Here is a 49,972-nt window from a genome sequence, read left to right as displayed (position 1 = left end):
AGCGTTGTGTCAGTCGACATCATTGTTAAATGAAACCCCGCATTCGCGAGCAAGCCCGCTCCCACATTTGACCGCGTTCAAAATGAAAAAGCCCTGCCATCGCTGGCAGGGCTTTTTTCCGGCGGGGCTCAGATGCCCATGCTGCCCAGCGTATTCATGATATTGCGCAGGGTGCCGGCGATCGCCGGGTGTTCGACTTCGAAGCGCTCGACCGCCAGGTTCACGCCGTCGGCGATGCTCGCGTCCTGAGTGGCAGTTTCCAACTGGATTTCCGATTCGATCTGCGCCATCAGCGCATGCAGATCTTCACGTTCGGCTTCCGACAGCGGTGGATTGTGTTCCAGCTGCTCGCGCAGGGTATCGAGCTGTTTTTGCAGTTCTTGGGCGGGCATGGTGGTTTCCTTTTATCAATAGGCACTGGCATTGACCGCAGCCGCGCGCCAAAGGTCTATGGCTGACCTTTAGATTAATCCACTCTCGGTAAACCTGCATGACGCCGGTCAGGGCTTTTCGCCTTTGGCACGGCGCAGGCTGATGTCGGCGAGACAGGCATCGAGTTCGCCGAGGTGATCGATCACCGAATGCACACCCAGGCTGAACAACTGCACGGTGGCCCTGCCGCGCAACTGTTCGCGTTCCTTTTGCGAGAGGGCCTGCCATTCGCGTGGGCTCAGGCCGCACAGTGATCCACAGGACGCCAGGCCAATCGTCCATAGCCCTGCGTTCAGGCCGGCCTGTAACAGACGCGGCTCACCGCTGACCAGCACGCAACCGTCGAGGCGGTCGATGTTCAGATCCATCAACGCTTGCCAGCACGCATTGGGGGCTGGCCACGGATTCATTGTTGCTGAATGTTGCGTCGGTTTGATCCAGTCCGGCAGCGCGGCGGCCAGTGACCGAGCGAGGGCAGCGGGCAGTTCGTCGAGCCACGCGCAGGGAATTCCCTGGCGCTGCAAACTTTTCAGGCTATCGAGTGCGCCGGGCGTAGTTTTGGCATGTTCCGGCTGGGCGTCGAGCTCTTGCGCGGCGCGGGCGCCGAAATCCACCAGGCAACCGCTCAGGCCGAACAGTACGGCAGTCAGACTGGGCGCGGCGACGGGCAAGGTTTCGGCGTGAGTCATGGCAACGTCCCTGAAATAACGCCAAGACTAGGGTGCGGGGGTGACAGTTGCATGACAGCCCTGTGAAAGTCGACGGAGGAAACTTCCTGCATATCCTTGCAGCGGCGCACTGCCCAAATCGCCGTTTGCGCTTATACTAGCGGCCTTAATGCCCGGGCCGAGAGGTCTGCGCCAGTATCAAATCCAAGGAGTTTTTCTATGCGCTGGAGCCCTTCGCTCACTCAGCTAAGTGTATGTGCCAGCCTGTTGCTGGCGCCGTTCGCCACCCAGGCGGCCACCGAAGAAGACCCTTGGGAAAGCGTCAACCGGCCGATTTTCCAGTTCAACGACTTCGTTGACACCTACGCGCTGAAGCCTTTGGCGCAAGGTTATGAGTTCGTCACCCCGCAGTTTGTCGAAGACGGCATCCACAACATGTTCCGCAACGTCGGTGACGTCACCAACCTGGCGAACAACATTCTGCAGGCCAAACCGGCTGCCGCGGGCGTTGATACCGCCCGATTGATTTTCAACACTACCTTCGGTCTGCTCGGCTTCTTCGACGTCGGCACCAAAATGGGCCTGAACCGCAGCGACGAAGATTTCGGCCAGACCCTCGGCTACTGGGGCGTGGGCAGCGGTCCCTACGTGATGTTGCCGCTGATGGGCCCGAGCACCCTGCGGGACGCGCCGTCCAAGTACGTCGACAGCTACACTGGCATGTACCGCTACATCGATCACGTGCCGACGCGTAACTCGATCTTCGGCCTGAACATCGTCGACACCCGCGCCAGCCTGCTGTCGAGCGAGAAGCTGATCAGCGGCGACAAATACACCTTCATCCGCAACGCTTACCTGCAGAACCGCGAGTTCAAGGTGAAGGACGGTCAGGTCGAAGACGATTTCTGATTTCGACCGGTGACAGAAAGGCGACCCTCGGGTCGCCTTTTTTGTCCGCGCCAGAGCGTCGCCTGCAACGGCCGCTACCTTCCATCGGGTTACGGTTGGAGCTGTTCTTATAACTCCCGGTGATTTGACAAACAAAGTCGTCAAGCGACAATCGGCGCATGCTTGAAACGCTCTGCGGATGGGAGTACCGTCTGCGCCTTAGAAGGGCACCTCTGTTTAAAACCGCGCGCCAGGCGAATGCTTGAAAGCGTTGCAGCAGAGAGGCTAGAAAGCGAATCCAGTAGTCTGCGCAGGGCCGTTGCCCCGCTCACTACGCCAACCTAATTCTGGCGCCGTTTGCCCACATGCCAAAAACCAGTGCCACGCTGCTGATAATCGATGATGACGAGGTAGTGCGCGCGAGTCTCGCGGCCTATCTGGAAGACAGTGGTTTCAGCGTCCTGCAGGCCGGCAACGGTCAACAGGGTCTTCAGGTATTCGAGCAAGACGAGCCCGATCTGGTCATCTGCGATCTGCGCATGCCGCAGATGGGCGGTCTGGAACTGATCCGTCAGGTCACCGAGCGCTCGCCAGAGACACCGGTGATCGTCGTCTCCGGTGCCGGGGTGATGAACGACGCGGTCGAGGCCCTGCGCCTGGGCGCGGCGGATTACCTGATCAAGCCTCTCGAAGATCTGGCTGTGCTCGAGCACTCCGTGCGCCGGGCCCTGGATCGTGCGCGGCTGTTGCTGGAAAACCAGCGTTACCGCGAGAAGCTGGAGAAGGCCAACCGGGAGCTGGAAGCCAGCCTGAACCTGCTTCAGGAAGACCAGAACGCCGGTCGCCAGGTGCAGATGAATATGCTGCCGGAAAGTCCGTGGAGCATTGACGAATTCCACTTTGCCCACCAGATCATCCCGTCGTTGTACCTGTCGGGTGATTTTGTCGACTATTTCCGCGTCGATGAGCGCCGGGTTGCGTTTTACCTGGCGGATGTTTCCGGTCACGGCGCGTCATCAGCCTTCGTCACCGTGCTGTTGAAATTCATGACCACGCGTTTGCTCTTCGAGTCGAAACGCAGCGGTACCTTGCCGGAGTTCAAGCCTTCGGAAGTGCTCGGTCATATCAACCGGGGGCTGATCAGTTGTAAGCTGGGTAAACACGTCACAATGGTCGGTGGAGTCATCGACGAGGAGACCGGTTTGTTGACCTATAGCATTGGCGGCCATCTGCCTTTGCCTGTGTTGTACACGCCTGACAGTGTTCGTTATCTCGAAGGCCGTGGTCTGCCGGTGGGGCTGTTCAATGAAGCCACCTACGAAGACCACGTGCTCGAGCTGCCACCGACGTTCAGCCTGACGCTGATGTCTGATGGCATTCTGGACCTTTTGCCAGAAGCAACGCTCAAAGAAAAAGAAGCTGCTTTGCCCGAGCGGGTGAAGTTGGCGGGCGGCAGCCTGGATGGTCTGCGGCAAGTGTTTGGTTTGGCCACGCTAGGGGAGATGCCGGATGATATCGCCCTGTTGGTGTTGAGCAGGAATCTTCAATGAGTACCGGTAGAATCCAGTTCGCCGAGCAGGACGGCACGTTCGTCCTGAAGTTCGTCGGTGAAGTTCGCCTGACCCTGTGTTCGGCGTTGGATGCGACTATTGAGAAAATCTTCACCGCGCTGAATTTCAACGCGATCGTGATCGATTTGACCGAAACCCGCAGCATCGACAGCACGACGTTGGGCCTGCTGGCCAAACTGTCGATCCTGTCGCGGCAGAAGGTCGGCCTGTTGCCGACGGTTGTCACCACCCACGAAGACATTACTCGGCTGTTGCAGTCTATGGGTTTCGAGCAGGTGTTCAACATCGTCAATCACCCGGTGCCTTGCCCGGAGTGCCTGGACGATTTGCCGGACCAGGACCAATCCGAAGAAGTGGTGCGGATCAAAGTGCTGGAAGCGCACAAGATTCTCATGGGCCTTAACGATTCCAATCGTGAAGCGTTTCATGATCTGGTGAATGCGCTGGAAAGACATTGATCTCGTGAATTGATGGTGTCTGGGCTTGCTCGCGAAGGCTTCAGTTCGGTCAAAGCGCCTCTCAATGCAGAATGAAAAAGGGCGAACCCTCACAGGTTCGCCCTTTTTGCATTCTACAAACTCAAATCACAGCTTGGCCTGCAACAGCGCTTCGAGCTTCTCCTGATCGCGGGCGAACTGACGGATGCCTTCAGCCAGTTTCTCGGTGGCCATCGCGTCTTCGTTGGACAACCAGCGGAATTGCGCTTCATTGAGGCTCAGACGCGCTTCACCGGCATTGCCCGGCGCCAGTTTGCGTTCCAGCTTGCCGGTGTCGGCGGCCAGCTTCTCCAGCAGTTCCGGGCTGATGGTCAAACGATCGCAGCCGGCCAGTTGTTCGATCTGGTTGATGTTGCGGAAGCTGGCGCCCATGACCACGGTCTTGTAGTCATTGGCCTTGTAGTAGTTGTAGATGCGCGTCACCGACTGCACGCCGGGATCATCGGCGCCGGTGTAGTCGTTGCCGTTGGCCTTCTTGTACCAGTCGTAGATACGGCCCACGAACGGCGAGATCAGGAACACCCCGGCATCGGCGCAGGCGGCGGCCTGGGCGAAGGAAAACAGCAGGGTCAGGTTGGTCTGGATGCCTTCCTTCTCGAGGATCTCGGCAGCGCGGATGCCTTCCCAGGTCGAGGCGATCTTGATCAGCACGCGGTCGCGGCCGACGCCGGCCTTGTCGTACAACTCGATCAGGCGATGCGCACGCTTGAGGATCGCATCCTGGTCGAAGGACAGACGCGCATCCACTTCGGTGGAGATGCGGCCCGGAACCACGTTGAGAATTTCCTTGCCCACTGCGACACCGAAACGGTCGCTGGCCAGGCCGACATCGCCCTTGCAGTCGCGGACGCAATCGTTCAGCAGTTCGGCATAGCCGTGAATGGCCGAAGCCTTGAGCAGCAGGGAAGGGTTGGTAGTGGCGTCGACCGGTTTGACTCGGGCGATCGCTTCGAAGTCGCCAGTGTCGGCAACCACGGTGGTGAACTGTTTGAGTTGTTCCAGCTTGGAAGTCATGGGCGTGCTCTATCCTATGGGTCTGAAGACATTACCCGAGCGCTGACAGGCACTCAAGGGTGCATTCGTGCATCGAAGGCCCCTGCGGCAACAACCTGAAAACGATTGTTTGAAAGGCGGGGCGCGGTGTCGCTGAATACGATGCCAAAACAGCCCACAGGTTCAAAGCAACCGACCTGTGAACAGACCGGTTGCCCAAGGCTCACTCAGCGTTCAACAGACCTTCCACGGACAACCGTGCCGGTTTTGGCTGGCCGTCAGAGGTGAGAAAGCCGAAGTTCTTCTCACGATCGTTACTACCTGAATCACTGTTCCGCCATTCATAGATAGAGGTCAGGGGAATATTCAGGCGTTTAACGTCGGTAATAAACGCGTTGATTTTGGTCGCTTGCCCCTCAGGACCGCCGTTGGAGGCGAGGGCCGAAACTCCCCATTCGCTGATGACACCCGGCAGATTGAAGTTCTGCTGAATGAACGTCTGCGCGTTGCTGATCTGCGTGGCGGTCATGCCGTAAGGGTGATAGGACACGGCGTTCAAGCACTTGGGGTAATCGCTGACGATGCTTTTCAGCGCCACCGTCGACGCCGAGCCCGCGCTTGGCGGCCGGGCAAAGCCGAAGCCGACGCGTGGTGTCGTCTGCGGCTGACCTTCGAGGGTCTTGCACATACCGGCCATGAACGGCACGAACGTGGTGTCGAAATTGCGCGTCGGCCAATAGGTTTCCAGATCCGGCTCGTTCCAGATTTCGATCGCCACCAATTGCGAACTCCAGGTTTTTTCCAGCCCGGTCACGGTGTTGGCGAACTTACCGCCGGCGGCGTTCAGTTCCTCCGGCGAAGTGGCCGGCAGTGCCTTGATTGCGCGCACCGTCAGCAGCACCGGCAGCCCGGCGGAAGCGGCGGCGGCGAAGGCATCGCTAACCTGTTTCTGATAAGTCTTCGCGGTGAGGCTGTCGCTCCACACGCCGAAGCGCACAAAGCTGAAGCCGGCCGCTTTGATTTGCGCGGCATCGGCGGCGGTGAAGCTCTGGATCTTCACCTGCACGCCGATGGTTTTCGCCGGAAGGTTGGGGAACAGCTCACTGGCGTGAACCTGGCTGGTGGCACCGAGCGCCATCAGGGCGAGGGCGGCGAGTTTATTGCGCTGTGCTGTTTTCATGTCTGCTCTCCTGAAGAGAATGACAACTACGAATATTTATCCCGTCACACAATTTCCGATAACGGTGATAGCACTAAGTGCGCGAATGTTATTTTTTGTCAGGAAAACAGCAACTGAAAATCACAGTTATTTTTAGTCCGCTAATTGTGGTTGGGGCGGCTTAAAACGCTGTGGTACTTAATGTTCCTGTACTAACAGGGCGAAGCTATTTCTGAGTGCAGGAAAGTCGTGAGGGTTCATTAACTTTTTACGGCATGTTGGCTGTTTGATATTACACAGGAAAGCAAGACTTGTTCAAAAAGATCCTCGTTGTCTGCGTGGGCAATATATGCCGAAGTCCGACGGCTGAACTGCTGCTGCGCAATGCACTGGGCGCGTCCGCCATCAAGGTGTCCTCCGCCGGCCTGTCCGCCCGCGTAGGCGAGGGGGTGGAAGCCTCGGCGCGGCAGGTTCTTGAAGAGCACGGGCATTGCGCCGAGGCGTTCAAGGCGCGGCAACTGACTTCGGACATCGTCAATGACTCGGACCTGATCCTGGTGATGGAAAAGGCCCACGTCAATCAAGTGCTGAAGATTGCCTCGCACGCCAGAGGCAAAGTGTTTCTGCTCGGCAAATGGCAGAGCGAGCGCGAAATACATGATCCGTATCGTCAAGGCAAGGCCGCTTTCATTCATGCCCACGCATTGATTGAAGATGCAGTTAGTTCATGGGTAAAGCGTCTCGGACATTGATGAATATTCTTCAGAACAGTGAATGGTAAGAACAGACTTATGCAGTTACCGTCCGTAATCGGCACTCGCGACAATGATCAAGACAGTATTGATCTGCTCGGCATCTTCGGCAGCCTGATCGACCAGAAGTGGCTGATCGGTGCGCTGACCGGTGCCTTCATGGTCACCGGCGTCGCCTATGCGGTTCTGGCAACGCCGGTGTACCTGGCGAACGCGCTGGTGCAGGTCGAACCGAAAAAGAACGACATGCTCGGTTTCTCCGACCTCAACAGCATGCTTGGCGGGCAATCGCCGTCGGTGACCGAAATCGGCATTATCAAATCCCGCGCGGTGATCGGCAAAACGGTCGACGACCTGCGCCTGGACATCGACGTCACCCCCAACACTTTCCCGCTGATCGGCGGCTTCCTTTCGCGGCGTTATCGCGGTGACAGCGAAACCGGCGTTGCGCCGCCGCGTTTCGGTTTGAACAGTTATGCCTGGGGCGGTGAGCGCTTGGAGTTCTCTCGGCTGGACTTGCCGAAAGATCTGCTCGGCAAGAAACTCACGCTGATTGCCGGCGAGCAGCAGCGCTTCCAACTGTTCGATGAAAACGACAATCTGCTCGCCGAAGGTGTGGCTGGCGAAGCGTTTGCCAACGACGGTGTAGAAGGGCAGATCTCGCAACTGGCAGCTAACCCCGGCACGCATTTTCAAGTGGTGCGCAATCCACGGATCGTGACCATCCAAGGCTATCAGGATGCGCTGGATATCTCCGAACAGGGCAAGGAGTCGGGGATCATCCGCTTGGCGCTGGCCAGCTCAGACGCCGCCGAGGCGGTGAAGATACTGAACAAGATCGCCTCACTCTACGTCGAGCAAAACGTGCGTCGCACCTCGGCGGAAGCCGCGCAAAGCCTGGCCTTTTTGCAAAGCCAGTTGCCCCAGGTCAAGCGTGATCTGGCCAAGGCCAGCGACGCCTTGAATGCCTACCAGACCCACGGCAAGACCGTGAATATCTCGCTGGAAACCCAGTCGGTGCTGGGCCAGTCGGTGGCGCTGGAAACGCGCATTTCCGAACTGAAAATGCAGCAGGCCGAGCTTGATCGCAAGTTCACCAAACAGCACCCGGCCTATCGCGCTTTGATGACGCAGATTGGCGAGTTGACCCAGCAGCAGAAATCGCTCGAAGGCAAGGTCCAGGACCTGCCGGCCACGCAGCAGGAATTGCTCAACCTGACCCGGGACGTCGAAGTGGCTTCGCAGATCTACACGCAGTTGCTGAACAAATCCCAAGAGCTCGACATCGTCCGCGCCGGGGCCGTTGGCAATGTACGCCTGATCGACACCGCCGATGTCGACCTGACCAACCCGATCAAACCGAAGAAAGCGCTGATCGTGTTGATCGCGACGCTGCTCGGCGCGTTTGTCGGTGTGGCGCTGGTGCTGCTGCGCAAATCCCTCAGCCGTGGCCTCGAAGGCCCCGAAGGCATCGAGCAGTTGGGCCTGCCGGTGTATGCGTCGATTCCCTACAGCGCCTTGCAGGAAGAAGAGGACAGCAAAAAGGGTCGCGCCCGCGATGGCGTCGACAAGCCGGCCTACCTGCTGGCGCTGCGCAACCCGACAGATCTGTCGATCGAATCGATCCGCAGCCTGCGCACGTGCCTGCACTTCGCCGGCCTCGATTCGACCAACAACCGCATCATGATTTCCGGGCCCAGCCCGCAGGTCGGCAAGACGTTTGTCTCGTCCAACCTCGCGGCGGTCATGGCCCTGAGCGGCCAGCGCGTGGTGCTGATCGATGCCGACATGCGCAAAGGGCACCTGCACAAAACCCTTAACACACCGATCAGCAACGGTCTGTCCGACCTGCTGGTCAAGCGCTGCACCCTCGAACAGGCCATCAACAAAGTCGAGATCGACAACCTGCATTTCATCAGTCGCGGGCAGGTACCGCCCAATCCTTCCGAGTTGCTGATGCACGCCAACTTCCGCGAGCTGTTGGCGCAGCTCAGCGAGCTGTACGACCTGGTCATCATCGACACGCCGCCGCTGCTGGCGGTGACCGATGCCGCCATTGTCGGTCGCGAGGCCGGCATCAGCCTGATCGTCACCCGCTTCGGGGTGAACCCGGCCAAAGAGATCGAACTGACCATTCGCCGCTTCGCCCAGAACGGTATCGAGTTGAAAGGCGCGGTGTTCAACGGCGTCGAGAAGCGTGCGGCCAGCTATTACGGCGGCACTGGCTATTACAACTACGAATACGCGTCCGACAAATCCTGATGGTTGCCGATTGTTCATTCCTGTTTGAAGTGGGTGAGTTGTGAAAAAAATACTGCACGTGGCAGAGACGATCAAAGGTGGCGTGGCGACGGTGATCCGCACGATTTCGGCATCGCCCGAAGACGACGCGGCGAATTATCAACTGGTCTATCTGGTGCCCGAGGATCAGGCCAAGGAGCTGCACGGCATCGCGCCGCAGCAAGTGCGCACATTCCCGCGCAGCGGCCGCAACGTGCCGTCGCTGCTGCGGTTCGCCTGGCGCCTGAGCCAGGTGCTGCTCAAGGAAAAACCCGATGTCGTGCATTTGCACAGCACCTTTTCCGGAGTGATCGGCCGCGTTGTGTGCGTGCTGTTGAGGCCATGGCGCAAGCCGAAAATCGTTTATTGCCCGCACGCGTTTTCGTTCCTGATGGAAAGCTCGCCGACCAAGCAGAAGGTCTATGCGTGGATCGAGCGCGTGCTGCAGAAAGTCACCGACGTGATCATTTGCGTCAGCCAGTACGAGTTGGATAAAGCCGCGCGCTTCGGCATCGATCGCAAGCGCATGAAGCTGATCTACAACGGCATCCCTCACAAGGACGACGCGCCGAAGAGCGCTGGCGCCGAGCCGATTCATCTGCTGTTCGTCGGGCGTCTGGATTACCAGAAAGGTTTCGACGTGCTGCTCAAGGCTTATGCCAAGGTCAAGCGCAACGACTTGAAACTGACCGTGGTTGGCAGTGCGGTCAACGAGGATTCGGTGGACTGTCCGCCGATGGATTCGGTCGAATACCTGCCCTGGGTGACGCCGAGTGAAGTGCAGGCGCTGTATCAGAAAGCCGATGCGCTGATCGTGCCGAGTCGCTGGGAAGGCTTTGCCATGGTGCCGCTGGAAGGCATGGCCATGGGGCTGCCGGTGATTGCCAGCAACTGCACGTCGCTGCCGGAGCTTGTCACCAACGAAGTGTCCGGCTACGTCTTTCCGTCCGGCGATCACCAGGCGCTGGCCGATGTTTTGACGATCATCCAGAGACCGCGCCTGCTCGACCTCGGCAACGAAGGCCGGAGCATTGTCCGCGAACGCTTCAGCGCCGCGTTGATGATCCGCCAGACCTACGACCTGTATCACGCTCCCACTTATTAAGTAGAACTCAAGCTTATGAACGTAACGATTTTGCATGGCTACAGTGCGTCCAACTCCGGTGACGGTCTGCTCGTCGATCTGGCCATTGCTCTGGTGCAGCGTAATTTCGGCGCAGACACCGCGATCAGTGTCGTGGCGTCCGATCCCGAGTCGTTCAATTATCTGCCGCACCCGCGTTTCGATGCGCCGGTCATGGCGGCCAAAGGTCTGGGCCGGGTCAAGCAGGCGGTGTTTCTCAATCAGTCCTATGCCGGGCTCGCTGATCTGCTGAAAAAAACCGATCTGATCGTCGGTGTCGGCGGCGGTTACATGCGTTCGAAAAGCGCCTTCGAGCACATCAAGCTGAAGCTCGGCCACGCCAAGCAACTGGAAACCGCGATCCTCAGCAAAGTGCCGTCGGTGTACCTGCCGCAGAGCATCGGCCCGTTCCACGGCGAGAGCAGCAAGATTGTCGAGTATTACGCCAGCGCTGATGCGGTGTTCGTGCGCGACAATCGCTCCTCGGCAATCTTCGATGCTTGCGAAAACGTCTATCGCGCGCCAGATCTGGCGGTGCAGTCGCTGGCCAGCAAGATTCTGCAGCAACCGAAGTTCACCCGCTGCGCCGCTTCGCCGGCGACCGTGTGCGTGGTGATGCGCAAACCGCCGGAGTGGAGCAAAGAAAAGAAGGTCGCTTATGTGGCCAACCTGAAACTGCTGCTGCAGCGTCTGAAGAACAAAAGCAAAGTGGTCTGCGCCGTGCAAAGCGCCGTGCGTGGCAACGATGACGGCGCGTTCTACCGTGAGCTGGGCATCAACGAAGACCTGCTGTCACTGAAGGCAACCATCGCCAAATACCAGCCAGACCTGGTGATCTCGGTGCGTCTGCACGGCGCCATCGAATCGCTGCTCTCCGGCGTGCCGGCGTATCACATCAGCTACGAGCGCAAAGGCTTTGGCGCCTATCAGGACATGGGCGTCGAGGACTGGGTGATCAACGGCGGCGACATCGACGTCGACACCATCATCAACACCGTTTACGCGCCCAATGCCTTGGCGGATTTTGGCAAGCGCCTGACCGACACGTGCCGCGAGATCGAGGCGAAAACCGTGGCCATGGACGAAATCATCAAGGGTGTCGTTCGATGATGTTTCGGCTGTTGCTTCGCGGCGGAGCCTTGGGCGCGAAGTTCTTGCTGGTGTTGGCCATCACCCATTACCTCGGTTACGAGGCGCTGGGTTTTTACGGTGTGGTGGTCGCAGCGTCGTTGATCGCGTCGAAGTTCTACAGCGTCGGCTTCAGTTCCGAAATCAACCGACTGATCAGCGTCGGCGGCAGTTCGCGGCGAGTCGTCGACAAGGTCTTGCTGCTGTACCTGGCGGTCGGGCTGGTGTTGTCGGTGCTGACCGTGCTGGCCTATTCGCTGTTTCAGTCGGTTGAAGCAACCGCCACCCTGATCCTTTGCGTGACTCTGGTGCTGCTCACCGAGCACCTGTCGTTCGAAATCAATTCCTTCGTGTTTTCCGCGCAGAAAGCCACCGCCGGCGCCTTGCTGTTCTTCATCAAGACCGGCCTGTGGGCGGTGTTGGCGGTGGGCGGCATGATGCTCGGCTGGGTCGCGGGCATCGCCAGTGTGTTGTGGCTGTGGGTCGCTGCCAACGTGCTGGTGATCGGCGCTGGTTATCTGATCGTGGTGAACGTGCACAAGGGCCGCGACGCAGCGGCACTGGACGCCGCGACGGTGTGGAAGGCCGGGTTGCCGTTCTATCTCGGCACCGGTCTGATCGCCCTGAGTCAGTACGCCGAGCGCTTTCTGATCATCGATCTGGAACCCTACGCCAGCCTCGGTAAATATGTGTACGCGTGGTCAGCGGCCAATACTTTGCAGGCGTTGTCGTATGCGGTGGTGGCGGTGGTCGGCATTCCGGTGTTGGCCAAACGGTTTCAGGCCGATCAGCAGGCATTTACGGTCAGGCAACTGTTCGTCAATAAATGGGTGATGCGCTCGCTGGTGGTCTCTGCGGTTGTGGCCGTGGCGATCTATGTGTTTTTCAATGTGTTGCTCGATTACGTCGCCGCCAGCGTGCCGCGTCCGGATAACGCGCTCCTCGCGGTACTGATTTTTTCCTTCGCGTTGCGGGCAATTGGCGACATCGTCTGGGGCGGTCTGATTGCCTCGAAAAACAGCCGGGTGTCGCTGGCCAGCGCGGCGATCTGTCTACTGATTTCAGTGCCAGTCAGCTATGTGCTGATCAAGCATTACTCGATCTATGGCGCGGCGTGGGGCAACGTCTTCGCCATCGTCGTGCAACTTGGCGTGATCGCGTTGTTGACCCGTGTCACCGGCGCAAAGAAGGCTGCGCTGTCATGGGCCTGAAGCTGCCGCGCATTGAATTTCGCGGGCGCACATTCGATTCGTCGATTTCCTTTCTGATCCTGTTCACCGGGCTGTTTCTGTCAGTGGCGATGCCGCTGTTGGTGCCGCGCGATCCGGGGCCGGATGCAATGACCTTGTGGTCGTCATACGCACGTGCCGACAACTGCAATTTCTGGAACCCGTTCTCGCCGGATCGCTCGTCCTACGAGTGTTCGGCGTTCCTGCTGCGGCCCACGGGCATCAACCTGACCAATGCCTGGGCGTACGGCATGTTTTGCAATTTTTTCCTCACAGCGATTCCGGTGGTGGTGTTCCGGCGCATGCCGCTGACGATCTTCGGCACCTTGTGTCTGTGGGGCATCGTGCGTTCGTTTTTTCTTGAAAACCTCACCAAGGAAATCATCGTCTCGGTGGCGGTGTTGAGCATTTTGCTCAGCGCGTTGACACGCAAATATCGCGGCGGTTTTTTCCTCTCGGCGGTGATCTACGGCGTGCTGATCCGTCCGTACTGGATTCTGTTTTCGCTGTCGTGGGTCGGCGTCTGCGTGATGAAGAAGTACGTATCGCGCTTCACCTTCTTTCTGATGCTGTTTCTGTTCTATTTGGCGGTGGCCATGGCCATTCAGATTGCGCTGGGCTTTCCGGTGTCGTCGATTCGCGCCAGCAACAACGAACTGCGCACGGCTGGGGAGGAGGGCTCGAAGTCGCTGATCGTCTCGTGGCTCAGCGGCAGCGACTTCGTCTCTCAGGCACTGGATTCGATGATCATTTTCTTCCGCCTGTCGTTCCCGGTTGAGCTGATTCTGCTGTCCGGGCCGGGGCAGGTGATCTTCGTTGCGCTGATGATCATGACTGCACTGCTGCTGTTCAAAGTCATCACTTCGACCGACTACAAGGGCGCGCCGATCCAGACCAAACCCAAGGAACTGATCGCGATTCCGCTGGCGTTTCTGTTGGTGCAAGGCTTGTTCGAGCCGGACTTCGGCTCCTTCGCCCGGCATTTCTCGATGGTGGTGCCGGTGTTGTTCGTCGGCCTGGGCTTGATGCTGCGCGCGAACAAACCGGTGCAGGTCGAATCAAGAATTCTCACTTAAGGCAGGTGCTCTATGTCGAGCAAGAAAAAATCCCTGGAGATCGAAACCCTGCGCGGCCTGGCGTGCCTGCTGCTGGTGCTCTATCACGTCATCGGCCCGCTGGGCGGCGGTTTGAAAATCGATATCGGCTCGCCGTTCAGGGTCATCGCCGACTCGATGGTGTACGTGCGCATGCCACTGTTCACGTTCATCTCCGGCTACATCTATTCGATCTACAAGATTCGCGGCAATGACTTTTCCGCGTTCTTTGCCGGCAAGGTGCGACGGCTGATCGTGCCGCTGTTCTGCGTCGGCGTGCCGTTCTCGGTGCTGCAAGCGGTGGGGCCGGGGGTGAACAAGGATGTCGGCGTGATCGACGCGTTGCTGTCGTTCTGGGTGCCGATCAACCACTTCTGGTTCCTGCAGGCGGTGTTCATCATTTTCATCTGCGTCGGCTTGCTGGAGTGGCGCGGTTTGTTGCATTCGGCTGCGCGGCTGTATGGCTTGTTTGCCTTCGCCGCGCTGTTGTTTCTGCTGCCGCCGTTGCCGCTGGATGCGTTTGGTATCAACGGTGCGATCTACCTGCTGCCGTTTTTTGTTGCGGGGATGATCGGGCAGGAAAATGTCGAGGTGTTGAAGCAGCGTTTCAAAGTGATCGGGCCGCTGCTGTTTGTGCTGATTTCGCTGACGCTGTTGTATGTCGCGGCGATCGATCGTGAGCTGATTGTTGATCGTCGCAGTGTGATCGGTTTGACGGTGGGTTGTGTGTCTTGCATCGCGTTGCTGTCCAGTGACATGCGTTCGAAAGCGCTGACCTGGCTGGGCGGATATTCCTATGCGATTTTCCTCTTTCATGTGTTGTTCGCGGCGACCTCGCGGTTTGTCCTCGGGCGCTTGGGCGTGAAGGATGAGAGCTTGCTGGTGCTCGGTGGTCTGAGTTGCGGATTGCTCGGGCCGGTGCTGTTGGCGAGGGTGTTCAGTCGGTTCAATTTCACCTCGGTGTTGTTCCTCGGCGAGCGGGCGGCGAAGCGGAAACCGTTGGCGCCCATCACCCCGGTGGTACAGACGCAATCCTCCCTGTAGGAGCTGACGAGTGAAACGAGGCTGCGATCTTTTGATCTTTTGTCGTGGTTTGCAAAGATCAAAAGATCGCAGCCTCGTTCCACTCGTCAGCTCCTACAGTGGACCCGTGTAAGTCACACCATCCTTGTGGGAGCGAGCCTGCTCGCGAAGCCGCCACCCCGGACAAAGGAAATATTGAATGATGCCAGTAGACGCCCCTCAACCAGTCGCCATCTCAGCCATCACCGTAGACGATGCCCGCCAGCGTTTTGCGCAATGGCGCAAGGGCAAGGCCGGCAAGGTGCTGGCGGTTTCGGTGATCGGTGACAGCTACACCGCCGGGCAGGATTTCTATCTCAACAAACTGGTACAGCGAGTGGCCGCCGAGGTGGGTTTCGCCGGCCCTGGTTACGTCGGTTTCAACCACGGCGCGGCGCTGGGCGGCACGCATTTCAAATACACCCGCAGCAGCGACAAATACTTCGGCGGCGGCTGGAAGGTTTCCGAGCTGGGCCAGGCCAGCCCGGACAGTCGCACGATCAGCGGCAAACCGGGCGCGTGGTTGCAAGTGGATGCCAGTCCTTCGCCGCGCATCGATACCGCGGTGACTCAGGCGAAACTGTTGTATCTGGGCAACGGCGAATCCGATGAGCTGCGATATCGCTGGTCGCCCGCGCAAGACTGGGAACCATTGAAACTGGCAGGCTCAGGCGTTCAGGAAGTCGCGCTACCCAGCGCTCCATCAGCTGCAGACTGGGCATTCAAACTGGAAGTGGTAAAGGGCGCGCCGACGCTGTTCGGCCTGTGGATGACGAATGATCAGCAAGGCGTGCGGGTGTCGAAACTGGCGGCTTCCGGGGCGGCGTCCGCTGACTTCTATCACGCGGACCCGCAATGGCAGACGCAGTGGAAAACCGTGGTGTCGAAGATTCCGGCCGATGTTTACCTGATCATGCTCGGTGGTAACGACCAGGGGTTTGGCGTGAAGCCTGCGCAGTATCTACAAAACGTTCAGGGCCTGGTGAGCATGCTGCGCGAGATTCAGCCGGCGGCGAGCATCAGCCTGATCATGCGTCAGGACACCACGCGCTCCAGCGCTTATCCAATGTCCGCTTATGCGCAGGTGCTCGAACCGTGGGCGCGCGACCAGCATCTGGGCTTCATCAACCTGCAATGCGCCTTCGGCCCGGACGTCAAACGCTACGCCAGCGCGATGATCGGCCCGGACAAGATTCATCCATTGCCGGCCACGGGCGGGAAGGTGATTGCCGATTATTTTTATGGCTGGATCATGGGCGCCAACGACCGTTGCGACGGCGGCGGACAATGAACGTTCCCACGCAGAGCGACGGTGATCGTTCCCACGCTCCGCGTGGGAATACATCCTGTGACGCTCTGCGTCACGCCGCGCTGGGACGCGGAGCGTCCCGGGCGGCATTCCCACGCAGAGCGTGGGAACGATCATCGTGCAGGGACGAAGTTGTCGACCTGTTCGAGTAACTCCGCAAGCTTGCGCGGCATCAGCCGCGCATCACAGCGGGTCTCGACATTAATGATGATCGCCGGGTCGTTGCAGCAGATGCGCACGCGAAAGCGCCAGTCGCTGAAGATCACTTTCAGGCCATCGCGGTCATCCATTTCCAGCGCCTGTTCGCCATACAACGCTTTCAGATGCGCGACTAGCGGATACGGATCGCGCAGCGACCGGCGAATATCCCCCGACGCTGGAAACACGCCGATCCGCTCCACCAGCAGAATCGTGCCCAGCCAGGTTTCGTTGGCGCTGGGCAGCGGTTGATGGCGCGACAACCAGCTCATCACCCCGAGGTTGCCCACCTCACGTTCAATCTCTGTCGAATGCTGTGCAATGTTCATGGTTGCCTGCCTGTGGGAAGTGGAAAGCCGTCTCAGCGGCCCTTGAGGTACACGTTGTCGTAGCAGAAGTTGGTCGCCTGCAGATAACCCTCGGCATCTCCGCAGTCGAAGCGCAGGCCTTTGAATTTGTAGGCCAGCACGCAGCCGTTCTGCGCCTGTTTCATCAGTGCGTCGGTGATCTGGATTTCGCCGCCCTTGCCCGGTTGTGTGTCGGCAATCAGGTCGAAGATGTCCGGCGTGAGAATGTAGCGGCCGATGATCGCCAGGTTCGATGGTGCGTCCTGCGGTGCCGGTTTTTCCACCATGTGGTTGACTCGGTAGATGCCGTCGGAAATCAGCTCGCCGGCGATCACCCCGTACTTGTGGGTCTGGTCGGCCGGAACTTCCTGGATGGCGACGATCGAGCAGCGGAATTTCCTGTACAGCTCAATCATCTGCGACAGCACACCGTCGCCTTCGAGGTTCAGGCACAGGTCGTCGGCCAGCACCACGGCAAACGGCTCGTCGCCGATCAATGGACGGCCGCTGAGAATCGCATGACCCAAGCCCTTCATTTCCACCTGACGGGTGTAGGAAAAGGTGCAGGTGTCGATGAGCTCGCGGGTGCCGGCGAGGAATTTCTCTTTCTCGGTGCCACGAATCTGGTGCTCGAGTTCGTAGCTGATGTCGAAGTGGTCTTCCAGCGCGCGCTTGCCCCGGCCGGTAACAATGGCCATGTGTTGCAGGCCGGCGTCCCGTGCTTCTTCAACGGCATATTCGATCAACGGCTTGTTGACGATCGGCAGCATTTCTTTCGGCATGGCTTTGGTCGCCGGCAAGAAACGCGTGCCGTAGCCGGCAGCGGGGAACAAACATTTACGAATCATAAAAGTATCCTGGACAGTCATGGAACACAGGCGACGGTTGCGCACCACAAAGTGGCGGCAAGTTTCAATGATTATTGAAGGCTTACTTTAATACCCGAGTCAGGTTGTTGCTGGCAATTAGTTGCGCTGTTAAAAAGCGCTAATGTTATGAGATGTCGACTACTTTGTTATAAGTTATTTTTAGTCGGTATCTGTCGATAGTGATATGTAGCCAGGGAGTGCTAATAAGTACTCGTCAAACAGTTTGACCGGTAAAAATAATTATTGCCAGTGGTTGAACTAAATTTGCTTGAGGTTGTTGTCGCCCTGTTTGTGTGAATTGCTCCGCATATTTACGAGGCATGGCTTGACACGCTACCGGGTACTTATTCGATGACGGATCACGCTATGAAGATTCTGGTAACGGGTGGCGCCGGCTATATCGGCTCGCATACCACACTTGCATTGCTTGAAGCAGGTTATGAAGTTGTTGTTCTGGATAATCTTTGTAACAGCAGCGATGCGGCACTTCACGCTGTCGAAGCCATTTGCGGAAAAAGTGCATGGATGATTCGCGGCGATGTCTGTGATCGGCCGCTGCTGGACCGAATCTTCCGTGAACATCAGATCGACGCCGTGCTGCATTTCGCCGGGCTCAAAGCCGTGGGCGAGAGTGTGCGCAAGCCGCTCGAATACTACGAAACCAACGTTGGCGGCAGCATCACCCTGTGCCAGGCGATGGCAGCGGCGGGGGTGTTCCGACTGGTGTTCAGTTCCTCGGCGACGGTGTACGGCGAACCGGAGGAAATGCCGATTCGCGAGGATTTTCCTACGGGTAATCCGACCAATCCCTACGGCCAGTCCAAGCTAATCGTCGAGAACGTGCTGCGCGACCTGAGCCTCGCCGAGCCGCGCTGGAGCATCGCGCTGCTGCGCTACTTCAACCCGATCGGCGCCCACGCCAGCGGGCACATGGGTGAAGACCCCAACGGGATTCCGAACAATCTGGTGCCGTATATCAGCCAGGTTGCGGTCGGCAGCCTGCGCGAGCTGTCTATTTTCGGTAACGATTACCCGACCGCCGATGGCACCGGCGTGCGCGATTACATCCATGTCGTCGATCTGGCAGACGGGCATTTAAAGGCATTGCAGTCGATCAGCGAGCGCGCCGGCATTCACACCTGGAACCTCGGCACCGGCGATGGCTACAGCGTGCTGCAAGTGCTGCATGCCTTCGAACAGGCCTGCGGCCGCCCGGTGCCATACCGGATGATGCCGCGCCGCGCCGGTGATATCGCCGAGAGCTTTGCCGATGCTTCGAAAGCGGCTAAAGAACTCGGCTGGAAAGCCACGCGCAACTTGCAGGACATGGTTGCCGACACGTGGCGCTGGCAATCCAATCATCCCAATGGTTATTCGCGGTGATGGCCGTTTAGTGCGATGTTAGTTTCAGTCAGGTTGTTAGATAACGTCGGGAAATTACACTGGCAATGCCTTTTGCAAGTCCGTAGATATAAACCTGCCGTTCGACTTTTAGCAGTTGCGTATGACTGTGAAAGAACAACGGATCTTGTTCGCGCTCTTTGCGGACTTGAAAGCTACCAGCTCTGACACAGATCTGTTTTTAACAGTTCGAATGTTAGAAAGGAGTTGTTATGAAAAAAGTGATGGCAGTTGCCCTGTTGACGATGTTGAGCAACTGGGCTGCCGCCGCTGAAGCGCCGCTGACAGCGGTAACCAATGTAGGTGGCAGTGTGGCGGCTTCGCAAGCGCCCGCGGCCAGTACTGCAATGGTTGCCAGTGCTGTAGCGGCGTCCAACAGCGGTGGCAGTGCCAACGGCGGTACCACCGGTACGACGGGTACCACCGGTACAACCGGCACGCATAACTAACAGGAACATTTGTTAGTGCAGTACAGAGTCGCCCGACGCGAGTCGGGTGACTTTGTTTTTTGGATTCGCCCTTGAATAGCGTAGTGCCATTATGACTCGTAGTGTTTATCTTTTAATGTTGGCAAGTCTCGCTTTGCAAGGTTGCATGTTTGCCCCCGGCCAGTACCTGAGCACCAGCGATATCACCCGCCAGGGCGCCAGTGAAAGCAGCCGGGTCGAGCTGATTCCGATCACCCCGAAGCTGATCGCCATGAACCGCGCCACGCAAAAGCGTGAGTCGCTGCCGGCGGAGTTGCTGGTGACGCCGGCGGAATATCGCATCGGCGACAATGACGTGTTGTACATCACCGTCTGGGATCACCCGGAGCTGACCGCCCCCTCCGGCGCGCAACAGCAGATCGATGCCAACGGCCGTCTGGTGCGCTCCGATGGCACGCTGTATTACCCGTTCATCAAGGAAGTCCAGGCCGCCGGCCGGACCATCCAGCAACTGCGCGCGGACATCGAACAGCGCTTGTCGGCATTTATCGCCGAGCCACAGGTCGACGTGGCGGTGCTGCGCTTTGCCAGCCAGAAAGTCGTGGTCACCGGCGCCGTGACGAAGGCCGGCCCGCAGGCGATTTCGACCAACCCGCTCAGCGTGGTCGAGGCCCTTGGTTCGGCCGGCATCGACACCAACAACGCCGACCTGTCCGGGTTGTTGCTGACGCGCAATGGGCGCACTTATCCGCTCAATCTCGACTCGCTCAACCAACAGGATTCCGAGTTGCAGAACGTCTTCCTCAAGGGCGGCGATCAACTGTATCTGCCGTACAACGACAACAAGCGCATCTACGTCATGGGCGAGGTCAACCAGCCGCGCGCGTTGAGCTTCAAGACCGCGACGATGAACCTCTCCGATGTGCTCGGTTCGGTCGGCGGCCTCAGCCAGACCAGTTCCAACGGCAACGCGGTCTACGTCATTCGTGGGGTGGAAAACCTCGACGTCGAGCCGGCGAAGATCTATCAGCTCGAAGCCGAATCGCCGACCGCCATGGCCTTGGCCTCGCACTTTCAGGTGCGGCCGCAGGATGTCGTCTACGTCGGCCCGGCCAACGTCACTCGCTGGAACCGTTTCATCAGCCAGTTGGTGCCGTCGGCGTCGATTGTCGGCACCGGGGCTTCGGCAGCGAAGAACTGGAGCGAATACAGCAACAACAGCAAATAAGGCCGCGACTGTGAACCTATTGAAAGTGGGCGTCTGCCTGATGGCGGCCTCGTTGCTGTGCGGCTGTAACCCGCTGATGAGCGCATCGCTGAACAACCTCAAGGCCGCTGTCGTCGGCCCCGACGAGGTTGAGGTATCGGCGACCGAAGTCGCCGGGGTCAACTACCCGCAATTGAAACTGACCACGCCGTCCGGCTCCGGCGTGCTGGCGCTGGTGCGCGAGCGCGAAGACCTGCAGTTCTGGGTCGCGTCCGGCAAGCAGGTGTTGCTGCTGCGCGACGGCCTCGCGGTGCGCACTGTCGGTCTCGGGCTGGAGGGCGATCTGGATGGCACGCGGCTGGCCGATGATTCGCCATTCAAGCAAGGCTTGCATCACGTCGCCGATGGTTTCACCACGCGGCGCTGGATCGATCTGTACAAGGGCCAGGAAGTCGGCGTTATCGTCAACAGCCGCTTCTCGCGCCGCGCCACCGAGACCCTGGAGATTCTCGACAAGCCTTACTCGGTGCTGCGCGTCGATGAACAGATCGACGCCCCGGCGATTGGCCTCAGCGCGACCAACCGTTACTGGGTCGACCCACGCGACGGGTTCATTCTGCAGAGTGAGCAACAATTGACCTCGCAACTGCGCGTCAAGCTGGTGCAACTGACCCCTGACCGCAGGCACCTGCCGTGACGCGCCTACGTCTTATCGCGGCGGGTCTTTTGCTGATCGCCGGGGCGAGTCAGGCTGCTGTCACGGTGTCCGGCGATGTCGCCAATCCCGGGCCGATCGCGTTGCCGCCGGGTGGTCGGCTGTTCGATGTGATCAGCGAGGCCGTGCCCAATGCCGAGGGTTATTGGCTGGCGGGTGGCTTGTTGCGCCAGTCGCTGATCGAAGAACAGACACGGCTCAAGGTCGGCGTGCTGTTCGATCTCGAGGTGCTGCAACGCATGGCGACGCTGTATGACCGGCCGAGCCGGGCGGCGCTGGCGCAGCGCGTTGCTGAAGAAGTCCGGCAAATGCCAGTGACCGGCCGGCAGATCGCTGACCTTGATCCGGTGGCGGTGGAAGTCGGTTTCGCGCGCAACATTCGCCTCGATGACGGTGATCGGCTGATCTATCCGAAGCGGGTTGACGAAGTGCAGGTGCTGGGCGCTGTAAGCGAGCCATGCCACTTGCCCTATCAGCCTTTGCAGGAGGCTCGCGAATATCTTGAAGGCTGCTCGATTCTCGACGACGCCGAGGCCGATTACCTGTGGCTGATCCAGCCCAATGGCGTGTCGCGGCGCGTCGGCATTGCCCACTGGAATCGCGAGTCCGGGCAGTTTCCGGTGGCCGGCAGCCGGATTCTGGTGCCGATAAAAAATGATGATCTTGATCCGCCTCTTCCTGAATTGAATCAGCAGTTGGCCGAATTCATTGCCACGCAGCTGGCCGAGGTGGTTCGTTGAAGTTACGTTTTGCAGCTGTGTTGTTATTGCCCTGCGGTCTGGCTCACGCCGAACCGCGCATTACCCAGAATGACTTCGGCGGCGCCGGTCTGTTGCAGACGCCGACGGCGCGCATGGCCCCGGCCGGCGAGCTGAGCGTCAACGCCAACCGCACCGATCCCTACAGCCGCTACAGCGTGTCGTTGCAACCGCTGGACTGGCTCGAAGGTTCGTTTCGCTACACCGCGATCACCAACCGGCCGTACGGCTCGGAGGCCCTCAGCGGCAGTCAAAGCTACAAGGACAAGGCGGTCGACGCCAAAGTGCGCCTGTGGCAGGAAAGCCACTGGGCACCGGAAGTGGCGCTGGGCTTCCGAGATATCGGTGGTACCGGTTTGTTCTCCAGCGAATTCTTCGTCGCCAACAAGCGCTTCGACAATTTCGATTTCAGCGCCGGCATCGCTTGGGGTTACATCGGTAATCGCGGCGACTTCGATAACCCGTTGGGCTACGTCAGCAGTCGCTTCGATACCCGCCCGGCGCTGGAAGGCACCGGCGACGTCAACTCCGGCGCGTACTTTCGCGGCAAGCCTTCGCTGTTCGGTGGCGTGAGCTACCAGACGCCCTGGGATCGTCTCAGCCTGAAACTGGAGTTCGAAGGCAACGACTACAAGCACGAGCCGAAGGAAAACGAGATCAAACAGGACTCGCCGATCAACCTCGGCGCGGTGTTCAAGGTCACCGATTCGATCGACCTCAGCGCCGCTTGGGAGCGCGGCAATACTGCGATGTTCGGCGTGACCTTCCACACCAATTTCGTCAGCCGCAAGGCGCCGGCCAAGACCTACGACCCAACCCCCGAACCGCTGCCGGCGAAGGCGCCGACGACATCGATGGAGCAGGTCAACTGGGCTGATGTGTCGCGGCGTCTGCAGCAGAATGCCGGGTACAAGGTCGAGCGCATCAGCCAGCGTGATTCCGAGCTGATCGTCTATGGCGAGCAGCAGCGCTATTTCCATTCGTCGAAAGCTGTCGGACGCGCGAGCCGGATTCTCGACAACAGCGTCAGCGACGACATCGACTGGTTCACCGTGGTCAACAAGCGCTATGACTTGCCGCTGGAGGAAACCAGCCTGCCGCGCCAGACCTTCCGCGAAGTGATCAACAACGAAGAGCCTTTGGAGTCGCTGCACCGCACCACCGAAATCAACCCGGCGATGCCGCGCAACGAGAAAACCCTCTACAGCGAAGCGCCGCAACATTTCAGCTATGGCGTCGGTCTGGGCTTCAAGCAGAACGTTGGCGGCCCGGATGGTTTGCTCTATCAATTCAGTGCTGACGCGGACGCGGAATATCGCTTTAACCGCAACACTTGGTGGAACGGTTTGCTCAGCGCCAACCTGGTCAACAACTTCGACAAATTCGTCTACGACGCACCGAGCGGATTGCCGCGCGTGCGCACGGATTTGCGTCGTTACCTGACGACGTCAAACACGACCATGCCGTTGTTCCAGCTCAGCCATGCCGAGCAGTTGGACAAGGATCTGTACGGCATGGTTTACGGTGGTTATCTGGAATCGATGTTTGCTGGCGTCGGCGCAGAAGTGCTGTTCCGCCCCACAGGCGAGCGCTGGTCGCTGGGCGCGGATTTGAACTGGGTTCGCCAGCGTGATTTCGATCAGGGCTTTGCCTTGCGCGATTACTCGGTAGTGACCGGACACATCACCGGCTATACCGATTTGCCGTTCGACACGCTGGCAGCGGTCAGTGTCGGGCGGTATCTGGCCGGGGACTGGGGCACCACCGTGGACATCTCGCGCGAGTTTTTCAACGGCGTGCGCGTCGGTGCCTGGGCGACCATCACCACGGCCAGCAGTGCTGAATATGGCGAAGGTAGTTTCGACAAAGGCCTGTACCTGTCGATCCCGTTCGACGAAATGATGAGCATGTCGACCATGCGCCGCGCCAACCTGGTCTGGGCGCCACTGACCCGGGATGGCGGCGCCAGACTGAACCGCAGCTATCAATTGCACTCAATGACCGATAGCCGGGAAGGGGACATGTTCTATCGCAATTTCGAGAAGATTACCGAGTAAGCGCGCCTGTGGGAGCGGGCTTGCTCGCGAAGGCGCCGGCGCATTCAACATCCCACTGCCTGACCCAGCGCTTTCGTGAGCAAGCCCACTCCCACAGTAGATCGTCGGCACGCCAAACATCCCGGCCATCAGCCAAACCCCCTGTGGGAGCGGGCTTGCTCGCGAAGGCGGCGGCACATTCAACATCGCCATCGCCTGACCCAGCGCTTTCGCAAGCAAGCCCACTCCCACAGTAGATCGTCGGCACGCCATCCATCCCGGCCTTCACCCAACCCCCCTGTGGGAGCGGGCTTGCTCGCGAAGGCGCCGGCACATTCAACATCGCCATCGCCTGACCCAGCGCTTTCGCAAGCAAGCCCACTCCCACAGTAAATCGTCGGCACGCCAGACATCCCGGCCATCAGCCAAACCCCCTGTGGGAGCGGGCTTGCTCGCGAAGGCGCCGGCGCATTCAACATCCCATAGCCTGGCCCAGCGCTTCGTGAGCAAGCCCACTCTCACATTGTTCGTACCGGTAATCGAAAGCGGTGTGCCAAATCCCGCCCACAAAAAAGGGGACTTTCGTCCCCTTGCGATCTGAAGCGCTGAACCTCAGTAAATGTCTTTCGACAACAACGTAAACGGTGTCTTTACCAGAATCTTCAGATCCAGCCACAACGACCAGCTGTTGATGTACTGCAGGTCGATCTCGACACGCTTCTGCATCTTGTCGAGGGTGTCGGTCTCACCGCGGCAGCCGCTGATCTGCGCCAGGCCGGTAATGCCCGGTTTAATCCGGTGGCGCGCCATGTAAGCGAGGATCTTGCCCGAGTAGTAATTGTTGTGCGCCACCGCATGCGGCCGCGGACCCACCAGCGCCATGTGCCCCTGCAGGACGTTGAACAGTTGCGGCAACTCATCCAGCGAGGTGCGGCGAATAAAGCGACCTACGGCGGTGATCCGCGAGTCATTGCGGCTGGCCTGTTTCACTTCACGGTCATCGTGGACACGCATTGAGCGGAATTTCCAGACCTTAATTACCTTGCCGTTCCAGCCATGCCGATCCTGCTTGAAAAACACCGGGCCGGGCGAGTTGAGTTTCACCGCCAGAGCGATGATCAACAGCAGCGGACTCAGCGCGATGATCGCCAGGAATGCCACGGTTTTCTCAACCAGACTCTTGCTCAGCGCAGCGGTCGGGCGGCTGGTTAGCGGGCTTTCGTTGAGGTAGATCGCCGGCAGACCGTCCACGACTTTCACCGAGTGGTTGAGCAGGGTCAGGCTGTTCAGGTCCGGCACCCACACCACATCGACGTTGGCGCCGAGCAAATCGACATACATCGCTTCGATTTTTGCTGCTTCGCACAGCGGCAGGGTGATGTACAAGCGACGGATGTCATGGGCTTCGATCAGCTCGAGCAACTCGTCCTGCGCGCCAACGACACGCGGGGCATCCGAGGCGAGCACAGGTTTGTCTCCGTTACTGACCAGACCGATCAGTGGCAGGTTTTCCAGTTGACTGAGTTTCCTCGCCAGGCCCAGCGCCAGCTCGCCGGTGCCGACGATCAGCGTCCGGTGCTCGCTTTTACGCGAACGCTGGTAGTACTTGGAAAACGCATGCAGCGGCGCATAGAGGAACGCCTGACCGAGGAAGCCATACACCGCCCAGCTCAGAATCACCTGACGGGAAAACAGCTCATCGGCCTGGCAGACAAACGCGATGCACGCCAGCGCGGCCATGGTCATCGACCAGCCCATGAACAAGCGGCCGAGGCCGGTCAGGTAGTTGTCGCGTTTGCGATAAACGCCGCTGAATGTGTAAGCCGGCACCGAGGCCAGGACGGCGAGGGTGGCGCACATTCGGTAGTAGAACGCGACAGTACCGGTATGCTGTTCCGCGAGAATGAACAGCAGCGTCACAATAAAGGCCTGCGCCAGCGCCCATTGGCCCCAAAAGGTCAGTCCCTTGAGGCCCGTGCTTCGATTGATACTGAGAGAAAGATCCATACGATATCCCCAAAAGACGTCCATTCAGGTTTCAACAGTTGAAAGCCGAGTTGTTATGCAGACTTATTGTTTTTGTTTTAGCGAGTGCCTTGAGGTAACAACATCGAGAGCCGAACTGTCGTCAGCCAATAGACTAAGTTATTGTCCGAAATGGTGTCTGACGAGTTCTAACAAGATGGCACTGTGCCAACTTTCTAATATTTAAATAGAAGTCTGTTAGAAAAGGTCGTGGAGCAGGGGATGAAAAGGCGGGGATGTATTTGTTACTGTTGGCGGGATGGAGGTAGGGAAGTTTTGAATTGATCAGTGAGGTGAAACCAAACAGAGTGCTCTTCTTGTTGTTGTAGTCGCACTTTATATCTGTCTGTCTCGGTGTGAGTGCCGTCTGCGATTACGCGACGACTTCCTGGATCAAGCAATATCCGCGATTTCTTACGGCGCGGAACAATCGCTCACCATTACTGGCGCTCTTGAATTTGTCCTGCAAGCGGCTCAGGCACATCTCCAGACCCCGGTATTGCTCGGGCTCCCGGCCAATACTGATGATCAAGTCATCACGACTGACAACGCGCTCTTCATGGCTCAGCATTTTCCTGACCAGAGCGGTTTCCAGGCCGGTCAGGCTGATCGCAATATTGTCCTTGAGCAATACGCCCTGATCATCGTCAAGATGCCAAGTGTCGCTGCAAGGCTCGGTATTCTCGCTGACATGCGTGATATGAGCTCTTTCTGCAGTGTGTGTCGCGAAGCTTTGAAACGGATTGTCTGTTTGCGCGGCTCGCCATTCATTTTCAAGAGTGGCCAGTATGCGCTGAGTATCATGTTCGATACTGCGCGCAACATTCTTTCGGCTGAGGCTTGGGTAACTGAACTCCATGACCATCGGGGCGGAAGAGGGCGAAGCAACACCTTCAACGAACATTTGTGCCTGCGACGTGCCAAACGAATTGAAACGCTCACTGGACAAGATGCTTTCCAGTTCACGTTGCGACGTTGTGCTGTGCGTCACAACAACAAAATATTTTCTGGGGAGGGTTGTACTCGTTTCCATGTCTCTCTCCTAAATACACACCAAAATTGGCTAAAAGATAAATCGGCAGGCGAGCAATGACTTCCTCGGAAGTAATCGTAGGCAGGGTTCGGGCCGAAAATGGCCGTCGATAAATTCCACTCGGTCTGCAGCTATGTTATGGCGTTTTATTGTTATGGGGTGTGTTGCAGCGCTCATTCAAGTGCTTGAGTTTTAATAAATATGAAGTGCAACTGAAAAGATATGGCTGCATCAGACGATCCTTCGTTCGTATGCAAAAGGGAAGACTGCCCGAGACTCAAGCAGTCGATATCAGACCCCGCATCAGGCGATAGCCGTAGCCGCGGATGCTCTGAATCGCGTTTGTACCATACATGTCCTTGATTTTTCCACGCAAGCGGCTGATTGATTTTTCCAGCGCTCGAGGATCGTAGAAATTGGTGTTGAGGCCCATGATGCCGGCGATTTCATCATGACTCAGAATGTGATTGCCGGTGTTCGCAAAGGCCTCGAGGATCTTCATCTCGGCAAAAGAGATATCGAGTTTGCGCCGACTGTCCATCAGGCAGATCCGTGTCGGATCAAGCGTCAGATTGATATCTCGTTGCCAGTCTTCGCTGTTGAAGAACTCCGCCAGCAAGTCTTCGCTGTCATCGCCCAGTGTGTTGAGCTTGATACAGGCATCCGCCCCAGCAAGAAAATACTTGAGTTTGTTGACGGCGCCGCGGCCGGTGACGACTGCGCAAATAAGCGGTTTCAAGTTGTCATTGCGCAGGTTCTGCACCAGAGCCAGATTGTCTTCGAGGGCCTGTGGGCTATCGATGATGAGGAAAATGGCGCGATAAGAACCGATGTAACCTTGTTCTTTATACGAACTAGTGAAGGCAGCTGTTTCCAGGATCATATCGGACTGCATGTGCTTTGCGATCAGCGATCTGAAATGGTCAGCCACACCCAGTGTACGACCCAGAGCAAGAACACCGGATTCATCATTTGTCGGGCGCGGACTTCTAGTCGCCAAGTTCCCTGAGAGCATCATGCGTTGACTCGAATTAGGTGCTGACATCGGGATGTTAAAGCACCGGTTCTCATCTGTGACTGACAATTGGTAACATTTGAGCGGATTTTAGACGTATCTCCCGAGTTTTCTAACAATAACTAAGCTTTTCAGGCTTTTAGTTGATTTTCTCGGAGTTGTGAACTAACGCGTAGATGATGGCTATATGCAATGGTGCCACTATTCTGAGCGTATGGCGATGGATTTTTTATGTCCTTTTGCCATTGATTGGCCACGTAGGCAATGTGTGAAGTACATCACACTTCATATCTGAAATGAAATATTTGTTGGAGTAGAACTAAATTTTTTCCGTTTAGTTCGTCGGCAGACGATTACTAACAGCACTTGAGTCTAACTCTGGATAAACCCTATGCTTCCGGATCGGTGAATCGCCGTATGCATTACTTCAGATACTCAACCCCTGAGTGTTATTGAACCGGTCGCTCACCCTGAGTGCTCTGACGGAGGATTAATGGATTTCTGGACCCTTTTCCAGGTATTGATATTAGGCGCGGTAGAAGGCCTGACCGAGTTCTTGCCCATATCGAGTACCGGCCACCAGATTATTGTCGCTGACCTGCTCGAATTCGGCGGTGAGCGCGCCATGGCGTTCAACATCATTATTCAACTGGGGGCGATTCTTGCGGTGGTCTGGGAGTTTCGTCCGAAGATCTTCGAAATCGTCAAAGGCCTGCCCACCGAGCGCAACGCGCAACGCTTCACGCTTAATCTGCTGATCGCGTTTTTCCCCGCCGTTATCCTCGGCGTGTTGTTCGCCGACGCCATCCATGAGTATCTGTTCAATCCAGTCACCGTTGCTGTTGCACTGGTCGTCGGCGGCATCGTCATGTTGTGGGCCGAACAGCGCAGCCATGTAGTCAGCGTCGAACATGTCGATGACATGCGCTGGTCTCACGCGCTGAAAGTCGGTTTCGTACAATGCCTGGCGATGATTCCCGGCACCTCGCGCTCCGGCTCGACCATCATCGGCGGGCTGCTCTTCGGCCTTTCACGTAAAGCCGCCACGGAGTTCTCGTTCTTCCTCGCCATGCCCACCATGGTTGGTGCCGCGGTGTACTCCGGCTACAAATACCGCGACCTGTTCCAGCCCAACGACCTGCCTGTCTTCGCCCTCGGTTTCGTCACCGCCTTCATCTTCGCCATGATCGCCGTGCGTGGCCTGCTCAAATTTATCGCCAACCACAGCTACGCCGCGTTCGCGTGGTACCGGATCGGTTTTGGATTGTTGATTCTGGCGACGTGGCTGTTTGGCTGGGTCAACTGGACCGCCGCAGCGGCAGCCTGATCACTGAGCGCTGATCAACGCAGCCACGGCGAGATCGTTTAACGTCGAATCCGACGACTCCTGACGAAAGCGCTGCAAGGCCGAGGTGAAATACGCGGCCTGCAGCATGCCGTTGCTGGCCAGATAGAGTCGCGCGTCTTCTTGCTCCTCGGCGGAGTAAACACGCTTGTGACTGTCGGTCGTTTCCTGGCTAGACGAAATAGGTGCGAGGATCAAAGACACCAAAGTCAAGCCGGAAAACTGCGTCACCTCCCACGGCGTATCGGTACGGCCCATGCAAAAGCCATCGCAGTGCGCATAAACGTTGGAAGTGAAGCTGAACAAGGCGAGGAGGGTGAGACGCTTGAAACGAGAAAAAGTAAATGCGGGCATAAACGAAAGACATCCTGTCAGTACATCAAAAAAACGGGCAACGCTCATGCGTCGCCCGCACACTCAAACCATCAATCAACGACCTTCAAGCAACTCAGCCGCCTGATCCAGCAACGCCAGCGGATCATTGGCCTTGTGAATATCCACCGACAACAGCTGCCGAAATTTGCGCGCCCCGGGGAATCCCGTGCCCAAACCCAGCACATGCCGCGTGATGTGATGCATCGCACCACCCGCCAGCAAATGCTCGGCTATATAAGGACGCAACTGCGCCAACGCCTCAGCCCGACTGATCACCGGCGCCGAACTGCCAAACAACTGCTGATCCACCTCCGCCAGCAAATACGGATTGTGATAAGCCTCACGCCCCAACATCACACCGTCGAACGTCTGCAGATGCTCGTGACAGGCCTCCATCGTCTTGATCCCGCCATTCAGCACAATCTCCAACGTCGGAAAATCCGTCTTCAGCTGCGCCGCCACGTCATAGCGCAACGGCGGAATGTCGCGATTTTCCTTCGGCGACAACCCCTCCAGAATCGCAATCCGCGCATGCACGGTAAAACTCGTGCACCCGGCATCCCGCACCGTACCGACGAAATCACACAGCTCGGCATAACTGTCACGCCCGTTGATCCCGATCCGATGCTTCACCGTCACCGGAATCGACACCGCATCACGCATCGCCTTCACACAATCGGCGACCAACTGCGGGTGCCCCATCAGGCACGCCCCGATCATGTTGTTCTGCACACGATCGCTTGGGCAGCCTACGTTCAAATTCACTTCGTCGTAGCCGTGCTCCTCGGCCATGCGCGCGCAGGCGGCGAGATCCAGTGGAACGCTGCCGCCTAGTTGTAGGGCGAGAGGGTGCTCGGCTTCGTTGTGACGCAGGAAACGTTCGTGATCGCCGTTGAGCAGTGCGCCAGTGGTGACCATTTCGGTGTAGAGCAGGGCGTGCTTGGACAACAGGCGCAGGAAGTACCGGCAATGGCGGTCCGTCCAATCCATCATCGGGGCGACGGAAAAACGGCGGGAGAGTGGGGTGGGCTGTAGGGACATGTGAGGAATCTGGATCAAGAAGGCGAAGGTTCAGGAGTTTATCAGGTCTGCGAACAGGCAAAGGCTTGCGAGGCGCTGTTTGTGGTTTGAACGGGGCTCTGAGGCGCTCGGCCTGATGGGAGGAAGTGTATTTCTGCCTGTTGTCTGTCCTTCAGTATCCGTTTAAACGGTTGCGCAGGCGCTTGTTTAAATCTGACCGGTGAAAGTCATCCGAAGCCTACGTTGTCTTGCGCCTCCCCCTACACCTAAGACAGAATCCGCCGGCTTGTGCGTCTAGCCTGCGGGCTCTATCGTCCCTGGGTCACTGATCTCAGTGATCGGGTTTGGTAGCCCGCTTCGTGTCTAGATGCATTGCGTCACCTGATTCAGGCGCTTCTCAGCGTTCGAGTTTATGGTGGTCATGCGTGGGGCCCATTCGTGGGCGCCGGGTTCTAGTGCGACCGGTCTACCAACCCGCGTATGGCCGCCACCCTTCGTTTGGTAGCGAGGGTGATGTCGCCTTTTGGTAATCGCGCTAGAGGATTCATCCATGTTCAAAGTCACGCCCAATCCGCCGGACACCGATCCCGCATCCCCTTACAAATCCCCAGACTCAAAAAAACTCCACGACGCCGCCGAGCGTGCGCTGGATTATTACCTGCCCCCCGCCAGTCACATCAAAGCCTCCACCAACCAGCCCGAACGCATGTTCCTCGCCAATCCGGCGTACGACAGCGAATCCCTGTTGGCCAATGCCAGCGAATCGCTGGGTTCGGCCAGCGTTATGCTCAATGACTTCGCAGCGTTACTGGAAAACTCGCAGCGCAAGACTTTATTGGGCATCGCCCAGGTAGTGATGCTGGGTGAGATCGCGGTGAATCAGGCGTTGGACAAAGTTGAAGTGAAGGCTTGAAGCGAACCTCGCGGTGACGGAGCGCTTATCCGTCACCGCGAGGCTATATGGTTAGCTGAACAGTCGCTGTCACCGCTGCACGACGATTGACCGTTACTGCCCCGGCACCGCAATCCATTCGCTCAACGTCTGCTGATACTTGCCAGTGACCTTGCTCAAATGCAGCCACTGATCGACATACAGTTTCCAGCTGATGTCATCGCGCGGCAGCAAGTAAGCCTTCTCACCGTACTGCATGTATTGATGCGGATTCACTGCGCACAACCCCGGTTTGAGTTTCTGCTGATACAGCGCTTCCGAGGCGTCGGTGATCATCACGTCGGCTTTGTTGTCGAGCAGTTGCTGGAAGATCGTCACGTTGTCGTGCAGGGCCAGTTGCGCCTTGGGCAGGAAGGCATGGACGAAGGCTTCGTTGGTACCGCCGGCAGGTTCCACCAGGCGCACGTTGGGCTGGTTGATCTGTTCGATGGTCTGGTATTTCGCTTGATCGGCGCAACGCACCAGCGGGATTTTGCCGTCGGTGTCGAGAGTGTTGCTGAAATAGGCTTTTTTCTGCCGTTCGAGCGTGACCGAGATACCGCCCATGCCGATGTCGCATTTGCCGGCCTGCATGTCGGGCATCAGGGTCTTCCAGGTTGTCTGCACCCATTGCACCTTCACCCCAAGGCTGTCGGCCAGGGAGCGGGCCATGCTGATGTCGATGCCTTCGAAGTCGCCGTCGCTGCGCTTGAAGGTGTAGGGCTTGTAGTCGCCAGTGGTGCAGACGCGCAACTGGCCTTGTTGTTGGATGCTGTCGAGGTGGGTTGTGGTGTCGGCGGCCTGAGCAGTAAAGGGCAACGCGAGCAATGCACCGAGCAGGATTGTGGTTTTTGTCGTTGGCATCTGTCGGAATTTTCTCTGGGATGGACGGAAAGGACGTGTTCGAAGTTAAACACGTTCTCACCATTGATCCAGTCCGACAGTGTGCGTCAGCGTTGATTCGCTACAGACCCAGCCCTTGCTGCACCACCTGCAGCAGATTGTTTTCCGTCAATGCTATCGCATCCAGCTCCTGACCTGTCTCGATAGTCTGCAACCACCAGTGGCTTTCGCCATGCTCGTCAACCGTGCGCAGCAACGACTGATCGCGGCCCGGGACCTTGATCTCCACACGTCCGCAACCATCCTCGGTAAACCGCGCGATCGGATCGAACGTCAGGCTGTGATGGTTGGCCTCGATCACCAATTGGTCGATGGCGTAGTCGTGGGTTTCGCCATCCGGCGAACTTTCGCAAACGTGCGTAGGATTTCGCCGAATCTTCAGTCCTACTTCCGTCACTGGCTGCAGCCAGCCCTCGATGCGGTGGTACAAGTCGTACACCTGAGCGGGCCAGCAATCGATCTCAAGTGCAGCGCAGCTGATGTCGTCAGCCTGGGTGTGCCGGGTCTGCTTGAGTCTGGCGGCGAGTTCGTCTGCTTTACTCATGTCGGTTCCCTTGTTGGATGTCTGCCTGTTCAGCGTAGACCTTTGAACGACGCAGGGCTTTGCCTTGCGTCATGCGCTTGCAATACAAGCGTGTCGAAATCAGCAATGGCCAAGCCTGGCCAACAATGAAAATCACGGACGCAGGCGTCCCAAGGAACGGGTCAATGAAAAAGCTGTTTACAATTCTGGCACTGATCGCGCTGACGGCCGGTAGCATCGGCATGAGTTCGGCGCGTCAGTCGTCATCGAGCAAAGCCCAGGCGGAATCGGTGGCGGGGGTGTTCGATTACTACCTGCTGGCGCTGTCCTGGTCGCCGACTTTTTGTCTGACGCACAAGGACGACGCGCAGTGCACCGGCAAGGGTTATGGTTTTGTCCTGCACGGCTTGTGGCCGCAATACGCCAAGGGCGGCTGGCCGCAATCCTGTCCGCCGCTCGTCGCGCTATCGGCTGCGCAGACGGAGAAGGGCCTGACACTGTTCCCAACGAAAAAACTGCTCGATCACGAATGGTCCAAGCACGGCACCTGCAGCGGTCTCGGCGCAATGGGCTATCTCGACAAGTCTGATCAGGCCCTTGGCGCTGTGAAGATTCCGCAGGCGTTACAAGCGTTCGGCTCGACGTCGTATTATTTCGAAGCGCAGGAAATCGTCGATCTGTTTCGCAAGGCCAATCCGCGAATTCCGGCTGACGGCATTGCAGTGGTCTGCAGCGGCCCGCAGTTGTCGGAAGTGCGGGTGTGCATGGACAAGGATTTGCAGTTCGGCGCGTGTGGCAAAGGGGTTAACACCCAGTGTCGGGCGGGGGATATTCGGGTGCCGCCGGTACGGTAAGCATCTGTAGCGGCCTATGAAAAGAGGCGCTCGCATGAGCGCCTTTTTGTGCCTGAAGATTTGTGGTTCTTGGCAAAATTCGTTCGTGCTGCGCGCCTCTACACCCATGCGCGACTGCATAAACAGTGGCCACGGGTAACAGTCGCATTTCACACGCACAGGCCGCACGTCACCGCATTGTGTCTGTGGCAAGGCCCGCCGCTGCCGTGGCTGGGGCAGACCGCGCTGAAGTTCTGCGGGCGCACGGCGGTGGACGAGGATGACAACGGCTTCGCGCTGGACGTATCCCGAAGACGACCGCATCGCCAGCGTCATGGGCGAGGCCGATATCCTTTTTTTGAAGAACCACGGCGTGATCGTCGTCGCGCCGACCATTGCCGAATCCTGGGACGATCCGTATTACCTGGAACGCGCCGCACCGGTGCAACTGCTGGCCATGGCCACCCAGCGCGATGTTGGCGTCTGGCCCTGCACAACTGATTAACCGTAAAGCAGCAATCGAAAATAAATCGACGATCAGCGATCATCCAAACTCGCGAGGCGCCGATAACTGGGCGGGAGGCGGGCGTTTGCTCCGTGCATCCCGGTGGGCTACGCTCACGAACACAAGGGTTTCGGGCTCGCGCCCCTGTCGTACCTGCCCAGGACATGCTTTTGCCAATTCCCGTTCACGATCCGCATCAAGCTCCCGGCACGCTCAAGCGCCTGCCGCTTCGCAAAGCGGCGGTGCTGTTCATCGTTGCGGTGAGCCTGTGCCTGTGCGGTCTTCTCTACCTGCAACTGGAGCAGTCGCGGCGTCAGGACCTCGCGGTGGCGAAGATGGCTTCGGGCAACCTGACCCGAGCCATGGCCCAGCAGGCTGAAGACACTGTGCGTGCAGCGGATCTGGTGATGACCAGCCTCGTCGACTGGATTCAGGACGATGGCTATGGGGCGACGCAGCGACCCCGGTTAAAAAGGATCTTCGTGCGCCGCGCGCAGCAGCTGGATCAGTTGCACGGCATTTTTCTCTTTGACCGCGAAGGGCAGTGGGTCATTACTTCGTTCGCCGATCTGCCCCGTGGCAACGGCGTGGCCGATCGCGAATATTTCAAGTTCCACCAGCAGAATGCCTCGACGGTTGCGCACATCGGCCCGGCGATTCGCAGCCGCGAAAACGGCGAGTGGATCATTCCGATTTCCAGACGCGTCAACGACCAGCTCGGCAATTTTCAGGGCGTGTTGATGGCCGGCATCCGCATGTCGTACTTCGATCAGTTCTTCAAAAGCTTCAGCCTCGATGACAGCGGCATCATGTTCATGGCGCTGACCGACGGCACCTTGCTGGCGCGACGGCCCTTCGACGAGTCGCTGATCAATACCTCTGTAGCCCACGGCGAGATCTATCAAACCCTGTTGCCCAACGCGAATGCGGGTACGGCGATGCTCAATTCCGTGGTCGATGGCGTGACCCGCCTGTATGGCTATCGCCAGCTGGCCTCGTATCCGCTGGTGGTGTCCGCCGCCACTTCGCAAGAGACGATCCTGCAGGGCTGGCACGAGCGCGCATTCCAGTCCAGCGTGATTGTCGCGCTGGTGATTCTCGGCATTGGCCTGTTCGGTTGGGTATTCATTCATCAGGTGCGCGACGGCGAGCGCATCGAGAAGAACCTGCGCAAGGCGCAACTGGCGCTGGAACAGATCGCCACCCACGACAGCCTCACCGGGTTGGCCAATCGCCGCTTGTTCGAGCGCTCGCTGGATATTGAATTTGCCCGTGGCGCGCGCCAGGTCAGTCCGGTCAGCCTGATCATGCTCGATATCGATTTCTTCAAGCGCTACAACGATGCTTATGGCCACGTCGCCGGCGACCAATGCCTGGCGCAGGTGGCGCAAGCGGTGAAGGCCTGCTGCCAGCGCAAGTCGGATCTGGCGGTGCGTTACGGTGGTGAAGAATTCGCCGTGCTGTTACCGGACACCGACATCAACGGTGCACTGGCAATCGCCGGGCAAATTCGCCGCAGCGTGATCGACAAACACATCATTCACAGTGGCTCGCCGACCGGTTATCTCACCGTGAGCCTGGGCTGTTATTCATTTATTCCGCATGGCCACGACAGCCCGCAGGTATTTATACAGCGCGCCGATGCGGCGTTGTATCAGGCGAAAAATGCCGGACGCAATCGCGCGGCGGTGTTTGCAGTACAAGAAGATTTTGCCCAATTGATGCGTTCGGATCGCTGATCTCAATCACACTATCGAACAAATGTGGGAGTGAGCTTGCTCGCGAAAGCGGCGCATCAGTCACCCAATCAGTCGACTGACACAATGCCTTCGAGAGCCAGCTCGCTCCCACAGTTAATCAGCGTTTCTTTATCTGGGATGGCTCTTGTTCGTTCAGCCGCCCGTGCCACCGCCTGCACCCCCTGTGCCGCCGCCGGCCGAACCGGTGCCGCCGCCCGCGCCGGAACCCGAACCGCTGGCGCCGCCATTGGTACCCGTGCCACCGCCAGCTCCGCTACCCGTGCTGCCGCCCGAGGTTCCCGAACTGTTGCCGCCCGACGGCGCGCCCGGGGTGTTATCAGGTGGCATGGTCGAGCCGCTGGTGGCGCCGGATTTGGTGCCGGTGGCATCGGTGCTGTCATTGGCGGCGAAGCTGGCGGTGGATGCCGTGGCGAGCAGGCCGGCCAACAACAGCGAAGTGAATGTGCGCGTCATCATGGTACGTCTCCTGATAAAGGGGATTACCTGATATTGGTCTCGCGCGCCCAAGTCTTGGTGCCGGTCGAGTGACGAGCGGTCAAGCTGCTGCGCCAAGTGGCCTACTGTTCTTCGGCACTATTGGCTATTTGCCGAACCATCCACGGGGACTAACGTAGCCACACATTCAATCGCTACCCCGGAGTCCCACCATGCAACCTCGTGCCGATTTCTACACCGCTTCCCCCGATGCCCTGAAAGCGATGATGGCGCTGGAAAATGCCGTCTCGAAACTGCCGCTGGAAAAAAGCCTGATCGAATTGGTCAAGCTGCGCGCTTCGCAGATCAATGGCTGCGCCTTCTGTATCGACATGCACACCGCCGACGCGATCAAGGACGGCGAAACCCCACGCCGCCTGTTCGCCGTGACGGCATGGCGGGAAGCGCCGTTTTTCAGCGAGCGTGAGCGCGCCGCGCTGCTGTGGACCGAATCGCTGACGCAACTGAGCCTGACCCACGCCCCGGACGAAGACTACGACGTGGTCGCCGCGCAGTTTTCACCGAAGGAGCTGGTTGACCTGACCGTGGCGATCAACACCATCAACGGCTGGAATCGCCTTGCCGTAGGCTTCCGTAAGCTGCCGCAGGCCTGAGCTGCCGGCATCACAGGGGCATTTTCAATGCCCCTGCGCACTCGGTGCCGCCGGTGCTGCGTCTGATTGTCCACTTACTTGAGCCACTGGCCCGGCGTGCTACCGGTCATTGATTTGAAAAAGGCGATGAACGCGCTGTCGCTGGCAAACCCCAGCTCAAAGGCGCAGTAACTCAGGCTTCGTCCGGTGGCGAGCAGTTCGATGGCGCGCATCAGGCGCCACTGCTGGCGCCATTGCTGATAGCTCAAGCCGGTCTCGCGCTGGAAGATGCGGCCGATGGTGCGGCTGCTGGCGCCGATCTGATGTTCCAACACATTCAGCGCGGGTGGCAGGCATTCTGGCACCGCCAGGAGAGGTTTCAGGCGTTTGTCCTGCGGCAATGGCAACAGCATCGGTTGCTGCACAGCATCCTGAATTTCGCTAAGACACAGCCCGAGCAAGTGGGCAAATTTGCCTCGTCGCCAGTCAGTGTCAAAGGGCGCCGTCGCCATCGGCTCGAGCACCGCGCGCAGCAGCGGGCTGACCTCAATGACACAGACCTGCGGCGGCAACTCATCACATAAGTCATCGACCAGATAGATCGAACGGTAATCGACGCTCTGCTGCATGACCGCGCGGTGGCTGATCCCAGCCGGGATCCAGGCTGCCCGCGAGGGAGGCAACAGGCACAACTGCTGCGCCAGGGTAATCCGGATGCAGCCCTGTCGCGTGTACAGCAATTGCCCGCGCCGATGGCGATGCATGCCTGAATCGTGTTCAGCCAAAATCGAGGCGAGGCCGATGACCGGAGCGGTAAAACTGTCCGCATCAAACGTCGAGTGGGCATCGAGCCAGGCCATGGATTTGTCCGATTCAAGCGATTATTTGGCGGGATCTGGATAATACGCCACGCGTTGGATTTTAAGCTTCTCGACTTTGGGAGAGGAGTTTTGAGGGATGTATAAACGGAATTTTCTGGCGCTGGCCATCGCCTTGCTGATGTTTCCACAAATCGCCCAAACACTGTACAGCCCGGCGTTGGGGGATATCGGAAGCGTCTTTGCTGTCGGTCCGCAAGCGGTAGCGCAGACCTTGTCGGTGTACTTTCTGGCGTTTGCATTTGGCGTAGTGGTGTGGGGCCGGGCGTGTGATCGCTTCGGACGACGACCAGTGATGCTGGCGGGTTTGGCGCTGTATGCCGTTGCTATGCTGATCGGCCTGCGGGTCAGCAGTTTCAACGCTTTGCTGTGGGTTCAAGGACTGGCAGCGTTTGGAGCGGCGGTGGGTTCGGTGGTCACGCAAACCGTATTGCGTGATCGGTTCAAGGGTGCCGAGCTGGCGCAGGTTTTCTCACTGGTGGGCATCGCTCTGGCGGCCAGCCCGGCGATAGGATTGTTCAGCGGGGCCAGCCTGGTGCAGGCGTTCGGTTATCGCGGTGTGCTGGGCGCGCTGGGATTGCTGGCTACGTGTTTATGGCTGTGGAGTTGGTACGGCCTGGCGGAATCCCGCCCGCAACAGACCCCGGTTGTCAGTCTTTCCGAGACCCTCTGGCGCATGCTGCGCGACCTCGGGATTTGGCGCTCGGCGGCGTGGATTGCCTCGTTCAACATTGCGCTGTTCAGTTACTACAGCCTCGCACCGTTCATGTTCCAGCGCTTGGGCTTGAGCGAGGCCTGGTTCGGATACAGCGGCGTGTTGCTTGCGCTGGGTTCGGGTGTTGGTGCGTGGTGCAACAAGCGGCTTTTGTTGGCCGGGTTCGCAGCGGTGCCATTGATCCGGCTCGCAGCGGTGTGTGGGCTGGCCGGTGGCATTGGCGTCTGGTTACTGCAGGACAGCGCCGCGTTTGTGGTGCCGATGCTGCTGATCGTGCTGGCGTTCGGCATGGCCATCCCCAACATTCTTGGCCAGGCGCTGGTGGATTACACCGATCGCCTGGGTACCGCAGGCGCCTTGCTGGGTTTGATGTATTACTGGCTGATAGGCGCAGGATTGATGCTGGCCGGCTGGTTTCAGGCATTGGGAGCGACGTTGATCGCGTGCAATGGTGTGGCATTGTTGCTGACTGTATTTGCATCCAAAGGAATGAATTGCCGGTCTTAATACGAAGCATTACTATTCACGCCCTTTCCTCACCACGCCGTCCATCCCTCATGCGCTCCCGCAGATCCGGCTTTTTCGAGCATTACGAAGAGTTGATCGGTACCTGGACTCGTCGCTTGCGCAATCGCGCGCAAGCCGAGGATCTGGCGCACGACACCTTTGTGCGGGTACTTGAGGCGGATTCGGCGAAGGTCCAGCAGCCGCGCGCTTATCTGCACCAGACGGCGCGTAATATCGCGGTCGATGGTTATCGGCGGGAGGACCGGCGGGGCGTCATGGAGTCGGAGGCGGCTGACGACAGTGCGTCGTTCGCGGGCGATCCGGAGCATTACATGCACGCGATCCAGTTGGCCGATTCCATCGAACGCGCGCTCACCGAGTTGCCGCTCAACTGCCGCAAGATCTTTGTCTGGCAGAAGATCGAAGGCCTGACGCAGGCGGAAATTGCCGAACGCCTGGGGCTGTCCAAGAACATGGTCGAAAAGTATATGATCCGCACCCTGCGGCATCTGCGTGAGCGGCTGGATGGCTTGCAATCATGAGCGCTCGCACCTTTTCATTCTCAGCCGGACAGGACATTCCATGATGGAAACTCGTGATTGCGCCTGTGGGCAAGCGGCGGTGCGTGACGAGGCGGCGGCGTGGTTCGTGCGTTTGCAGGAGCCGAATGTCAGCGTCGAAGAACAGCAGCGCTTCGACGCCTGGCTGAACGAGCATCCGCAGCACCACGAAGAGTTTCAACTGCTGCAGGGCTTGTGGATGGCGGCTGATCTGCTGCCGACCTCGCGCCTCGAAGCACTGATTGAACCTGCGCCGACTCGTCGCGAACGCCGTCCGTTATTGCGTTATGGCGTGGCCGCGAGCGTCCTCGCCGTTGCGCTGGGACTTGGCCTGTTCAGTGGGCTGAATCATTCGGGCGGTTACCGCGCCGAATTCGCCACAACGCTTGGCGAGCGCAAACACGTGGCGTTGCCGGACGGTTCGGTGATCGATCTGAACAGTCGCAGCCGCTTGCAGGTGCGTTATGAGCAGCATCGACGGGTAATCGAGTTGAGCGCGGGCGAGGCGATGTTCAGCGTTGCACATGACGCCTCGCGGCCTTTTATTGTCGAGGCCGGCAGCGGCAAGGTCACGGTCACCGGTACGCGTTTCGATGTACGCCGCGATGCCAATCAAACCCGCGTGGCGGTGGAGCAGGGTACGGTGAAAGTGCAGGGGAGTGATGCCCCGCACGACAAGTTCGTCAACCTGGCCGCCGGCCTCGGCACTGCGGTTGATGCCCAAGGCAACGTCCTGCCGGCCTACGCGGTCGACCCGGCGCAGCTCAGCGCGTGGCGTAACGGCAAACTGGTGTTCAACAACGCCAGCCTCAGCGAAGTGGCGGCCGAAGTATCGCGCTATCGCGACAAGCCGCTGGTCGTGTCCCAACCGGACGTGGCCAGCCTGCGCCTGACCAGCGTGTTCAAAACCGACGACACCGACGCGTTGCTCAAGGCTCTGCCGACCATTTTGCCGGTGGCCGTGCGCACCCTCGCCGACGGCAGTCAGGAAATAATTTCCAGATAGCATTCAGGTTTTTTCCGAGTTCATCGTCTTCCTGGTCAACTGCAACTGGTTTGCATTAACAGCCGCACACTCTTGCGATCCACAGGACTCCGTACGACGTGAACATCACCACCCATCACAATAAAAAATCCCCTTGGTTGCCCCTGGCGCTGGCGCTCGCGGTCAATGCAGCGATGCCGTTGGCGTTTGCCGCTGAAGCCATTCATATCCGCGCGCAACCGCTGGGCCAGGCGCTGAGCGAACTGGGCCAGCAAACCTCGCTGCAGGTGTTCTTCAACCCCGAGCTGGTGGCCGGCAAACAGGCGTCTGCGGTCGACGGCGACCTCTCACCGGAGCAGGCCTTGCGCCAGTTGTTGCAAGGCAGCGGCCTCGACTATCAGATCAACGAAGGCTCGGTGACGCTTGCACCAGCATCCACCTCTGCAACCGGCAATGGTCCGCTGGAGCTCGGCGTGACCGACATCAAAGTGGTCGGCGACTGGCTCGGTGACGCCGACGCAGCGGAGGTGCAAAACCACCCGGGCGCGCGAACCGTGATCCGCCGCGAAGCCATGGTCGAGCAGGGGGCGATGAACGTCAGCGACGTGCTCAAACGCGTGCCCGGCGTGCAGGTGCAGGACTCTAACGGCACCGGCGGCAGTGATATTTCCCTTAACGTTGGTGTACGCGGTCTGACTTCTCGTTTATCGCCTCGCTCGACCGTGCTGATCGATGGCATACCTGCCGCGTTTGCCCCCTATGGCCAGCCGCAGTTGTCGATGGCGCCGATTTCCTCGGGCAACCTCGACAGCATCGACGTCGTGCGTGGCGCCGGTTCCGTGCGTTACGGGCCGCAGAACGTGGGTGGCGTGATCAACTTCGTGACCCGCGCGATCCCGGAGAAAACCACCGGCGAAATCGGTACCACCCTGGAAACGACTCAGTACGGCGGCTGGAAACACATCGACACGGCGTTCCTCGGCGGTACCGCCGACAACGGCATGGGCGTCGCGCTGCTGTATTCCGGCGTCAATGGTCACGGCTATCGCGAGCGCAACAACGGCAATGACATCGACGACGTGCTGCTCAAGACGCACTGGGCGCCGACCGATCAGGACGATTTCAGTCTCAATTTCCACTATTACGACGCCAGCGCCGACATGCCCGGCGGTCTGACCCAACGTCAGTACGACGACAAACCGTACGAATCGGTGCGTGACTACGACCAGTTCACAGGCCGACGCAAGGACGTATCGTTCAAGTGGATCCGCCAGATCGATGAGCGCACTCAGGCGGAAATCCTCACCTACTACACCGACAGCTTTCGCGGCAGCACCATCGCCGCGCGCGATCAGCGCACCCTCAGCTCCTACCCGCGTTCCTACTACACCCTCGGCATCGAGCCGCGCGTGTCTCGGGTTTTCGATGTCGGTCCGACCACGCAGGAAGTCAGCGTCGGTTATCGCTATCTGAAAGAGGCCATGCACGAGGAGTCGAGCCGTCTGGCGCTGGTCAATAATCGGCCGGTGACCACGCCCACCTCCGACGGTCATGTGTTCCAGGATCGCACCGGCGGTACAGAGGCCAACTCGGTGTATGTCGACAACAAGATCGACGTCGGTAGCTGGACCATCACCCCGGGCATTCGCTTCGAACACATCAGCACCGATTGGCATGACCGCGCCGTGCTCGACACTGCTGGCCGGCCGGTCCCGGAAAAAAATCGCAGTATCGAAAGCAACGAACCGCTGCCGGCGCTGAGCGTGATGTATCACCTGTCCGATGCCTGGAAGCTGTTCGCCAACTACGAAACCTCGTTTGGCAGCCTGCAATATTTCCAGCTCGGCCAGGGCGGTTCCGGTGACAGCACCGCCAATGGTCTGGAGCCGGAAAAGGCCAAGACCTACGAGATCGGCACGCGCTACAACGATGATGTGTGGGGCGGTGAAGTGACGCTGTTCTACATCGACTTCGATGACGAACTGCAATACATCAGCAACGACGTCGGCTGGACCAACCTTGGCGCGACCAAACACCAGGGCATCGAAGCTTCGATGCACTACGACATGGCTGCCCTCGACCCGCGCCTCGATGGCCTGACGGCCAACGCTGGCTTCACTTATACCCGCGCGACGTATGAAGGCGAGATCCCCGGCTTCAAGGGCCGCGATCTGCCGTTCTATTCGCGGCAGGTGGCCACGGTCGGTTTGCGATACGACATCAATCGCTGGACTTACAACATCGACGGCTTCGCTCAATCGAAACAGCGTTCACCGGGCACGGGGGTGAATGCGGATGGCAGCTTCAATGGCAACTACATTACCGAAGGCACGGCAGACGGGCAGTACGGCGACATTCCGGGTTACGTGACCTGGAACGTGCGCGGAGGCTATGACTTCGGCGCGCAGGTGTCGAATCTCAAGCTCGGCGCCGGGGTGAAAAACATCTTCGACAAGCAGTACTTCACCCGCTCAAGCGACAACAACTCAGGGATGTATGTCGGTGCGCCACGCACGTTCTTCGTGCAGGCCAGCGTCGGTTTTTAAAACACAAGATCAAAAGATCGCAGCCTTCAGCAGCTCCTACAGGGGAACGCAAACCCATGCAGGAGCTGCCGAAGGCTGCGATCTTTTGCTTTAGACCTTGAGGACTTTGCCGCCAATCGCCACAGCCACCAGCAACACCGCCATCAGCCCAAAGGCAAAACTCAGGCTGCTGGCATGCGCAACGAAACCGATCACCGCCGGCCCGGCGAGAATCCCGGCATAACCGAGCGTGGTAATCGCCGGCACCGCGATGCTTTCCGGCATCACCGTCTGCTTGCCCACCGCGGTGTACAGCACCGGCACGATGTTGGAACAACCGGCACCGACCAGCGCGTACCCGACCAGCGCCGCTTGCCAGCTCGGCGCGAAGGTGGCGAGAAACAATCCCGCCGCCGCCAACAGACCACCAAACAAAATGATCCGCGTGGCCCCAAGCTTGCGCACGATGCGGTCGCCCAGCAGACGTCCCACCGTCATCGTCAGGGCAAACGCTGCGTAGCCCATTCCCGCGTAAGCCGTGTCGATGCCCCGTTCCTGGGCCAGGAATACCGCGCTCCAGTCCAGCGCCGCGCCTTCGGTGAGGAAAACGATAAAGCACATGCCGCCGATAAACAGCACGATGCCGTGAGGGATGGCAAACGCCGGCCCCGAGCTTTCGCTGCCATAGGGCAACATGTGCGGCACACACTTGAGCAAGGCGCCGATCAGCAACACCACGACCACCAGCATCGCCGCCAGTGGAGTCAGGCCGAGGCCGAGCAGGGCGCTGACGCCTGCCGCGCCGACGATGCCGCCCAGGCTGAACAAACCGTGGAACCCTGACATCATGTGCTTGCCGCTGGCGCGCTCGACGATCACCGCTTGCAGGTTCACCGTCGAATCCACCGTGCCCAGGCCTGCGCCGAACATGAACAGCGTGGCGATCAGCGCCGGAATCGACGACACCGTCGCCAGCAACGGCAGTGCCGCGCAGATCAGCAAGGTGCCGCCAGTGGCTACGCGTCGGCAACCAAAACGCGTGGCGAGAATCCCCGCCAGCGGCATCGCCAGAATCGAGCCGACACCCAGGCACAGCAGCAGTAATCCCAGCGTGCCCTCATCCAGCCCGGCTCGCGCCTTGGCGTACGGCACCAGCGGCGCCCAGGCGGCGATGCCGAGGCCAGCGATGAAAAAAGCGACGCGGGTGGACATCTGTTGCAGACGTCCGGGGACGAAGGTGTCTTGGGGGTTGAGGCTGGTCATATCGATCCTTGGCAAAAAAACAACTGCATCCCGAGTGACATTCTGACGGCGTTGAGGTTCGATCTCAGGCCTTTCGGGGCGTAACGGTGAACATCCTACCCTGTGGGAGCGGGCTGGCTCGCGAAGGCGGTATGTCAGGTTAAGAATATTTGACTGGCTCACCGCTTTCGCGAGCCAGCCCGCTCCCACAGGGTGTGTATTAATCATTAGAGTGGTGTGCATCCATACGAAGGGAAATGGTCGGCAATGACGAGGTTCTACGACGCACGCGGCAATATCTACGCTGTGGTATCGCCCCAAGCCTTGCGCAAGGCCGGGATTGCTCTGCCGGCCAGCGCCGCAGAGTGCGCCGCATCTCGGCGGCAATGGAGCGAAGCCGCTATCGCCCTGTGCTGCCATTGGCCCGAAGGCCTGCGCCCGGCCAATAGCAAAGCCCACCGCAGCGACGGCCTGCTGATTGGCCCGTTCCAGGCAGCGGCGCCGTTCGATGTGCTGATCGTCAACACCGACGGCAGCCTCGCCGAACGCAGCGGTAATGGCCTGACAATTTTCTCTCAGGCATTGACCGAGCAAGGCTTGATGCCGGAGCAGGGGGCAGTGGTGCGCGTTCATCATGACAAGGGCCAGGCGCTGGAAACCTCAGTGAAACCGGCCACGGTCGAAGGCGTACGCGGTTTCTGGCTCGACCTCGGCCAGCCCGGATTCGGCCCGGAGGTCGTGGGTGCGCAGACGGTTGAAAACGTTCAGTTCAACAATCGCGACGTCAGCCATGTCCAGCCCCTGGCACAACTCAATCCTGACTGGGCACACAGCCAATTCGTCCGTATCGGCAATCCGCACTGTGTAACGCTGCTCAGCGATGCGGCCGCTTTGCCGAGCAACGAACAGATGCGTGAATCCACCCTGAACCAACGGCTTACAGCGATCGCCTATGCCATGCCCACCGGCGCCGGAAATCCCTGCCCGGCGGGCATCAATCTGCAATGGGCCGCGCTGGCATCACCGCAGAAAATCCTCGCCCGGGTATTCGAGCGCGGCGAGGGGCCAACCGCCTCTTCCGGCACCAGCGCCAGTGCGGTGGCCTGTGCGGCGTGGCGGGTGGGGTGGGTTGAGTCGGGTGAAGTGCACGTGGTGATGCCCGGCGGCATTGCGCCGGTTTTGCTTGAGGTTTCGGAAGGGGAGTTGCTGCGAGTGAAATTGTTCGGCATGGCGCGGTTGATGGATTGAATCGGCCGACGCCATCGCTGCCAAGGCAGGCTCCCACAGGTTTTGCATTCGGGCGCAATCATGTGTTCAACACAAAACCTGTCGGGGCCTGGCTTGCCAGCGATAAGGCCATCAGCCCCGCCGCGAAATCTCAGCTGAACTCCAGCACTGGCATCTGCCGTTTCATCAACACCTTGCCACCACGAATCGAGTACAGCGGCAGGCCCTGGCTGCGGATCACTTCGTAATCGCTGTCCGCCGAAAGAATCAGCAGGTTCGCCGGGCGGCCCTGTTCAAGGCCATAACGCTCGCCCAGGTGCATGGCCTTGGCGCTGTTGTCGGTGACCAGGTCCAGGGCACTTTGCAGGTTGCGATAGCCGAGCATGTGGCAGATGTGCAGGCCGGCCTCGAGCACGCGCAGGATGTTGCCGTTGCCCAGCGGGTACCACGGGTCGACGATCGAGTCCTGACCGAAACAGACGTTCATTCCGGCTTCGAGCAGTTCGTTGACGCGGGTCACGCCGCGGCGTTTGGGGAAGTTGTCGAAGCGTCCTTGCAGGTGAATGCTTTCGGTCGGGCAGGAGACGAAACTGATCCCGGAATGGCCGAGCAGGCGGAACAGTTTGGCGCAGTAGGCGTTGTCGTAAGAGCCCATCGCCGTGGTGTGGCTGGCGGTGACGCGGGCGCCCATGTCGCGGCTGCGCGCTTCTTCGGCGAGCACTTCGAGGAAGCGCGAGTGTGGGTCGTCGGTCTCGTCGCAATGCACGTCGACCAGGCACCCGGTGCGCTCGGCCAGGTCCATCAGGAACTTCACCGAGCTGACGCCCTGATCGCGCGTGTACTCGAAATGCGGAATCCCGCCGACCACATCGGCGCCCATGCGGATTGCTTCTTCCATCAACTCGCGGCCGTTGCGGAACGACTCGATGCCTTCCTGCGGGAACGCGACGATTTGCAGGTCGATCAGGTGGCGGCTTTCCTCGCGCACTTCAAGCATGGCCTTGAGCGCAGTGAGTTGCGGGTCGGTGACGTCGACATGGGTGCGCACGTGCTGGATGCCGTGGGCGGCCAGCGCCTGAATGGTCTTCTTGGCGCGGGTCTTGGTGTCTTCTTCGGTGATGGTGACCTTGCGTTCGCCCCAGCACTCGATGCCTTCGAACAGTGTGCCGCTCATGTTCCAGCGCGGCTCGCCGGCGGTGAGGGTGGCGTCGAGGTGAATGTGCGGCTCGACGAAGGGCGGCACCACCAGATTGCCACCGGCGTCGAGGTCGTCCGGGCCGAGCGTCGGCGCTTCGGTCTGGCGAGCGATGCTGTGGATCAGACCGTTTTCCAGGTGCAATTCGTGCAGGCCTTCCTGGTTGCGCAGGCGGGCGTTGATGATGTGCATCAGGCGAATCCTTTTATAGATCTTGTAGTGGTGCGCTGACGCGACGGGCGCCGAGCAGACCGGTGACGATGACATACGTTAGCGCGGCAGCGGCGATCCCTACCAGCGGCGCGACCCACGGCGAACTGAACGCAGCAATGGTGCCCACCCCGTAGGCCCCGAGCCCCGGCCAGTTGAACGCCGGCAACCGTGCGTCGGCCAGACGCGGATAGTGCCCGCGCCAGCGGTAGAAAAAGTCCGCCATGATCACCCCGCCAATCGGCGGGATCACCGTGCCGAGCAAAATCAGATAGGGCACCAGCATGTCGTACATGCCGAGCAAGGCGAGCACCGTGCCGATCACCGCGCCACCCAGGGTCACGGTTCTGCGCCGGCCGGTGCGCAGCAGGTTGCAACCGGCGACGGCGAAGTTGTAGATGGTGTTGTCCTGCGTACTCCAGATGTTCAGCAGCAGCATGGCCATCGCGGCCATGGCGAAGCCCTGCAACAGCAGCACTTCGACCACATCCGGTTGCTGATAGACGATCGCGCCGTACGCGCCGATCAGCACCATCAGGCCGTTGCCGATGAAAAAACCGATCAGGCTGGCCAGCACTGCCACTTTTGCCGAGCGCGAAAATCGCGTCCAGTTGGTGGCTTGCGTTGCGCCGCTGACAAAGGTGCCGAATACCAGCGTGATCGCCGTCGACCAGTCCAGCGAGCCGCTCGGCACCACGCTGAGCAAGCCTTCGAAGCCGCCGACTTTCACGGTCGCTGCCCACATCGACAGCATCAGCAGCAACATCATCGCTGGCACCGCAACGTACGAGAGAATTTCCAGTCCGCGATAACCGATGTACGCCGTAGCGCAAAAGCCCAGCCCGAACAGCACCATCAGGCCGAGCACCGTGGCCTCATCGAGGCTGAAATACTTGCCGATCACCACTGCCGCCGTCGCCGTGCCCCAGGCGTACCAGCCAATCTGGGTGAAACCGAGGATCAGGTCGCTGAGCTTGCTGCCCACTTCGCCAAAACAGAAACGGCCCATCAGCACCGAGTTGAGGCCGCTTTTGAAAGCGATGTAACCCAGGCCTGCCGCGTACAGACCGAGCAACAGGTTGCCGACGATGATCACCGCCATCATCTCGGCAAAGCCGAACGCGACCCCCAGCTTGCCGCCGGCAAACATGGTCGCGGTGAAAAAGGTGAAGCCGAGTAACACCATCGCCGTCGAAGCCAGGCCTTTGCGCGCGTGCATCGGGACTTCACTGAGCGGGTAATCGTTGCCGGAGGCGTTCTGCGTCATGAGGCGATCCTTGCTGGAAGGGAGAAGACGCGGGAGGGTTGCAGCGGTCGTGCCAATCAATGGCAATGCGCGGTATGTATGGAGAAGGCGGCGATATTCGGCGCGAAATGGTGCACCTGACTTCATCCAAGCCCAATGTGGGAGCGGGCTTGCTCGCGAAAGCAGTGTACCGGTCAACAAATGTGCTGATTGACAGCATGCCTTCGCGAGCAAGCCCGCTCCCACAGGGGATTTGTGTTGGATCAAAGAAAGCGCAGCAGGGCGGCGGCGATAGCTTAGGAGGCGTTCTGGCGAGGTGGCCGCCTGAAGTCAAACACATGGCCCGGTAGCCAGACCGTCACGGGCCTGTCCTCTTGGCGGGGAAGCGGACAGCACAGGCATAAAAAAACAGCCGTAAAGGCTGTTTATTCGTTGGCTGACACGCCGCCTTCCCTGTGGGAGCGGGCTTGCTCGCGAAAGCGGTGTGTCAGCCAACAAATGTGCTGATTGACAGCATGCCTTCGCGAGCAAGCCCGCTCCCGTAGGGGATTTGTGTTGGGTCAAAGAAAGCGCAGCAGGCGGCGATAGCTTAGGAGGCGTTCTGGCGAGGTGGCCGCCTGAAGTCAAACACATGGCCCGGCAGCCAGTCCGTCACGGGCCTGTCCTCTTGGCGGGGAAGCGGACAGCACAGGCATAAAAAAACAGCCGTAAAGGCTGTTTATTCGTTGCCTGACACGCCGCCTTCCCTGTGGGAGCGGGCTTGCTCGCGAAGGCGGTGTGTCAGTCAACAAATGTGCTGATTGACAGCATGCCTTCGCGAGCAAGCCCGCTCCCACAGGGTTTTGTATCGGTCTGCGGGTCGGTCATTCCCCGCGATAAATACACCCGCTGGTGCAGGTCTCATGAATGCGGATCGCGCTGAGTTCCGGCAACAATGGCTTCATCTCGTTCCAGATGAATTTGGCCAGCACTTCGCTGGTCGGGTTTTCCAGGCCAGGAATGTCGTTCAGGTAATTGTGGTCGAGACGCTCGTACAGAGGCTTGAAAATCGCTTTGATCTCGGAGAAGTCGCGAATCCAGCCAGTGTGCGGATCGAGGTCGCCGCTCAGGTGCAACGCGACCTTGAACGAGTGGCCGTGCAGGCGGCCGCACTTGTGGCCGTCCGGGACGTGCGGCAGGCGGTGGGCGGATTCGAAAGTAAAC

The 49,972-nt window shown here is 59.1% G+C and carries 46 protein-coding genes and 1 pseudogene; 28 read left to right on the top strand and 19 right to left on the bottom strand.

Annotated features, from left to right (window positions below; all coding sequences use genetic code 11):
* Nucleotides 1–128 precede the first annotated feature (128 nt).
* Both CXF97_RS13140 and CXF97_RS13135 read right to left on the bottom strand, forming a co-directional pair.
* On the bottom strand, nucleotides 129–392 hold the full coding sequence (locus tag CXF97_RS13140) for a DUF4404 family protein (RefSeq protein ID WP_016775472.1): 264 nt from the start codon (nucleotides 390–392) through the stop codon (nucleotides 129–131).
* Between the two features lie 108 nt (nucleotides 393–500).
* Complete coding sequence (locus CXF97_RS13135; protein WP_101158861.1) at nucleotides 501–1,121, bottom strand: phosphatase; 621 nt, start codon at nucleotides 1,119–1,121, stop codon at nucleotides 501–503.
* Between the two features lie 198 nt (nucleotides 1,122–1,319).
* Between CXF97_RS13135 and CXF97_RS13130 the strand changes: the two genes are divergently transcribed.
* The 3 genes from CXF97_RS13130 (at nucleotide 1,320) to rssC (ending at nucleotide 4,017) form a co-directional block, all read left to right on the top strand.
* Nucleotides 1,320–2,009, top strand: coding sequence for a VacJ family lipoprotein (locus CXF97_RS13130; RefSeq protein ID WP_101158860.1), 690 nt, complete (start codon nucleotides 1,320–1,322; stop codon nucleotides 2,007–2,009).
* A gap of 344 nt (nucleotides 2,010–2,353) precedes the next feature.
* Nucleotides 2,354–3,538: a two-component system response regulator RssB gene (rssB, locus tag CXF97_RS13125; RefSeq protein ID WP_101158859.1), complete on the top strand. Its 1,185-nt coding sequence runs from the start codon at nucleotides 2,354–2,356 to the stop codon at nucleotides 3,536–3,538.
* Entirely contained in the window at nucleotides 3,535–4,017 is a 483-nt protein-coding gene (gene rssC, locus CXF97_RS13120; protein WP_003226553.1) for an anti-sigma factor antagonist RssC, read from the top strand. Before rssB ends, rssC begins: the two co-directional genes overlap by 4 nt.
* A gap of 126 nt (nucleotides 4,018–4,143) precedes the next feature.
* On the opposite strand, the gene tal is transcribed toward rssC, so the two are convergent.
* Together tal and CXF97_RS13110 are read right to left on the bottom strand one after the other, a co-directional pair.
* Complete coding sequence (gene tal / locus CXF97_RS13115) at nucleotides 4,144–5,070, bottom strand: transaldolase (protein ID WP_041477315.1); 927 nt, start codon at nucleotides 5,068–5,070, stop codon at nucleotides 4,144–4,146.
* A gap of 202 nt (nucleotides 5,071–5,272) precedes the next feature.
* Nucleotides 5,273–6,229, bottom strand: coding sequence for a glycosyl hydrolase family 5 (locus CXF97_RS13110; protein WP_101158858.1), 957 nt, complete (start codon nucleotides 6,227–6,229; stop codon nucleotides 5,273–5,275).
* A 290-nt stretch (nucleotides 6,230–6,519) separates the two neighbouring features.
* Between CXF97_RS13110 and CXF97_RS13105 the strand changes: the two genes are divergently transcribed.
* From CXF97_RS13105 to CXF97_RS13070, 8 genes are all read left to right on the top strand, one after another.
* Nucleotides 6,520–6,960, top strand: a complete 441-nt coding sequence (locus CXF97_RS13105) for a low molecular weight protein-tyrosine-phosphatase (protein ID WP_101158857.1) — start codon at nucleotides 6,520–6,522, stop codon at nucleotides 6,958–6,960.
* A gap of 39 nt (nucleotides 6,961–6,999) precedes the next feature.
* Nucleotides 7,000–9,222, top strand: a complete 2,223-nt coding sequence (locus CXF97_RS13100) for a polysaccharide biosynthesis tyrosine autokinase (protein WP_101158856.1) — start codon at nucleotides 7,000–7,002, stop codon at nucleotides 9,220–9,222.
* Between the two features lie 40 nt (nucleotides 9,223–9,262).
* The gene (locus tag CXF97_RS13095; RefSeq protein ID WP_101158855.1) at nucleotides 9,263–10,345 is read left to right on the top strand and encodes a glycosyltransferase; all 1,083 of its coding nucleotides are present in this window, start codon (nucleotides 9,263–9,265) and stop codon (nucleotides 10,343–10,345) included.
* Nucleotides 10,346–10,360: 15 nt separating this feature from the next.
* Nucleotides 10,361–11,473, top strand: coding sequence for a polysaccharide pyruvyl transferase family protein (locus CXF97_RS13090; protein ID WP_101158854.1), 1,113 nt, complete (start codon nucleotides 10,361–10,363; stop codon nucleotides 11,471–11,473).
* Entirely contained in the window at nucleotides 11,470–12,702 is a 1,233-nt protein-coding gene (locus tag CXF97_RS13085) for a phosphoribosylaminoimidazole carboxylase (RefSeq protein WP_101158853.1), read from the top strand. Before CXF97_RS13090 ends, CXF97_RS13085 begins: the two co-directional genes overlap by 4 nt.
* Nucleotides 12,693–13,796 carry a hypothetical protein gene (locus tag CXF97_RS13080; protein ID WP_101158852.1) on the top strand — a complete coding sequence of 368 codons (1,104 nt, stop codon included), beginning with the start codon at nucleotides 12,693–12,695 and terminating at the stop codon, nucleotides 13,794–13,796. Before CXF97_RS13085 ends, CXF97_RS13080 begins: the two co-directional genes overlap by 10 nt.
* Before the next feature lie 12 nt (nucleotides 13,797–13,808).
* Nucleotides 13,809–14,858, top strand: coding sequence for an acyltransferase family protein (locus CXF97_RS13075; protein WP_101158851.1), 1,050 nt, complete (start codon nucleotides 13,809–13,811; stop codon nucleotides 14,856–14,858).
* A 178-nt stretch (nucleotides 14,859–15,036) separates the two neighbouring features.
* A complete protein-coding gene (locus tag CXF97_RS13070; RefSeq protein WP_101158850.1) occupies nucleotides 15,037–16,167 on the top strand; it encodes a GDSL-type esterase/lipase family protein in 1,131 nt (376 codons plus the stop codon).
* A gap of 131 nt (nucleotides 16,168–16,298) precedes the next feature.
* Here the strand turns inward: CXF97_RS13070 and CXF97_RS13065 are convergent, their stop codons facing one another.
* Both CXF97_RS13065 and galU read right to left on the bottom strand, forming a co-directional pair.
* A complete protein-coding gene (locus tag CXF97_RS13065) occupies nucleotides 16,299–16,712 on the bottom strand; it encodes a mannose-1-phosphate guanylyltransferase (protein ID WP_101158849.1) in 414 nt (137 codons plus the stop codon).
* A gap of 32 nt (nucleotides 16,713–16,744) precedes the next feature.
* Nucleotides 16,745–17,578 carry a UTP--glucose-1-phosphate uridylyltransferase GalU gene (galU, locus tag CXF97_RS13060; protein ID WP_101158848.1) on the bottom strand — a complete coding sequence of 278 codons (834 nt, stop codon included), beginning with the start codon at nucleotides 17,576–17,578 and terminating at the stop codon, nucleotides 16,745–16,747.
* A 387-nt stretch (nucleotides 17,579–17,965) separates the two neighbouring features.
* Here galU and galE point away from each other — a divergent pair, with 387 nt between their 5' ends.
* From galE to CXF97_RS13030, 6 genes are all read left to right on the top strand, one after another.
* A complete protein-coding gene (gene galE / locus CXF97_RS13055) occupies nucleotides 17,966–18,982 on the top strand; it encodes a UDP-glucose 4-epimerase GalE (protein WP_101158847.1) in 1,017 nt (338 codons plus the stop codon).
* Nucleotides 18,983–19,212: 230 nt separating this feature from the next.
* Nucleotides 19,213–19,449, top strand: coding sequence for a hypothetical protein (locus CXF97_RS13050; protein WP_016775457.1), 237 nt, complete (start codon nucleotides 19,213–19,215; stop codon nucleotides 19,447–19,449).
* Between the two features lie 145 nt (nucleotides 19,450–19,594).
* Complete coding sequence (locus CXF97_RS13045) at nucleotides 19,595–20,656, top strand: polysaccharide biosynthesis/export family protein (protein ID WP_101158846.1); 1,062 nt, start codon at nucleotides 19,595–19,597, stop codon at nucleotides 20,654–20,656.
* A 10-nt stretch (nucleotides 20,657–20,666) separates the two neighbouring features.
* On the top strand, nucleotides 20,667–21,332 hold the full coding sequence (locus CXF97_RS13040) for a YjbF family lipoprotein (protein WP_101158845.1): 666 nt from the start codon (nucleotides 20,667–20,669) through the stop codon (nucleotides 21,330–21,332).
* Nucleotides 21,329–22,090, top strand: coding sequence for a capsule biosynthesis GfcC family protein (locus CXF97_RS13035; protein WP_101158844.1), 762 nt, complete (start codon nucleotides 21,329–21,331; stop codon nucleotides 22,088–22,090). The genes CXF97_RS13040 and CXF97_RS13035 overlap by 4 nt, the downstream gene beginning before the upstream one ends.
* Nucleotides 22,087–24,165 carry a YjbH domain-containing protein gene (locus tag CXF97_RS13030; protein ID WP_101158843.1) on the top strand — a complete coding sequence of 693 codons (2,079 nt, stop codon included), beginning with the start codon at nucleotides 22,087–22,089 and terminating at the stop codon, nucleotides 24,163–24,165. Before CXF97_RS13035 ends, CXF97_RS13030 begins: the two co-directional genes overlap by 4 nt.
* A 591-nt stretch (nucleotides 24,166–24,756) precedes the next feature.
* On the opposite strand, the gene CXF97_RS13025 is transcribed toward CXF97_RS13030, so the two are convergent.
* The 3 genes from CXF97_RS13025 to CXF97_RS13015 form a co-directional block, all read right to left on the bottom strand.
* Complete coding sequence (locus CXF97_RS13025; protein WP_101158842.1) at nucleotides 24,757–26,151, bottom strand: undecaprenyl-phosphate glucose phosphotransferase; 1,395 nt, start codon at nucleotides 26,149–26,151, stop codon at nucleotides 24,757–24,759.
* 391 nt (nucleotides 26,152–26,542) lie between these two features.
* On the bottom strand, nucleotides 26,543–27,202 hold the full coding sequence (locus tag CXF97_RS13020) for a helix-turn-helix domain-containing protein (protein ID WP_101158841.1): 660 nt from the start codon (nucleotides 27,200–27,202) through the stop codon (nucleotides 26,543–26,545).
* A gap of 277 nt (nucleotides 27,203–27,479) precedes the next feature.
* Nucleotides 27,480–28,220 carry a winged helix-turn-helix domain-containing protein gene (locus CXF97_RS13015; RefSeq protein ID WP_101158840.1) on the bottom strand — a complete coding sequence of 247 codons (741 nt, stop codon included), beginning with the start codon at nucleotides 28,218–28,220 and terminating at the stop codon, nucleotides 27,480–27,482.
* A gap of 490 nt (nucleotides 28,221–28,710) precedes the next feature.
* Between CXF97_RS13015 and CXF97_RS13010 the strand changes: the two genes are divergently transcribed.
* The gene (locus CXF97_RS13010; RefSeq protein WP_101158839.1) at nucleotides 28,711–29,544 is read left to right on the top strand and encodes an undecaprenyl-diphosphate phosphatase; all 834 of its coding nucleotides are present in this window, start codon (nucleotides 28,711–28,713) and stop codon (nucleotides 29,542–29,544) included.
* Here CXF97_RS13010 and CXF97_RS13005 read toward each other — a convergent pair whose 3' ends face one another.
* Nucleotides 29,545–29,964, bottom strand: coding sequence for a DUF2388 domain-containing protein (locus CXF97_RS13005; protein ID WP_256589810.1), 420 nt, complete (start codon nucleotides 29,962–29,964; stop codon nucleotides 29,545–29,547).
* A gap of 27 nt (nucleotides 29,965–29,991) precedes the next feature.
* Nucleotides 29,992–30,978, bottom strand: a complete 987-nt coding sequence (dusA, locus tag CXF97_RS13000; RefSeq protein ID WP_101158837.1) for a tRNA dihydrouridine(20/20a) synthase DusA — start codon at nucleotides 30,976–30,978, stop codon at nucleotides 29,992–29,994.
* A 529-nt stretch (nucleotides 30,979–31,507) separates the two neighbouring features.
* On the opposite strand from dusA, the gene CXF97_RS12995 reads away from it, so the two are divergent.
* Nucleotides 31,508–31,870, top strand: a complete 363-nt coding sequence (locus tag CXF97_RS12995; RefSeq protein ID WP_101158836.1) for a DUF6124 family protein — start codon at nucleotides 31,508–31,510, stop codon at nucleotides 31,868–31,870.
* A 93-nt stretch (nucleotides 31,871–31,963) separates the two neighbouring features.
* Here the strand turns inward: CXF97_RS12995 and CXF97_RS12990 are convergent, their stop codons facing one another.
* Together CXF97_RS12990 and CXF97_RS12985 are read right to left on the bottom strand one after the other, a co-directional pair.
* Nucleotides 31,964–32,752 carry a transporter substrate-binding domain-containing protein gene (locus CXF97_RS12990; protein ID WP_101158835.1) on the bottom strand — a complete coding sequence of 263 codons (789 nt, stop codon included), beginning with the start codon at nucleotides 32,750–32,752 and terminating at the stop codon, nucleotides 31,964–31,966.
* 100 nt (nucleotides 32,753–32,852) lie between these two features.
* Nucleotides 32,853–33,335 (bottom strand): hypothetical protein, encoded by a 483-nt coding sequence (locus tag CXF97_RS12985; protein WP_101158834.1) that lies wholly within the window; start codon nucleotides 33,333–33,335, stop codon nucleotides 32,853–32,855.
* 164 nt (nucleotides 33,336–33,499) lie between these two features.
* Between CXF97_RS12985 and CXF97_RS12980 the strand changes: the two genes are divergently transcribed.
* The 3 genes and pseudogenes from CXF97_RS12980 to CXF97_RS12970 all read left to right on the top strand — a co-directional run bounded on the left by CXF97_RS12980 (nucleotide 33,500) and on the right by CXF97_RS12970 (nucleotide 36,391).
* Nucleotides 33,500–34,168, top strand: a complete 669-nt coding sequence (locus tag CXF97_RS12980; RefSeq protein ID WP_101158833.1) for a ribonuclease T2 — start codon at nucleotides 33,500–33,502, stop codon at nucleotides 34,166–34,168.
* Between the two features lie 87 nt (nucleotides 34,169–34,255).
* Nucleotides 34,256–34,625, top strand: a pseudogene (locus tag CXF97_RS12975) (class II aldolase/adducin family protein); the annotation flags it as partial.
* Between the two features lie 197 nt (nucleotides 34,626–34,822).
* Complete coding sequence (locus tag CXF97_RS12970) at nucleotides 34,823–36,391, top strand: sensor domain-containing diguanylate cyclase (RefSeq protein WP_101158862.1); 1,569 nt, start codon at nucleotides 34,823–34,825, stop codon at nucleotides 36,389–36,391.
* A gap of 153 nt (nucleotides 36,392–36,544) precedes the next feature.
* Here the strand turns inward: CXF97_RS12970 and CXF97_RS12965 are convergent, their stop codons facing one another.
* Nucleotides 36,545–36,868, bottom strand: a complete 324-nt coding sequence (locus CXF97_RS12965; protein ID WP_101158832.1) for a hypothetical protein — start codon at nucleotides 36,866–36,868, stop codon at nucleotides 36,545–36,547.
* Nucleotides 36,869–37,059: 191 nt separating this feature from the next.
* Here CXF97_RS12965 and CXF97_RS12960 point away from each other — a divergent pair, with 191 nt between their 5' ends.
* Nucleotides 37,060–37,500 carry a carboxymuconolactone decarboxylase family protein gene (locus CXF97_RS12960; RefSeq protein ID WP_042609087.1) on the top strand — a complete coding sequence of 147 codons (441 nt, stop codon included), beginning with the start codon at nucleotides 37,060–37,062 and terminating at the stop codon, nucleotides 37,498–37,500.
* Nucleotides 37,501–37,574: 74 nt separating this feature from the next.
* On the opposite strand, the gene CXF97_RS12955 is transcribed toward CXF97_RS12960, so the two are convergent.
* On the bottom strand, nucleotides 37,575–38,339 hold the full coding sequence (locus CXF97_RS12955) for a helix-turn-helix transcriptional regulator (RefSeq protein ID WP_101158831.1): 765 nt from the start codon (nucleotides 38,337–38,339) through the stop codon (nucleotides 37,575–37,577).
* Nucleotides 38,340–38,436: 97 nt separating this feature from the next.
* Between CXF97_RS12955 and CXF97_RS12950 the strand changes: the two genes are divergently transcribed.
* The 4 genes from CXF97_RS12950 to CXF97_RS12935 all read left to right on the top strand — a co-directional run bounded on the left by CXF97_RS12950 (nucleotide 38,437) and on the right by CXF97_RS12935 (nucleotide 43,670).
* Complete coding sequence (locus CXF97_RS12950; protein ID WP_101158830.1) at nucleotides 38,437–39,579, top strand: MFS transporter; 1,143 nt, start codon at nucleotides 38,437–38,439, stop codon at nucleotides 39,577–39,579.
* Nucleotides 39,580–39,629: 50 nt separating this feature from the next.
* Nucleotides 39,630–40,121: a sigma-70 family RNA polymerase sigma factor gene (locus CXF97_RS12945; RefSeq protein WP_101158829.1), complete on the top strand. Its 492-nt coding sequence runs from the start codon at nucleotides 39,630–39,632 to the stop codon at nucleotides 40,119–40,121.
* A 40-nt stretch (nucleotides 40,122–40,161) separates the two neighbouring features.
* Nucleotides 40,162–41,145 carry a FecR family protein gene (locus CXF97_RS12940; RefSeq protein ID WP_101158828.1) on the top strand — a complete coding sequence of 328 codons (984 nt, stop codon included), beginning with the start codon at nucleotides 40,162–40,164 and terminating at the stop codon, nucleotides 41,143–41,145.
* Between the two features lie 98 nt (nucleotides 41,146–41,243).
* Complete coding sequence (locus tag CXF97_RS12935) at nucleotides 41,244–43,670, top strand: TonB-dependent receptor (RefSeq protein ID WP_101158827.1); 2,427 nt, start codon at nucleotides 41,244–41,246, stop codon at nucleotides 43,668–43,670.
* 90 nt (nucleotides 43,671–43,760) lie between these two features.
* On the opposite strand, the gene CXF97_RS12930 is transcribed toward CXF97_RS12935, so the two are convergent.
* Entirely contained in the window at nucleotides 43,761–44,912 is a 1,152-nt protein-coding gene (locus tag CXF97_RS12930; RefSeq protein ID WP_101158826.1) for an MFS transporter, read from the bottom strand.
* A 246-nt stretch (nucleotides 44,913–45,158) separates the two neighbouring features.
* Between CXF97_RS12930 and CXF97_RS12925 the strand changes: the two genes are divergently transcribed.
* Entirely contained in the window at nucleotides 45,159–46,139 is a 981-nt protein-coding gene (locus tag CXF97_RS12925) for a diaminopimelate epimerase (RefSeq protein WP_101158825.1), read from the top strand.
* A gap of 130 nt (nucleotides 46,140–46,269) precedes the next feature.
* Here the strand turns inward: CXF97_RS12925 and codA are convergent, their stop codons facing one another.
* The 3 genes from codA to queD form a co-directional block, all read right to left on the bottom strand.
* On the bottom strand, nucleotides 46,270–47,505 hold the full coding sequence (gene codA / locus CXF97_RS12920; RefSeq protein WP_101158824.1) for a cytosine deaminase: 1,236 nt from the start codon (nucleotides 47,503–47,505) through the stop codon (nucleotides 46,270–46,272).
* Between the two features lie 13 nt (nucleotides 47,506–47,518).
* Entirely contained in the window at nucleotides 47,519–48,790 is a 1,272-nt protein-coding gene (codB, locus tag CXF97_RS12915; protein ID WP_101158823.1) for a cytosine permease, read from the bottom strand.
* 842 nt (nucleotides 48,791–49,632) lie between these two features.
* A partial coding sequence (gene queD, locus CXF97_RS12900; protein ID WP_101158822.1) for a 6-carboxytetrahydropterin synthase QueD occupies nucleotides 49,633–49,972 on the bottom strand: 340 nt, incomplete at its 5' end.

It is taken from the genome of Pseudomonas sp. Choline-02u-1 (genome assembly GCF_002836515.1).
GTDB lineage: Bacteria > Pseudomonadota > Gammaproteobacteria > Pseudomonadales > Pseudomonadaceae > Aquipseudomonas.
Note: the sequence above shows the minus strand (reverse complement) of the source record. Positions and strands in the feature narration are given on the sequence as shown.

Excerpts from the sequence above, each read along its gene's own strand:
- CXF97_RS13140 (WP_016775472.1), bottom strand. The coding sequence starts at position 392 with ATGCCCGCCCAAGAACTGCAAAAACAGCTCGATACCCTGCGCGAGCAG.
- CXF97_RS13135 (WP_101158861.1), bottom strand. The coding sequence starts at position 1,121 with ATGACTCACGCCGAAACCTTGCCCGTCGCCGCGCCCAGTCTGACTGCC.
- CXF97_RS13130 (WP_101158860.1), top strand. The coding sequence starts at position 1,320 with ATGCGCTGGAGCCCTTCGCTCACTCAGCTAAGTGTATGTGCCAGCCTG.
- rssB (WP_101158859.1), top strand. The coding sequence starts at position 2,354 with ATGCCAAAAACCAGTGCCACGCTGCTGATAATCGATGATGACGAGGTA.
- rssC (WP_003226553.1), top strand. The coding sequence starts at position 3,535 with ATGAGTACCGGTAGAATCCAGTTCGCCGAGCAGGACGGCACGTTCGTC.
- tal (WP_041477315.1), bottom strand. The coding sequence starts at position 5,070 with ATGACTTCCAAGCTGGAACAACTCAAACAGTTCACCACCGTGGTTGCC.
- CXF97_RS13110 (WP_101158858.1), bottom strand. The coding sequence starts at position 6,229 with ATGAAAACAGCACAGCGCAATAAACTCGCCGCCCTCGCCCTGATGGCG.
- CXF97_RS13100 (WP_101158856.1), top strand. The coding sequence starts at position 7,000 with ATGCAGTTACCGTCCGTAATCGGCACTCGCGACAATGATCAAGACAGT.
- CXF97_RS13090 (WP_101158854.1), top strand. The coding sequence starts at position 10,361 with ATGAACGTAACGATTTTGCATGGCTACAGTGCGTCCAACTCCGGTGAC.
- CXF97_RS13085 (WP_101158853.1), top strand. The coding sequence starts at position 11,470 with ATGATGTTTCGGCTGTTGCTTCGCGGCGGAGCCTTGGGCGCGAAGTTC.
- CXF97_RS13080 (WP_101158852.1), top strand. The coding sequence starts at position 12,693 with ATGGGCCTGAAGCTGCCGCGCATTGAATTTCGCGGGCGCACATTCGAT.
- CXF97_RS13075 (WP_101158851.1), top strand. The coding sequence starts at position 13,809 with ATGTCGAGCAAGAAAAAATCCCTGGAGATCGAAACCCTGCGCGGCCTG.
- CXF97_RS13070 (WP_101158850.1), top strand. The coding sequence starts at position 15,037 with ATGATGCCAGTAGACGCCCCTCAACCAGTCGCCATCTCAGCCATCACC.
- CXF97_RS13065 (WP_101158849.1), bottom strand. The coding sequence starts at position 16,712 with ATGAACATTGCACAGCATTCGACAGAGATTGAACGTGAGGTGGGCAAC.
- galU (WP_101158848.1), bottom strand. The coding sequence starts at position 17,578 with ATGATTCGTAAATGTTTGTTCCCCGCTGCCGGCTACGGCACGCGTTTC.
- galE (WP_101158847.1), top strand. The coding sequence starts at position 17,966 with ATGAAGATTCTGGTAACGGGTGGCGCCGGCTATATCGGCTCGCATACC.
- CXF97_RS13050 (WP_016775457.1), top strand. The coding sequence starts at position 19,213 with ATGAAAAAAGTGATGGCAGTTGCCCTGTTGACGATGTTGAGCAACTGG.
- CXF97_RS13045 (WP_101158846.1), top strand. The coding sequence starts at position 19,595 with ATGTTTGCCCCCGGCCAGTACCTGAGCACCAGCGATATCACCCGCCAG.
- CXF97_RS13025 (WP_101158842.1), bottom strand. The coding sequence starts at position 26,151 with ATGGATCTTTCTCTCAGTATCAATCGAAGCACGGGCCTCAAGGGACTG.
- CXF97_RS13020 (WP_101158841.1), bottom strand. The coding sequence starts at position 27,202 with ATGGAAACGAGTACAACCCTCCCCAGAAAATATTTTGTTGTTGTGACG.
- CXF97_RS13015 (WP_101158840.1), bottom strand. The coding sequence starts at position 28,220 with ATGATGCTCTCAGGGAACTTGGCGACTAGAAGTCCGCGCCCGACAAAT.
- CXF97_RS13010 (WP_101158839.1), top strand. The coding sequence starts at position 28,711 with ATGGATTTCTGGACCCTTTTCCAGGTATTGATATTAGGCGCGGTAGAA.
- CXF97_RS13005 (WP_256589810.1), bottom strand. The coding sequence starts at position 29,964 with ATGAGCGTTGCCCGTTTTTTTGATGTACTGACAGGATGTCTTTCGTTT.
- dusA (WP_101158837.1), bottom strand. The coding sequence starts at position 30,978 with ATGTCCCTACAGCCCACCCCACTCTCCCGCCGTTTTTCCGTCGCCCCG.
- CXF97_RS12995 (WP_101158836.1), top strand. The coding sequence starts at position 31,508 with ATGTTCAAAGTCACGCCCAATCCGCCGGACACCGATCCCGCATCCCCT.
- CXF97_RS12990 (WP_101158835.1), bottom strand. The coding sequence starts at position 32,752 with ATGCCAACGACAAAAACCACAATCCTGCTCGGTGCATTGCTCGCGTTG.
- CXF97_RS12985 (WP_101158834.1), bottom strand. The coding sequence starts at position 33,335 with ATGAGTAAAGCAGACGAACTCGCCGCCAGACTCAAGCAGACCCGGCAC.
- CXF97_RS12980 (WP_101158833.1), top strand. The coding sequence starts at position 33,500 with ATGAAAAAGCTGTTTACAATTCTGGCACTGATCGCGCTGACGGCCGGT.
- CXF97_RS12965 (WP_101158832.1), bottom strand. The coding sequence starts at position 36,868 with ATGATGACGCGCACATTCACTTCGCTGTTGTTGGCCGGCCTGCTCGCC.
- CXF97_RS12960 (WP_042609087.1), top strand. The coding sequence starts at position 37,060 with ATGCAACCTCGTGCCGATTTCTACACCGCTTCCCCCGATGCCCTGAAA.
- CXF97_RS12955 (WP_101158831.1), bottom strand. The coding sequence starts at position 38,339 with ATGGCCTGGCTCGATGCCCACTCGACGTTTGATGCGGACAGTTTTACC.
- CXF97_RS12950 (WP_101158830.1), top strand. The coding sequence starts at position 38,437 with ATGTATAAACGGAATTTTCTGGCGCTGGCCATCGCCTTGCTGATGTTT.
- CXF97_RS12945 (WP_101158829.1), top strand. The coding sequence starts at position 39,630 with ATGCGCTCCCGCAGATCCGGCTTTTTCGAGCATTACGAAGAGTTGATC.
- CXF97_RS12940 (WP_101158828.1), top strand. The coding sequence starts at position 40,162 with ATGATGGAAACTCGTGATTGCGCCTGTGGGCAAGCGGCGGTGCGTGAC.
- CXF97_RS12930 (WP_101158826.1), bottom strand. The coding sequence starts at position 44,912 with ATGACCAGCCTCAACCCCCAAGACACCTTCGTCCCCGGACGTCTGCAA.
- CXF97_RS12925 (WP_101158825.1), top strand. The coding sequence starts at position 45,159 with ATGACGAGGTTCTACGACGCACGCGGCAATATCTACGCTGTGGTATCG.
- codA (WP_101158824.1), bottom strand. The coding sequence starts at position 47,505 with ATGCACATCATCAACGCCCGCCTGCGCAACCAGGAAGGCCTGCACGAA.
- codB (WP_101158823.1), bottom strand. The coding sequence starts at position 48,790 with ATGACGCAGAACGCCTCCGGCAACGATTACCCGCTCAGTGAAGTCCCG.